Here is a 57,671-nt window from a genome sequence, read left to right as displayed (position 1 = left end):
TCGTCGGACTCATGGTGGATGGTGCGCCGTTCGCTGTGGCCTACCAGGACGTAGGAGCAACCCAGCTTGTTCAGGAACTGGCCGGAGATGTCACCCGTGTACGCGCCGGAATCGAACTGGGAGAGGTCCTGAGCACCGTAGACAACTTCGAGGTCGTCGCCCTGTACCAGGGTCTGTACGCCGCGGAGATCGGTGAACGGCGGGAAGACAGCAACTTCGACCCGCTTGTAGTCGTGCTTGGCGTCGGAGAGGGTCCACGCCAGCTTCTGCAGCAGGGTGATGCCTTGGACATGGTCCATGTTCATCTTCCAGTTGCCTGCGATGAAGGGCTTGCGGACAAAGTTGCCGTTGGCAGAGGTAGTCACATGAACTCCAAAAGATTTCAGGGGATTAAGGAAACAGCCGGCAGGGCGCTGTGATGCACCCTGCCGGCTGGTTGCTGGTCAGCGGTCCAGGACGCTCAGGCCCGGAAGTTCCTTGCCTTCAAGGTACTCCAGGCTTGCCCCACCACCGGTGGAGATATGCCCGAACTGTGAGTCCTCGAAGCCCAGGGTGCGGACGGCGGCGGCAGAGTCTCCACCACCAACCACCGTGAAGGCGACAGTGTCCGTCAGTGCCTGGGCGATTGCCCTGGTTCCGCCGGCGAAAGCCGGGAACTCGAACACGCCCATCGGGCCGTTCCAGAACACGGTCTTGGCGCCTTCGATCTGTGCGGCAAAGGCGGTGGCGGTCGCGGGTCCGATGTCCAGGCCGATGCCGGAGGCGCCGAAGGAGCTCTCCTCGATGGCGTCGGCTGCTACGACTTCGTGCTCGGCGTCCGCGGCAAAGCGGTTGGCAACCACGACGTCGGTCGGAATGACGAACGACGTCCCGGCGTCGGCTGCCCTCTTGAGGTAGTCCTGGACAACAGGAATCTGGTCTTCTTCGAGCAGGCTGCCGCCAACCTTGCAGCCGTTGGCCGCCAGGAAGGTGAACAGCATGCCGCCGCCGACGAGGATGGTGTCAGCCTTGCCGATGAGGTTGTCGATGACGGCGAGCTTGTCGGATACCTTGGAGCCGCCGAGGACCACCACGTAGGGGCGCTGGGTGTCGGTGGTCAGCTTGCGCAGGACCTCGACCTCTGTGTGGACGAGGTCGCCCAGGTAGGACGGAAGCCGCGTGGCGACGTCGAAGACACTGGCGTGCTTGCGGTGCACTGCACCGAAAGCATCGTCCACGAATGCCCCGTTCCCGCCGGTGAGGGCCACGAGTTCGTCCGCGAACGCGCCGCGGTCGGCGTCGTCCTTGCTGGTCTCGCGGGCGTCGAAGCGGACGTTCTCCAGGATCAGGACTTCGCCGTCCTGGAGCGCCGCTGCGCGGGCTTTGGCGGACTCGCCAACAGTATCGTCGGCCAATGCCACCGTGAAGTCCGCCAGTTCCGCGAGGCGGGCTGCTGCAGGCTTCAGGGAGTACTTTTCCTCGGGTGCACCCTTGGGGCGGCCGAGGTGGGCGGTTACGAGCACACGGGCACCGGCGTCCGAGAGCTTCTTGAGGACCGGGAGGGATGCCTTGATACGGCCGTCATCGGTCACTGTAGAGCCGTCGAGCGGCACATTGAGGTCACTTCTGACCAGAATGTACCGCCCGCGGACACCTTCAGCGATGAGTTCGTTGAGGGTGTGAGATGTCATGTGTCTACCCTAGCCCAGCTTGGATGCGACAAGCTCCGTGAGGTCTACGAGGCGGTTGGAGTAGCCCCACTCGTTGTCATACCAGGACACAACCTTGACCTGGTTGCCGATCACCTTGGTCAGCCCGGAGTCGAAGATCGACGATGCCGGGTCGCCGACGATGTCGGAAGAAACGATCGGCGCGTCGGTGTAGGTGAGGATGCCTGCCCACTGCTCCGACTCAGCCGCCGCCTTGACTGCAGCGTTGACTTCGTCCACGGTGACTTCGCGGGAAACGGTGACGGTGAGGTCCGTGGCGGAACCCGTCGGCACGGGAACGCGGATGGCGTAGCCGTCCAGCTTGCCCTTGAGCTCAGGGAGGACCAGGCCGATTGCCTTGGCGGCGCCGGTGGACGTGGGAACCATGTTGACGGCGGCGGCACGGGCACGGCGGAGGTCCTTGTGGGGGCCGTCCTGCAGGTTCTGGTCCGCCGTGTAGGCGTGCACGGTGGTCATCAGGCCGCGTTCGATGCCAAAGGCATCGTTGACTACCTTGGCCAGCGGGCCGAGGCAGTTGGTGGTGCAGGAGGCGTTGGAGATGATGTTGTGCTGGGCGGGATCGTAGAGGTTGTCGTTGACGCCCATGACGATCGTGATGTCTTCGTCGCTTGCCGGAGCGGAAATGAGGACCTTCTTGGCACCAGCATCGATGTGCTTCTGTGCGGCCGCGGCCTGGGTGAAGAAACCGGTGGACTCGATCACGATGTCGACGCCGAGGTCGGCCCAGGGAAGGTTTGCGGGGTCACGCTCGGCGAGGACCTTGATGGCCTTGCCGTCCACGACGATATTGCCATCCACGACTTCAACGGACTGGGTCAGACGGCCGCCGACAGAGTCGTACTTCAGGAGGTGGGCGAGGGTTTCGGGGCTGGTGAGGTCGTTGACGGCGACAATCTCAAGGTCTGCGCCCTGGGCCAGCGCTGCGCGGAAGTAGTTGCGGCCGATGCGGCCGAAGCCGTTGATACCAATACGGGTGGTCACTGTTTGTCAATCTCCTTGGTGCTCTTGCAAGCACGCCTCGTGAGTTGGATTAGAGGTCCAACCAACAGACCCCGCACGTCATTGGGCAGAGGTGATTATCAGATCGGAGGGCGACCAGCCACGTTGCTGAAGGCTAACCGCCTTCCGTGATCCATCTTACGTTTAACTAAGCCTGCCCCCGCAACTGCGGGGGCAGGCTTTTCAGCATTTGGCCCTAATTCACTATAAAAGTGACTTTTGTTACACCCGTGTCAACGAGGGCTCACCAACTACAGGACGATGAGGCCCGTGGCGTTGGCCCGGGCAGCTTCGAAGCGCTTGGCGACATCTGCCCAGTTCACGATGTTCCAGAAAGCCTTGACGTAGTCAGCCTTGACGTTGACGTAGTCCAGGTAGAAGGCGTGCTCCCACATGTCGAGCATGAGCAGCGGGGTGGTGCCGACGGCAACGTTGCCCTGCTGGTCGTAGAGCTGTTCGATCAGCAGGTTGCCGGCAATGGGCTCGTAGGCCAGGAAGGCCCAGCCGGAGCCCTGCAGGCCCAAAGCTGCTGCCGTGAACTGCGCGCGGAAGGCGTCGAAGGATCCGAAAGCGTCGTCGATCGCGGCCGCGAGCTCACCCTCGGGCTTGTCGCCGCCGTCCGGGGAGATGTTGTTCCAGAACACGGAGTGGTTGATGTGGCCACCGGTGTGGAACGCGAGGTCCTTGGAGAGGCGGTTGATGTTGGCGTAGTCACCCTTGTCGCGGGCGTCAGCCAACTGCGCGAGGGCGTTGTTCGCGCCGGCAACATAGGCAGCGTGGTGCTTGCTGTGGTGCAGCTCCATGATCTTCGCCGAAATGTGCGGCTCGAGTGCTGCGTAGTCGTAGCCGAGCTCGGGCAGAACGTACTCTGTCACGAAATCCTCCAATGTCGTGGACCGTAGTCCGGTTTGGTCATTCTCGTACTATCCATCCGGCTGGCTGACCAACCGGAAATCCTTGGGGAGGAAGACTGTTCCGGCCCCTGAGGGAAACAACCCGCAGCAGCCTTGCAGTATTTCCTCCGCACTTTCCCGATTCTATGGGTGCGGACTACTCGTCCATCATTTCGGGAGTCACATTTGCTTCTGTGCCCGGTATACCCAGATCCAGGGCGCGCTTGTCGGCCATGGCCAGCAGTCGCCGGATCCGGCCGGCTATGGCGTCCTTGGTCATGGGCGGATCTGCCAGGCGGCCGAGTTCGTCAAGACTGGCCTGTTTGTGGGCCACACGAAGCTCACCTGCGTACTTGAGATGGTCCGGCACATCGTCGCCAAGAATCTCCAGTGCCCGGTCAACCCGGGCGCCGGCAGCCACGGCAGCCTGTGCGGAACGGCGCAGGTTGGCGTCGTCGAAATTGGCCAGCCTGTTGGCGGTCGCCCTGACTTCCTTCCGCATCCTCCGCTCTTCCCAGACCATGAGGGCATCGTGCGCTCCCATCCGGGTCAGCAGGGCGGCAATCGTGTCACCGTCCCGGATGACCACCCTGTCCACGCCGCGGACTTCCCGGGCCTTGGCCTGGATGCCCAGCCGGCGGGCAGCCCCTACCAATGCGAGGGCTGATTCCGGCCCTGGGCACGTCACTTCCAAGGATGACGACCTGCCCGGTTCCGTCAATGATCCGTGGGCCAGGAAGGCTCCCCGCCAGACGGCCTCTGCGTCGGCTGCGGAACCATTGACAACCACAGAGGGCAGGCCACGGACGGGACGGCCGCGCCCATCCAGCAGGCCGGTCTGCCGGGCCAGGGCTTCTCCGTCCCGGACAACGCGGACAACATAACGGCTGCCGCGCCGCAGTCCCCCACCGGAGACCACGATGATCTCGCTCTGGTGTCCGTAGACCTCGGCGATGGCCGCCCGCAGCCGGCGGGCGGTGGAGGCAAGATCGACCTCTGCCTCTATGACGATCCGTCCGGAGATGATGTGCAGGCCGCCGGCAAAGCGGAGCATAGCCGAAACTTCGGCTTTGCGAACGGACGATTTCTTGATGTCCAGCCGGGACAGCTCGTCCTTGACCGACGCGGTTAATGCCATCGCGTGTGTGTTCCTAACTGTTCCCGAAAATGTCGTGGTACGCCGCGGCCAGCCTCAGTGGATCATGGACGGGGCGGCGCCTCGAAGCCCCTACTTTACCCAACACAACTTCCGCGCCAATCATCCCCGCAGCTTTCTCGAAAGCTTTAAGGTCCGCTATGGCATCCGGGTCCGCCAGGACCACGTCCACGCTGAATTCGGGCGCGTAGCGGCGCAGGACATCCAGATGGTCAGCGGCCGTCATACCCGATGTCTCCTTGGTTTCCATGTCAAGGTTCATGGTCAGGCAGCGCTTGGCAGCAGTGCTCCCCAGGGCCTGGCGGAGTTCCGGCAGGAGTAAATGCGGCAGGACCGAGGTGTACCAGGAACCCGGGCCCAGGATCACCCAGTCGGCCAGCTCAATGGCTGTCAGGGCCTCGGTGCATGCCGGAGCTTCCTCGGGCAACAGCCTGACGTCCTCCAGCTTGCCCGCCACGGCGCATTTGGCCTGGCCCCGTACCGTCTGGAGCTCGTGGCCTCCATCCGGCAACTCCACCCGGGCCTGGCCCTCAATGGTCAAAGGCACGCTGGACATCGGCAGCACCTGGCCGCGTGCACCCAGCAGGGCACCTGCCCATTTGAGGCCCGCCACCGTGTCCCCCAGGAGTTCCCACAGCGTAACGATCAGCAGATTGCCCATGGCGTGGTGGTCCAGGGAGCCACCCTTTGCCGTACCGGCATTGAAACGGTGCTGCATGACATCGCGCCACGTCCTGCCCCAGTCGGTGTCATCGCAGAGCGCGCTGAGCGCCATCCGCAGGTCCCCGGGCGGGAGGACGCCGTACTCCTCCCGCAGACGCCCGGACGAACCGCCGTCGTCAGCTACCGTCACGATCGCCGTCAACTCGGACGTGAGCAGCCGCAGTGCGGACAGGGACGCGGCAAGGCCGTGGCCCCCGCCCAGTGCTACAACGGTGGGGCTCTTATGCTGCTGGCTGCCGGGTACGCCCTTGGGCGGGATCAGCGGCAGCGGGCCCGTCAGGACGCCCATTACTCCCGGCCCAGATCGCGGTGGGTGGTGGTGACGGTGACGCGCGGATATTGCGCCAACCGCTTGGACAGCTCGACGGCGACTGCCACCGAACGGTGCTTGCCTCCGGTACAGCCCACCGCCAAGGTGGCGTAGTGCTTGTTTTCCTGGCGATAGCCGTCCAGGACAGGTTCCAGGGCGCGGACGTAACGGTCCACGAACTCGTGGACGCCGTTGGCCGCAAGTACGTAGTCGCTGACGTCCTGGTCCAGTCCCGTATGCGGCCTGAGCTGCGGGACCCAATGGGGGTTGGGAATGAACCTGGCGTCAGCCACGAAGTTGGCATCCACCGGGAGGCCGTACTTGAAACCGAAGCTCATGACGTTCAAGCGCAGCGTGACCGGACCGGTGTCGCTGAAAAGTTCCGTGATGGCCGTTGCCAGGCCATGGACGTTGAAGTCGGAAGTGTCCAGCACAATGTCCGCGTGCTCGCGGAGCTCGCGCAGGACCTCCCGCTCTATGCCGATACCGTCCAGGATGCGCCCGCCCTCCTGCAGCGGATGGGGCCTGCGGCCTTGCTCGAACCTGCGGACAAGGACGTCGTCGCTGGCATCCAGGAACAGCACCCGGAACGTGATCCCGCTGGCGCTCAAGGCTCCCAACGCGGTCTGGATGTCCGTAAACAAATCCTTGCTGCGGACATCCACCACCACTGCCAGCTTGGGAATGGACTTGGGCGCGTGCGAGACGATCTCGGCCAGCGTGCCCAGCATCTGTGGGGGAAGGTTGTCCACCACGTACCAGCCGTGGTCTTCAAGGGCGTCCGAGGCGGTGCTTCGGCCTGCCCCGGACATGCCGGTGACCACCAGCAGTTCCGCCTCCGGGGGCTTGACGGGCGTGAGTCCGTCCTGCTCCGTGCCGGATCCTGCCGTCGAGTCGTCCATGCGTCGTCCCCGTTTCACTGAAGTGGCTGATGCAGCATGCCGCCGCCGGAGCGACGCACGCAGGACCGGCGGCATCGAGCCTGAGGCCACCGGTCAAGTTCTTACCCTAGCTAAGATTCGATGATTTCGCCGGTGGTCATGTTCACGGCGGGAGCTGCTTCGGCCTCCCCGGCTTGTGAGCCCAGGTGCTGGACGACTGCGGCGGCCAGTGCAGGGCCGATGCCCTTGGCGGACGTCAGTTCCTCCACGCTCGCTGCCTTGATCTTCTTCAACGAGCCAAAATGGGACACCAAGGCCTTCCGTTTGGCCTCCCCCAGGCCTGGAACGCCGTCCAGCGCGGACACTGTCATGGCCTTGCCGCGCTTCTGCCGGTGGAAGGTGATGGCGAAGCGGTGGGCTTCATCCCGGATCCGCTGCAGGAGGTAAAGGCCCTGTGAGGTTCTGGGGAGAATCACCGGGAAGTCGCTGTCAGGCAGCCACACTTCTTCCAGCCGCTTGGCCAGGCCAACCACGTAGACGTCGTCGATCCCGAGATCAGCCAAGGCACGCGCTGCCGCATTCACCTGCGGCTGGCCGCCGTCCACCACCACCAGGTTGGGCGGGTAAGCGAACTTCGCTTTGGGTGCCGGAGTGGTGGTGTCCGACGCCGGCACACCGGGTGCGTCGCCGGCACCAGTACCGGCGGGGCCGGCGATCTCTCCGGCGACAGGCACCTGGGCAACTTTGTCGTTGAGGTAGTGGCGGAACCGGCGCGTGAGGACGTCATGCATGGCCGCGGTGTCATCTGCTGCGGCCGGCCCTGTGATGGAGAACTTCCGGTAGTCGGACTTCTTGGGAAGGCCGTCCTCCACGACCACCATGGACGCCACCACGTTGGTCCCCTGCACGTGCGAAATGTCGAAGCACTCGATGCGCAGCAACGGCACGGGCAGTTCCAGGGCCTCCTGGAGTTCCTGAAGGGCCAGGGAACGGACCGTGATGTCACCGGCACGGCGGGTCTTATGGAGCTTCAGGGCCTGTTCGGCGTTCTCCCTGACCGTGGACATGAGGGCGGCCTTGTCACCGCGCTGCGGTACCCGGATGTCTACCTTCGCCCCGCGCAATCCACTGAGCCACTCGGTCAGTTCGGCCTGGTTGGCGGGTGTCTCGGGGACCAGGACTTCACGTGGCAGCCTGCCCTGGACTTCACTGTCCTCCCCGTAGACCTGCAGCAGGAGATGTTCGATGAGCTCCGGCGTCGTGGCGTCCTCAACCTTCTCCACCACCCAGCCGCGCTGGCCGCGGACCCGGCCACCGCGGACGTGGAAGACCTGCACCGACGCTTCCAGCTCGTCGTCATGGAGGGCGAAGATGTCCGCGTCCGTATCCTCGGCCAGGACCACGGCATTGCGCTCGAAGACCTTCCTCAGCGCAATGATGTCATCCCGGAGTCCGGCTGCCCGCTCATAATCGAGCTCGGCAACGGCAGCGGCCATGTCTTTTTCCAGGCGGTTGATGAAGCGCTTGGCTTCGCCGCCCATGAACGCACAGAAGTCCTCGGCAAGCACGCGGTGTTCCTCTGGCGTCACGCGGCCCACGCACGGCGCCGAGCACTTATCGATGTAACCCAGCAGGCAAGGGCGGCCGCTGGCCTGCGCGCGCTTGAAGACGCCGGCACTGCAGCTGCGGACCGGGAAGACGCGCAGGAGGGTGTCCATGGTTTCGCGGATTGCACCGGCCGTGTAGGGACCGAAATAACGGGTGCCCTTCTTGCGCTCCCCCCGCATGACCTGCACCCTGGGAATCTTCTCGCCCATGGTGACGGCAAGGTACGGATACGACTTGTCGTCCCGGAACATGACATTGAACCGGGGCTTGAATTCCTTGATCCATGTGTATTCCAGCTGCAGCGATTCCAGCTCGCTGCCCACCACAGTCCATTCCACGCTGCTGGCGGCGTGGACCATGGCGTGGGTCTTGGGCAGCAGTCCAGCCGGATTGGCGAAGTACGAGTTCAGCCTGGAGCGGAGGTTCTTTGCCTTGCCGACGTAAATGACCCGGCCGTGGGGGTCGCGGAACCGGTATACACCCGGATTGGTGGGAATTTCACCCGTTTTGGGTCGGTAACTTGCTGGATGTGCCACGACTCCAGTCTAGTGAAGGGGGCAGGCCTCCCCCGCCAGCGAGACCAGCCGCCGCTAGTCGAGCGACTTGCTCTGGTTGTAGCTTGTGGACCGCTCCTGTCCGCTCAATGCGGCGATGGCATCCATGATCCTGTCCGTCACTTCCCGGCGCGCAGGAAGGGAGTGGTCAGGGCCGGTCTTGTCGAAGTACAGCGGTTCGCCGACCTTCATGGTGAAGTGCTGGGGCCGCACGGCGTTCTTGTCGGCAGGCTGCAGTTTCTCGGTTCCGATCAGGCCCACGGGAATGACCGGGGCACCGGTGGTCAGCGCCAGCCACCCGACTCCGGTCCGTCCCCGATACAGGATGCCGTCCCGCGAACGCGTGCCCTCGGGATAAATGCCGATGCCCTTGCCGGCTTCAAGGATGTCCAGGAGGGTCTTCAGCGCCTGGACGCTGGCCGCCTGTTCACCACGCTCCACGGGGATGGAGCCGACAGCTTCGAAAAAGGACTTCATGACGGCGCCTTTGACACCCTTGGTGGTGAAGTACTCCGCCTTGGCGAAGAAGGCCACGGGCCGTGGCATCAAGGCCTGGACGATGACACTGTCCAGAAACGAGAGATGGTTCGGTGCAACGATGAACGGGCCGTCCGTGGGAACGTTCTCCAATCCCACGACGGTCGGCCTGCACGTGGTGGAAATCAGGCCCCGCGTCGTCCACCGGATCGCATCAAAGACTGCCATCGTTTTGTACCTCGCTCAGTGCCGCCGCACGGACAGCGTCAAGTTCTTCAATTTTGTTTCTCAGTTCCGCCGTCGAGTTGACGACGGCGACGGCGCCGGCTTCCTCCAGCTCGCCGTCGGGGGCAAAGCCCCACCTCACGCCTATGCAGTCGAGCCCGTTGGCCATGGCCCCGGCCACGTCCTGATGCCGGTCACCCACCATCACGGCCGGCTGGGAGTGGAGATCAGCCAGGGCCGCGCCAACTATCTCGATTTTTCCCGGCGCGGTATTGGCCGAGAGCGATTCGTCGTCGGCGGCACCCCGGATGGAGACAAAGAAGTCCGCAATGTTGTGGTGCTCCAGTACCAGCCGGGCGATGCCTTGGGGCTTTTGTGTAGCCACGGCTACCGGCCGTCCGGATTCGGCGAAAAACTCCAGGAGATCGTAGATGCCCGGGTACAGCTTGCTCTGGGCTATCCCCGTTTCCCGGTAATGGCGCCGGTAACGGGCAATGGTTTGGTCCACCAGTTCAGCAGGCACCTCTGCAAGGTTCAGGAGCGAATCACTGAGTTTCGGGCCCACCATGGCGTTGAGGACAGCCTGATCCGGGACAGGAAGGTCCATTTCGCGAAGGGCAGCTGAGATGCCGCCTGTGATTCCGCCTGCAGGATCGACAAGGGTGCCGTCCAGATCGAAGATTACGGGCACCTTTGTTTGAGTCACCGGGTTAGTTTCCCACAAGTAGCGGCATGCCTGAAACTCGCATGCCGCTACCGGAATACTTCCAGGGCGTGACGATGTTGCCTACCGGCCAGCTGGCTCTGCTGTGAGGCCTTAGCCGAGAATCTCGGCCAGGAACGTTCCCGTGTGGCTGTCCGGGGACTTCGCTACGTCCTCGGGCGTGCCCGTGGCTACGATCCTGCCGCCTCCCGAACCACCGTTGGGTCCGAGGTCCACGATCCAGTCAGCGGACTTGATGACGTCAAGGTTGTGCTCGATGGTAATGACCGTGTTGCCCTTGTCCACCAGCCCCTGAAGTACCATGAGCAGCTTGCGGATGTCTTCGAAGTGAAGCCCGGTGGTGGGTTCATCCAGAACGTAGATGCTGCGGCCGTTGGACCGTTTCTGGAGTTCCGCCGCGAGCTTCACGCGCTGGGCTTCACCCCCCGAGAGGGTGGTGGCGGGCTGGCCCAGGCGCACATAGCCCAAACCAACATCCACCAGGGTTTTCAGGTGCCGGGCAATCGGAGTGAACGCCGCGAAGAACTCCGCAGCCTCCTCGATGGGCATGTTCAGGACATCCGCGATGGTCTTGCCCTTGTAATGGACTTCCAGGGTTTCCCGGTTGTACCGGGCACCATGGCAGACCTCGCAGGGCACGTAGACGTCCGGCAGGAAGTTCATCTCGATCTTCAGCGTGCCATCGCCGGAGCAGGCTTCGCACCGCCCGCCCTTGACGTTGAAGGAGAAGCGCCCGGGCAGGTAGCCGCGGACCTTGGCCTCGGTGGTTTCGGCGAAGAGCTTGCGGATGTTGTCGAAAACGCCGGTGTACGTTGCCGGGTTGGACCGCGGCGTACGCCCGATGGGGCTCTGGTCAACGTGCACCACCTTGTCCAGGTGCTCCAGCCCCTGGACGCTGCGGTGACGGCCCGCCACCTGCTTGGCGCCATTGAGCTTGTTGGCAAGGACCTTGTAGAGAATCTCGTTCACCAGCGTGGACTTGCCGGACCCGCTGACACCAGTGACGGCCGTGAAAAGGCCCAGGGGGAACGCGGCGTCAACGTTGTTGAGGTTGTTCTCCCGCGCGCCGACGACTTTGAGCTCCCGCTTTTTGTCGTACTTGCGGCGCTTGGCCGGGACCTCGATCCTGCGGCGGCCGGACAGGTAGTCGCCGGTTAACGATTCCGTGTTCTGCAGCAGTTCCTTGTAGGGGCCCGAGTGCACCACCTGGCCACCGTGCTCCCCGGCACCTGGTCCGATGTCCACCACCCAGTCGGCCTCGTGGATGGTGTCTTCGTCGTGCTCCACCACAATCAGGGTGTTGCCGAGGTCCCGCAACCGGGTCAGGGTCTCAATGAGCCGCCGGTTGTCACGCTGGTGCAGGCCGATGGAGGGCTCATCGAGCACGTACAGCACGCCCACCAGACCGGAACCGATCTGGGTGGCCAGCCGGATGCGTTGCGCCTCGCCACCGGACAGCGTGCCCGATGCCCGCTCCAGGTTCAGGTATTCAAGCCCAACGTCCAACAGGAACGTCAGCCGGGCCTGGATCTCCTTCAGAACCTGGTGGGCGATCTGCGCTTCCCTGCCGGTCAGGGTCAGGTTGCCAAGGAAGGCTGCGCATTCCCGCATGGGAAGTGCGGCTACCTCTGCGATGGACTTTCCGTTGATCAGCACGGACAACGACGCGGGATTCAGCCTGGCACCGTTGCACTCCGGGCACGGAATCTGGCGCATGTACTCTTCATAGCGGTCGCGGGCCCAGTCGGAGTCGGTTTCACCGTGCTTGCGGTGGACGTACTGGATGGCGCCCTCGAATCCGGTGCTGTATTTCCGTTCCCGGCCGAACCTGTTGCGGTACTGGACAACTACCTTGTGGTCCTTGCCGTGAAGGACAGTGTTGCGGACATCCTTGGGAAGCTTCTCCCAGGCCGTGTCCATGGAAAAGCCAAGTTCCAGGGCGAGGCCTTCAAGGAGACGGTTCCAGTACTCCGTGGTGGCGGTGCCCAGGGACCAGGGAGCGATGGCGCCTTCCCCGAGGGAAAGCTCGGGATTGGGAACAATAAGTTCCTCGTCCACTTCCAGCTTGGTGCCGATGCCGCTGCACGCGGAGCAGGCACCGAAGGGGTTGTTGAAGGAGAACGACCGGGGCTCGATCTCGTCGATGGCCAGCGGGTGCTCGTTGGGGCAGGCGAGGTTCTCCGAGAAGGCCCGGATCCTTGCCGGATCATCGGCCTCCAAGTCCACGAACTCCACCAGGACGCGTCCCTCCGCCAGGCCAAGGGCGGTCTCCACCGAGTCCGTCAGACGCTGGCTGATGCCTTCCTTGACCACCAGGCGGTCAACCACCACCTCGATGGTGTGCTTGAACTGTTTGCCCAGCTTGGGAGCCTCGTTGAGCTGGACCAGTTCACCGTCAACGCGGGCGCGTGAGTATCCCTTGGCTGTCAGTTCCTTGAAGAGGTCGACAAATTCGCCCTTGCGTCCGCGGACCACGGGAGCCAGGACCTGGAACCGCGTGCCGCTTTCGAGCTCCAGCAACTGGTCGACAATCTGCTGCGGGGTCTGGCGGGCAATGGGCTCGCCACATACCGGGCAATGGGGACGTCCCACCCGGGCCCACAGAAGACGCATGTAGTCGTAGATTTCCGTGATGGTGCCCACCGTGGAGCGGGGGTTCTTGCTGGTGGACTTCTGGTCAATGGAAACCGCGGGTGACAGGCCTTCAATGAAGTCCACATCCGGCTTGTCCACCTGCCCCAGGAACTGCCGGGCATAAGCGGAAAGGGATTCGACGTAGCGCCGCTGCCCTTCAGCGAAGATGGTGTCGAAAGCCAGGGAGGACTTGCCGGAACCGGAAAGGCCCGTGAAGACGATCATTGCATCGCGCGGAAGATCGAGGTCCACGTTGCGCAGGTTGTGTTCGCGGGCGCCCTTGACGACCAGCCGGGACAGGTCCGGCCGGGTGGGCTTGTCATCGGGAACGACAGAGACGCTTTTCAGGGATTCGATGGCAGTATCTTCAGCTAAGGCTTTGGGCACGCACCCAATGCTAATCGAAAACTTCTTCGAACCGCCATGTCGTTCCTCACACCCTGCCGTCGGATTTCAGTCGGCGTCGTAGGCTGCGGCGAAAAGTTGCACCGCCTCGGCGAAGGAAGCCCCCTGGGCCTTCGCTGCAGCGGCATACTGGGCCGCGACGGCCGCCAAAGCGCCCCATCTGTCGTCCCTTGGACACACCACGGTTCCGTTGCGACCACGGGTGGCCACCACCCCTGCCGCTTCCAGCTCCTTGTAGGCGCGGGCAACAGTATGCGGGGCCACATCCAGCACGCCGGCCAGGTTGCGGACCGGCGGAAGCTTCGAACCGACCGGGAGTTTACCGGAGTCCGCGAGTTCAATGATCCGGAGCCGCAGTTGGTCAAAAAGCGCAACCCCACTGTTGGTATTGGGGCGCCACGAACCGGGGAAGCCGTCTGCCGGCGTCACCGTGAACACCGGCCTGCAACCGGCGCCATGCCCACCGGGTATTGCTCAACGAAGCGTCCTTGGTCCATGCCGAGAATTAGACCAGCGTCGCCCTGCGGGTACAAGCCGTTAAGAGCCGGTGCGTTGCGTCCGCCGCTCACGGGTTCTTCCGGCCGACAGCAAAAATCCGGCGGAACGGATACACGGTGCCGTGATGGGTCGGGGGATAAGCCTCCCGCAGCAACGCGGAATACTCAGTCTCGAACGCTGCGGCATCTTCCGGGGACAGAACATCAAGGATCGGACGCAGTCCCGTCCCCCGAACCCATTCGAGCACCGGATCCTTGCCCTGCAGTACCTGCTGGTAGGTGGTTTCCCAAGCGTCAGCCTGGCATCCGGCGTCGAGCATGATACCCAGGTAGTCCGACGGTGCGGCGACGGCGCCGTCGTGCCGGAGAACGTCCCCTGCGCGTTCCGCCCACTGCGGGGAAGCGGCAAGGGACCGCATCAGGGTATGGGACGGTGACGTGAAATTTCCCGGAACCTGCAGGGCGAACCAAGCCCCCGGCTTCAGTGCCCTGAGCCACGTTGCGAGCATGTCCTGGTGTCCCGGAACCCATTGGAGCGCCGCGTTCGTGATGACGACGTCGGTGTCGTCATCCGGCACCCAGTCAGCAATATCGCCATGGACAAAGGACAGGTTGGGCGATCCCCCGGCAACAACAGCAGCTTTGGCCAGCATCTCGGGCGAGGAGTCGAGGCCCACGATGCTTGCGTCCGGCCAGCGCTCCGCGAGGGTGGCCGTCAGGTTCCCGGGGCCGCACCCGAGGTCGACCACCTTCCGTGGAGCCTCAGCCTGGACCCGGGCGACGAGGTCGTGGAACGGGCGGTTGCGATGGTCGCCGAACTCCACGTATTTTGACGGATCCCACTTCATACGGCCTCCTCGCGCCTGCTCCACTGCTGGGGCGAGCCTAGTCCTTCCGGGCACTAAGCTGGAAACCAATGAAACTTCTTGAGCAGCTTCCCGGTTCCGCCGCCGATGGTCCACTGGACCCGGACGAGATCTACACGCGGTTCGTTGAATGGACCGGGAGCCGCGGACTGCAGCTCTACCCGGCCCAGGATGAAGCGATCATGGAGCTCGCATCCGGCTCCAATGTGATTCTGGCCACTCCCACGGGATCGGGAAAGTCGCTGGTTGCCATTGCCGCGCATTTCGAAGCGATGGCCCGCGGCCGGCGCAGCTATTACACGGCGCCCATCAAGGCACTGGTGTCCGAGAAATTCTTCGCGCTCTGCGAGATCTTCGGCGCCGAAAACGTGGGCATGATCACCGGCGACTCCGGGGTCAACCAGGACGCGCCGATCATCTGCTGCACGGCAGAGATCCTCGCGAACACCGCTTTGCGCGAGGGTGCGGCCGCGGAGCTTGGCGCTGTCATCATGGACGAGTTCCACTTCTACTCGGACCCGCAGCGGGGCTGGGCGTGGCAGGTGCCGCTGCTGGAACTCCCCCAGGCACAGTTCCTGCTGATGTCAGCCACCCTGGGCGACGTCACGCGGTTCGAAAAGGGACTCAGCGACCTGACAGGCCGCCCCACCACCACGGTCAGCTCCGCCGAACGCCCGATTCCGCTGCACTACTACTACCAGGAGACACCTGTCCACGAGACCCTCGAGGAACTGCTCTCCACCAAACAGGTTCCGGTCTATGTGGTGCACTTCAGCCAGGCCGAGGCGATTGAGCGTGCCCAGAACCTGATGAGCATCAATATGTGCAGCCGGGAAGAAAAGGACCGCATCGCTGAGCTCATTGCCGGTTTCCGCTTCGCTGCCGGGTTCGGGAAGACCCTCAACAGGCTCGTACGCCACGGCATCGGAGTCCACCACGCAGGCATGCTGCCCAAGTACCGCCGGCTTGTTGAGCAGCTCGCCCAGGCGGGGCTCTTGAAGGTCATCTGCGGAACCGACACCTTGGGGGTGGGCATCAACGTGCCCATCCGCACCGTCCTGCTGACGGCGCTGAGCAAATACGACGGCGTACGCACCAGGGTGCTTAACTCCCGTGAGTTCCACCAGATTGCCGGCCGCGCAGGACGGGCCGGATACGACACTGCCGGTACGGTGGTGGTCCAGGCGCCGGAGCATGTGGTGGAGAATGCGAAGGCCATGGCCAAGGCAGTGGCCAAGTTCGGCGACGACCAGAAGAAACTCCGGCAAGTCGTCAGGAAGAAGCCACCGGAGGGTTTCGTCAGCTGGGGTGAGTCCACGTTCAAGCGGCTGGTCGAATCCGTACCCGACCCGCTGTCTTCGAGCTTCACGGTCAGCCATGCCATGCTGCTGAACCTCGTGGAACGCCCGGGCGATCCCTTTGAAGCAACACGCCGCCTCCTCACCGGGAACCACGAATCCAGGGCGTCCCAGTTGAAGCTGATCAAAAAGGCCCTGGGAATCTACAGGGAACTGCTGGCGGCGGGCGTGGTTGAACGAATCCCGGAAGCAGACCAGGATGCGGAGGGGCGCGGGGTCAGGCTGACTGTCCATCTGCAGCCAAACTTCGCGCTCAACCAGCCGTTGTCGCCCTTCGCGCTGGCAGCCTTGGAACTCTTGGACCCGGAATCGCCTTCCTACGCGCTGGATGTCGTCTCCGTCATCGAGTCCACCTTGGAAAAGCCACGGCAGATCCTTTCGGCGCAGCAAAAGAAGGCCCGCGGCGAGGCAGTCGCCGCCATGAAGGCGGACGGCATCGATTACGACCAGCGGATGGCGATGCTCGATGAGGTCACCTATCCCATGCCGCTGGCGGACATCCTGGGTGAGGCGTTCGAGGTCTACCGCAAGGCGGCCCCGTGGGTGGGCGACTTCGAACTTGCTCCCAAGTCGATCATCCGGGACATGTACGAGCGGGCCATGAACTTCGGCGAGTTCGTCCAGTTCTACGGCCTCGCGCGGTCCGAGGGGATCGTGCTGAGGTACCTCGCTGATGGTTTCAGGGCCCTGCGCCAGACCGTTCCCCAGGACCTGCTGCGCGAGGACCTGGAAGACCTGATTGCCTGGCTTGGGGAACTGGTGCGCCAGGTTGACTCCAGCCTGCTGGACGAATGGGAAGAGCTCACCTCAGGGCTTGCCCCCACTCCCCACGACGCTCCCCCGCCGCCACCCCCGTCGCTCACCTCGAACATCCGGGCTTTCCGGGTCATGGTGCGCAACGAGATGTTCCGGCGCGTGGAACTGTTCGCGGATGAAGACTCCGCAGCCTTGGGCGCGCTGGACTCCGATTCCGGCTGGGATGCCGAGCGTTGGGAAGACGTCCTGGATGACTACTTCGACGAACACGATGACATCGGAACGGGCCCCGACGCCCGGGGCCCGGGTCTGTTGATCATCAACGAGGAACAGGGGACGTGGCGGGTCCGCCAGATTTTTGACGACCCTGCCGGAAACCATGACTGGGGTATCTCAGCGGACGTTGATCTTGCAGAGTCGGACCGGACCGGAACGGCCGTGGTGCGCGTGACCAACGTTAATAGGTTGTAGGCGGCGCGGGCATGGAGGCGGTGGTCCGGCTGGTGTCCTGCTTACGGACCCTCGACGCCCTCCGCCACGCGCGTCCTGCCTCTGTCACCGGCCCACGCCGTTGGTGGGCTGCTCCGCCTGAAGCCCTGGATGTCGAAGGCCTCGCCCTGGGCTCCGTGGCCGCGGCCGCCACCGCACTGAATGCCCTGACCGGCAGGCAACCGAGCTCCGTTGAGGCCGGACGCGTCGCCGCTGCCTTCGACTCGCTGGGGCACCTGCGGGTAGACGGACGGAAACCGGAGGGGTTCGCACCCATGTCCGGCTTCCGGAGGACAGCGGACGGGTGGATCCGGTTGCACGCCAATTACCCCCACCATGCTGCCCGACTCATGGAAGCGCTGTCCGCGGCAGGTCCGGGAGACGTCGACCGTGCCCTGCTGGACATGAAGGCCTTGGACGCCGAGGCCGTGATCGCGGCTCATGGAGGTGCTGCGGCGGCTGTTCGCTCGCGGGAGGAATGGCGGTCCTCGCCCCTCAGTGCGGCCACCCAAGGGCCCTGGATATCCTTCACCCCGGCAGACCATTCCGGTGCGCGGAACGGCTGGGTTCCGGACAGGGATGCCGGCCGTCCGCTCGACGGACTCAGGGTGCTGGACCTGACGCGCGTGGTGGCAGGCCCCACCGCAACCCGGCTCCTGGGAGCCCTTGGTGCTGATGTCCTACGTGTCGACCCGCCAGGCATGCCCGAGCTCGAGGACGCTTTCGTGGATTCCGGGTTCGACAAGCGCAGCGTCAAACTGGACCTTGCCCGGCAACAGGACCTCCAGCGCGTGCGCGCCTTGTTGGACGGCGCCGACGCAGTCATCACCGGGTATCGTGGTGGCAGTCTGGACCGCTATGGACTGGATGCGTCCGCGCTGCTGCACGACAGGCCAGGGCTGGTGGTGGCCACATTGACCGCGTGGGGACACGAAGGGCCGTGGACAGCACGCAGGGGCTTCGACAGTCTGGTCCAGGCCGCCTGCGGTATCGCTGAACGTTATGGACAGGACAAAGCCGGCTGGCAGCCGGGTGCGCTTCCGGTCCAGGCCCTGGACCACGCGACCGGATACGGCATTGCAGCGGCCGTGCTTGCCCTGCTGGCGGAGCGGCGTGACAAGGGCACAGGAGGCGCGGCCCGGCTCTCGTTGGCAAGGACGGCAGAGGAACTCTTCGTGCTCCGCCCTGCCGAGGGGACCCCGGACACACTTCCCGCTCCCGGCTACCGGTTCTCCGACAGCGCCTACGGCAGGCTTCGGTTCGTGGATCCGCCGTTGATGCTCGACGGCGGTCCGCTCACCTACCGCTCCGCCCCGGTCCCCTATGGTTCCTCGGAACCCCGATGGCAGGATCCAGCGGGACTGCCCTAGTAAGCTCGGATCCATGAGTGTAATCCGCCCTGCCACCGTTGAAGACGTCCCTGCAATCCTCCGTATGATCCACGACCTCGCGATCTACGAGAAGGAACCGGACGCCGTCAAGAACACCCCGGAGAAACTGGCCGATGTCCTGTTCGGTGAGAACCCGCGGGTGTATGCAACCATTGCCGCGAACGCCGCCGGAGCGGTGCAGGGCTTCGCGTTGTGGTTCCTTAATTACTCCACGTGGGAGGGTGTCCACGGCATCTACCTGGAAGACCTCTACGTGGTTCCGGAAGCACGCGGAGAAGGCCACGGGAAGGCTCTCCTGCAGCACCTGGCAGCGACCGCCGTCGAACGTGGCTACGCCCGGGTGGAGTGGAGCGTGCTGGACTGGAACGAACCCTCCATCAACTTCTACAAGGGCCTGGGTGCAGTCCCCATGGAGGAATGGTCAACCTTCCGGCTGACGGGCAGTGCCCTTGAGTCCTTCGGGAGCAGGGACGGCGCCGGCAAGGCACTCGCTCATGGTTGATCTCCGCAGCACCCCGGCGGCCGTGCACACCATCAAGGCCCGGCACGAGTTCCGTGGCCTGAGAACGGCCGAGCATTTTTTCACGGTCCCGCTGGTGCATGGTCCGGACAGTGCCGGCGAAACCATCACCGTGTTCGCCAGGGAGTACTCCTCCCTTGAACACAGTGCAGCGGAGGCCGCCGACCTCCCCTGGCTGCTCTTCCTGCAAGGCGGTCCAGGCGGCCGGGGCAACCGCGTCACTTCCCTGTCCGGATGGATGAAAGCCGCGGCGCGTGACTTCCGCATCCTGATGCTGGACCAACGTGGAACGGGGCTGTCGACGCCTGTTGAGCAGCAATCACTGGCGCTCAGGGGCGATGTCAGCGCCCAGGCCGAATACCTGACCCACTTCCGCGCAGACTCGATCGTGGCGGACGCCGAATTCATCCGCGGTGTCCTTGGCTCGGAACCGTGGACGGTCCTGGGACAAAGTTTTGGTGGCTTCTGCGCCTTGACTTACCTGTCCTTCGCACCGGAAGGCCTGCGGGAAGTCCTCATCACCGGTGGGCTGGCTCCCCTGCATGGCCCGGCGGACCGGGTCTACCGTGCTACGTTCCGCCGCGTTGCGGCCCGCAACGAGGAGTACTTCCACTGGTATCCGGGAGACCGCGGCATCGTCACCCGGATCGCCCGGCATCTCGAGGTTCAGCCGGAGTTCCTGCCCAGTGGCGAGAGGTTGACGCCGGAGCGTTTCCAGATGGTGGGATCGTTCCTGGGCGGCAACACGCGTGTCCATGCACTGCACTACCTGCTCGAGGACGCCTTCATCCCCACCCCGGCGGGAGACAGGTTGTCCCAGGTATTCCTGGAGCAGGTGCACAGCCAGGTCAGCCGCGCAGCCAACCCCTTGTACGCCGTGCTCCATGAGTCGATTTACGGACAGGGCGAGGCTACGGACTGGGCGGCCTGGCGCGTGCTGGAAGACTTCCCGGAATTCCTGCCGGGGGCAGAGCATCCGCTGCTGACGGGCGAAATGGTCTATCCCTGGTACTTCGAGCAGGACCCGGCACTGGTGCCGCTGGGACCAGTGGCCGAAAAACTGGCTGCGATCAAGGACTGGGCACCCCTATACGACCTCCAGCAGCTTGCCGTCAACACTGTTCCAGTGGCAGCCGCAGTGTACCGGGACGACATCTACGTTGATCACGATCTGTCGCTCGAGACCGCGTCGTCGGTCCGTGGCCTCCAGCCGTGGGTCACCGATGAATTCCATCATGACGGTATCGGTGAGGACGGAGAGGGCATTTTCCGGCGGCTCTTGGGTATGGTCCGGGCAGGCTGACCGTCGCGGGCAGCCGGGTTATGCCGCCTGCTCCGTGGCAGGTCCGTCAAGCGGGCCCTGCGGGGGCACCTGCGAACCACTCCGTGCCGCGGTGGTGAGGGTAATCGCCAGCACCGCCGCGGCCAGTGCACCGGAAACGATGTTGAGGCCCTGGTAGCCGATCCATGCAAGGATGACGCCCGAGGTGGCCCCGCCCACGGCTCCCGCAGCACCCATGAGGGTATCCGATACGCCTTGGACCGTCACCCGCTGGTCATCGGCAACACTCTCGGCCAGCAGCGTTGACCCGGCGATCGTGGCGGCCGACCACCCGAGGCCCAGGCTGATCAGGCCAAGGGTGACGAGTACCGGCTCGTACTGCCCGAATCCTGCAACCACGACGGCCACGAGCAGCAGGCCGTACCCCATGGCGATTGTCTGGAGCCGTCCTGCCTTGTCCGTGAGCCATCCCCACATCGGTGACAACGCGAACATGCCGGCGATGTGCAGGGAGATGGTCAGGCCGATGACCACCAGCGCATCAGTGCTGTCCGTGGCTGCATGGTGGCCCGAGTGGGAGCCGGCCAGCATCTGCTGAAGGTGCAAAGGCGTCATGGACATGACGGCAACCATGATGCCATGGGCGCCAATGACGGCCGCGAGGGCAAGCCCTGCCCGTGGGGACGACCGGATGGCCGCGAGTCCTGAACGGATGCTGCCCCTGGCCGCGGATGCGGCCGGGCCGGCGGCTTCGGACGCGAGCCGGCGCGCCAGCAGGAGCGGGTCCGGGCGCAGCCCAAAGAAGAGCACTGCCGCGGCCAGGAACAGGCCGACCGCCGAGAAGACAAAGGGTCCTGCGATGGGCGGCAGCCCCAGGGCTTCGCCCACCACAGCTCCTGGCTGGATCAGGTTGGGCCCGGCTACGGCTCCGATGGTGATAGCCCAGACAACGATGGAGAGCGACCGTCCGCGGTGTTCCGCATCAGCGAGGTCCACGGCGGCAAACCGCGCCTGGAGATTCGCTGCGGTACCAAGACCCAGCAGCGCTGCCCCCAGCAGCAGGAGCAGGAAGGACGCCGCCACCACCGACCACATGATCAGCAAAGCGCCAACCAGTGCGGACACCAGGCCCGTCACCAGTCCAACCCTTCTGCCACGCCGTTCTGCGAGCCGTGCCAACGGCAAGGCAGTGAGGGCCGCGGCGAGCGTCAGCACCGTGGTGATCGATCCCGCCCAGGCTTCCGAACCTGACAGGTCCACAGCAAGCAAGGAGCCAATGGACAGCGTGGCACCATTGCCAATACCGCTGAGGAGCTGGGCAGACCCCAGCAGGAAAACAGTACGGCGCTGGACCCCTTGGGGGTCCAGCGCCGTAGGAGAAATGGTAGTCACCTCATGAGACTACAACTTCCCGTGGCCGGTTACTCGGCTTCGCTCATGCTCTTGCGGGCATCTTCTTCGAGACGCTCGTCGATCTTGGCCTGGCGTGCTGCCGGGCTCAGCAGGCTCGCCACAACGGCGATGACGATCGTGCCCACGATCACACCCAGGGAAACGAAGGTGGGGATCTCCGGAGCCCATTCGATGTGCTGGCCGCCGTTGATGAACGGCAACTCGTTGACATGCATGGCGTGCAGGACCAGCTTCACACCGATGAACGCGAGGATCACGGACAGGGCGTGCTTGAGGTAGATCAGGCGGTTCATCAGGCCACCCAGCAGGAAGTACAGCTGGCGAAGGCCCATGAGCGCGAAGATATTGGCGGTGAACACAATGAAGGCGCTTTGGGTGAGGCCGAAGATCGCCGGGATGGAGTCCACTGCAAAAAGGAGGTCCGTCATGCCGATCGTGATGAACACGATGAGCATGGGGGTGAAGACGTTCTTGCCGTTGACCGTGGTGCGGATCTTGCCGCCGTCGAAAGTCTCCGACATGGGCAGAACCTTGCGCAGGCGGGTGATCAGCGCGTTTTCGGTGTTTTCCTCATCCTCGCCGGAATCCTTGGCCTGCTTCCAGGCGGTCCAGAGCAGGAACGCACCGAAGATGTAGAACACCCAGCTGAACTGCTCGATGACCACGGCACCGAGGGCAATGAAAATGCCGCGCAGGATCAGGGCAATGATGATGCCCACCATCAGCACTTCCTGCTGGTACTTCCTGGGCACCGAGAACCGGGCCATGATGATGATGAAGACGAAGAGGTTGTCGATACTGAGGCTGTACTCAGTGACCCAGCCTGCGATGAATTGTCCACCGTATTCGTGGCCGGCGAAGAAGAACATCGCAACAGCGAAGATCAGTGCCAGTGTCACGTAGAAGGCGACCCAGAGGCCGGCTTCCTTCATGGACGGTTCGTGGGGACGCTTGACGACCAGCAGGAGGTCGATCAGCAGGATGATTCCGAGGACGACAAAGGAGCCGACCTCAAACCAAACGGGAAGCTGCATGAAAATGCCTTTCGCAGGGTACGGGAAAGCGGTGTAAGTCTCTCCGGCCTGCCGGGTGCGGTGATGGCGATGCGGCGGCCCGCTACGTCCGGCGAGGCATCTGTGCCTTGCGTGCTGACGATCGTAGCGCTTGGGATACTCCCCTACGTGACCTAAACCTTACCTTAGGCGTGCCCTGCGGATTGCATCTGGCGTAATTCGCGCTTCAACTCCTTGACTTCGTCGCGGATCCTTGCCGCAACTTCGAACTGCAGTTCGGCGGCCGCGCCGTGCATCTGTTCCGTCAGTTGTTCGATCAGCCCGACGAGGTCCTCGGCCGGCGCCGCCGCGAGGCCGTCCTGCCGGACAGCCGCAGCAGCCTTGGCTGTGGACTTGCTGCGCTTGCCACCCTTGGCCAGGCGGTTGTTGTTCAGCAGTTCCTGGGTATCGGCGTCTTCCTTCGCCAACTGGTCGGTGATGTCCGCGATCTTCTTCCGCAGGGGCTGCGGATCGATGCCGTTGTCCTTGTTGTACTTCACCTGGATGGCGCGGCGCCGGTTGGTCTCGTCGATGGCCTGGGCCATGGAGTCGGTGATCTTGTCCGCGTACATGTGCACCTGCCCCGAGACGTTTCGGGCGGCACGGCCAATGGTCTGGATGAGCGACGTGGACGAGCGGAGGAATCCTTCCTTGTCAGCGTCGAGGATACTGACGAGGGACACTTCCGGAAGGTCAAGGCCCTCACGCAGCAGGTTGATGCCCACCAGGACGTCAAAGACGCCCATCCTGAGCTCACGGAGCAGTTCAACCCTTCGCAGGGTGTCTACGTCCGAGTGCAGGTATTCCACCTTTACGCCGTGGCCTACAAGGTAGTCTGTGAGGTCTTCGGCCATCCTCTTGGTCAGGGTGGTCACCAGTACGCGTTCGTCCTTGGCGGTGCGGATCCTGATTTCGTCCAGGAGGTCGTCGATCTGCCCCTTGGTGGGCTTGACTACTACCTCCGGGTCCACCAGGCCTGTGGGGCGGATGATCTGCTGGACGAAGCCGTCCGCCTTGCCGAGCTCGTATTTGCCGGGAGTTGCCGAGAGGTAGACGGTCTGGCCAATCCGTTCCAGGAACTCATCCCATTTGAGCGGGCGGTTGTCCATCGCTGACGGGAGCCGGAAGCCGAAGTCCACCAGGTTCCGCTTGCGGGACATGTCCCCCTCGTACATGGCACCGATCTGGGGGATGGTCACGTGGGATTCATCAACCACCAGCAGGAAGTCGTCCGGGAAGTAGTCCAGCAGGCAATGGGGAGCCGTGCCCGGTGCGCGGCCGTCAATGTGCGCCGAGTAGTTTTCGATGCCGTTGCAGAAACCCATCTGCTGCATCATCTCGAGGTCATACGTGGTGCGCATGCGCAGCCTTTGGGCCTCCACCAGCTTGTTCTGGCTTTCCAGGACCTTCAGGCGGTCGGCCAGCTCATCTTCAATCCTCTTGATGGCACGGGACATCCGTTCCGGACCGGCTACGTAGTGGGATGCGGGGAAGACGTACATCTCGTCCTCGTCCCGGAGGACCTCGCCAGTGAGCGGGTGGAGCGTCTGGATATTCTCGATCTCGTCGCCAAAGAATTCGATCCGGATCGCCAGTTCCTCATACATCGGGATGATCTCCACGGTGTCTCCACGGACGCGGAAGGTGCCGCGATGGAAGTCCATGTCGTTCCGGGTGTACTGCATGGAGACGAACTTGCGCAGGAGGTGGTCACGGTTGAGCTCCATCCCCCGCCGCAGCGTCACCATCCCGGCGATGTACTCTTCCGGCGTACCCAGGCCGTAGATGCAGGAGACGGTAGCGACCACCACGACGTCGCGCCGAGTAAGCAATGCATTGGTTGCCGAGTGCCGGAGCCGTTCCACTTCTTCGTTGATGGAGGAGTCCTTCTCAATGAAGGTGTCAGTCTGCGCCACGTAGGCTTCCGGCTGGTAGTAGTCGTAATAGGAGACGAAGTACTCCACGGCGTTGTTGGGCAGCAGCTCACGGAATTCGTTGGCGAGCTGCGCCGCAAGCGTCTTGTTCTGGACCAGCACGAGGGTGGGCCGCTGCACCTGTTCGATGAGCCAGGCGGTGGTGGCGCTCTTGCCGGTACCGGTGGCGCCCAGCAGGACGACGTCCTTCTCGCCATTCCTGATTCGCTCCGTCAGTTCGGCAATGGCTGCCGGCTGGTCGCCCGCCGGGCTGTATTCGCTGATGACCTCAAACGGCGCGACGACACGGTTGATCTCCTGGGCAAGGCTCATGATGTTAATCTACCCCTGCCCACGGACAGCTACTGTCCGGGATTGCCGCTGGAGTGATGAGGAGCATACGACGGCGGCACCCACCCCGTGCGGGCGGCCCACTCTTCCATGGCCGGCCAGGCGACGTCGGTGAACCAAGGCTCCTTAGCCTCCGCATAGGCCGCGGTGCCTTGGACATCCGCGAATTCGGCCGCAAGGCCGCGCTTGTGTGATGCGTACAGCGCGCGGGCCGCTGCGTCGGATCGGAGCCAGTCCCTGAACATCAGGGCATACCTCCACCCCGGGGAACCTGCTGCGCGAACATGAAGGTTTACCGGGCGCCCGGGATCGGCGTTGGCATGGAACCGTTTCTCCCACAGCGACGGGTCCGGGAGGGAAGGTTTGGGAGTGTCCCGGTTGGCGTGCGGCACTGCGGGAAAACCAGCCGCAGCAAGCAGTGGAGCGATCCTGTCGGCTGTTCCCATATCTGCCACGGCGACCTGGAGGTCGATGACATCCTTGGTCGCAAGCCCCGGTACAGAAGTTGAACCCACGTGGTCCACCGCCTGGATGTCCTCCCCTGCGGCCAGTCGTATCCGGGCCGCGAGCCGCGCTGCTGCCGGTTCCCAGACGGGGTCGGCCTCCACCAGGACAGCTCCCTCCGTTCTCGGGGCACGCACGCCGGCTGCCAGGTTCCCCGCGAACGGGACCAGCCGGTGGAACCACAGGGAATCCACGCTGCGAAGGAGTTCTTCACGGCTCCCCGAGTTGTCCAAGACCACGTCGGCTGCAGAGATCCGGTCATCCCGGGACGCCTGCGCCGCCATGCGCGCATACGCGTCGGCTTCCTGCATGCAACGCAAATCCACCATCCGCCGCAAGCGGACATCGTCAGGGGCATCCACCACCACCACCAGGTGGAAGCTGCTCCCCTGCCCTGTTTCGACCAGCAGCGGAATGTCCTGCACCACGATGTCGCCCTGCCCCGCCCCCTCCAGGATTTGTGCAGCCGACGCGCGGACCAATGGATGGATGATGCTGTTGAGCACCTCCCGCCTCGCTGGGTCGCGGAAGACGATGGCGCCCAGTTCCGCACGGTTCAGCCGTCCGCTGACATCCAGAATCTGGTCACCGAAGGCCTCCACTACCCGGGCGAGGCCGGGGGTTCCTGGTTCCACCACCTGCCGCGCCAGGAGGTCCGCGTCAATGAGGGTGGCGCCCAACTCCTGCAGCCTCGCAGCCACCAACGACTTTCCCGAGGCGATGCCGCCCGTCAGCCCTATTTTCAGCACCCCTCCACACTAGACTGAAGCGGTGGATTTTTCGGAAGACAGCCTTGCGACGAGCTACACCACCCTGGCGGCCGGGCCGGACTTCCGCCACGAGCTTGAGGTCCGCCGCTCACGGTTCATCACCGTCCTGCGGCGGTCGCCGGATGAGGAAACGGCGCGGTCGCTGGTGTCCGAACTGCGCAGGGAATTCCACGACGCCAGGCATCATTGCTCCGCTTTTGTGATCGGTCCGGACCGGATGACGCAGCGGTCGTCCGACGACGGCGAACCGTCCGGGACGGCAGGCATCCCGATGTTGGAAGCACTGGTCAAACGTGAGACGGCAGTCGGGGTGGCTGACCTCAGCGACATCGGTGCCGTCGTCGTGCGCTATTTTGGCGGCATCCTGCTGGGTGCCGGTGGGCTGGTGCGGGCGTATTCGGAGTCCGTCTCCGCCGCACTGGAGACGGCGCCGCTGGTACGGCGGAGGCGATTGCGGCTGTGCGATGTGGGGGTGCGGCACGCCGATGCAGGGCGGCTCGAAAACGAATTGCGCAGCAGCGGCTTCGTGATGGCGGAGACAGAGTACCAGGCGGGGCAGGCCGTTCTTCGGGTGGCGCTTCCGGATGAAGCGGAGGCGATCGGGGAAGCACAGGCACGCGTTGCAGCCTTCACTGCCGGCAGCTCTATCCTGGAGCCCCGGGGCACTGAGTGGATCGACGTACCCCGCTGACCAACGGCCGCGCCACGCACACTAATGCACCACGCAGACACATTCGCCTCGCAGACGAACGCACCTCGCAGACAAAGACAAAGCAGAAGGACCCCTGCCGTGCGGCAGGGGTCCTTCTTTGGCTATTCAGCCCAACCCGTGAGGGTGGCCGAAATCAGTTGCCGGTGAGCTTCTCGCGCAGAGCAGCGAGGGCTTCGTCGGAAGCCAGCGTACCCGCGTTGGACTCGGCAGCAGCCGGCTCCGAGGAGTAGCTGGTAGCGCCGGAGTCGCCTTCGCCGGACGTTGCAGCAGCAGCGTCGTCGGCAGCGTGCTGGGCAACCTGCTTCTTGTGGGCTTCCCAACGGGTCTGGGCGTCAGCGTACTGCTGCTCCCAAGCGGCACGCTGTGCCTCGTAGCCCTCGAGCCATTCGTTCGACTCGGGGTCGAAGCCCTCGGGGTACTTGTAGTTGCCCTCTTCGTCGTACTCAGCGGCCATGCCGTACAGAGCGGGATCGAACTCGGTGCTGTCAGCGTCAACGCCCTCGTTTGCCTGCTTGAGGGAGAGGGAGATGCGGCGGCGCTCGAGGTCGATGTCGATGACCTTGACGAACAGTTCGTCACCAACGGAGACAACCTGCTCGGCGAGTTCCACGTGGCGGACAGCCAGCTCGGAGATGTGGACCAGGCCTTCGATGCCGTCTTCGACGCGAACGAACGCACCGAACGGAACGAGCTTGGTGACCTTACCCGGAACAACCTGGCCGAGGGCGTGGGTGCGGGCGAAGGTCTGCCACGGATCTTCCTGCGTAGCCTTGAGCGACAGGGAAACACGCTCGCGGTCCAGGTCGACCTCGAGAACCTCGACGGTGACTTCCTGGCCAACTTCGACAACCTCGGACGGGTGGTCGATGTGCTTCCAGGAGAGCTCGGAAACGTGGACGAGGCCGTCTACGCCGCCAAGGTCCACGAAGGCACCGAAGTTGACGATGGAGGAAACGACGCCCGGACGGACCTGGCCCTTTTCCAGCTTGTTGAGGAACGTGGAGCGGACCTCGGACTGGGTCTGCTCGAGCCATGCACGGCGGGACAGCACAACGTTGTTGCGGTTCTTGTCCAGCTCGATGATCTTGGCTTCGATCTGCTGACCGATGTACGGAGCGAGGTCGCGGACGCGACGCATTTCGACGAGGGATGCCGGCAGGAAGCCGCGCAGTCCGATGTCCAGGATGAGGCCACCCTTGACAACCTCGATGACGGTACCGGTAACGACGCCGTCTTCTTCCTTGACCTTCTCGATGTCGCCCCAGGCGCGCTCGTACTGTGCGCGCTTCTTGGAGAGGATCAGACGGCCTTCTTTGTCTTCCTTGGTGAGAACCAGGGCTTCGACCTGGTCGCCAACGGCAACGACTTCGCCGGGGTCGACGTCGTGCTTGATGGAAAGCTCACGGGAAGGGATGACACCTTCGGTCTTGTAACCGATGTCGAGCAGGACTTCGTCGCGGTCGACCTTGACGACGGTACCTTCGACGAGGTCTCCGTCGTTGAAGTACTTGATGGTGGCGTCGACGGCTGCGAGGAAGTCCTCAGCGGTGCCGATGTCGTTGATTGCGACGACGGGGGCACCGGGCTTCTCGGTGGAGGTGATGGTCATGTAGTAGGGGCTCCGTTGTGGATAGTATGTCGGTCAGGCAAACCGCTGCCGCCCGGCTCCGGACGGCAGAACACGGCACAGTGCCGGGTCATCCTGATTTGTGGATTGTTACAAAATGGCTGCGCGCACGTAGTACACGCCCGTTTATTGTAGTGGATTCCGCAAAGCATGGTCAAAAAGGGCGGTACCGCCGCGACCCCGCCCGCCGTGGTCCTGGCCCGCGGCGGATGCCCACCACGGTGGAGCTAGAAGTGCGTGAGGCAGTGAGCCGGCCGTTCGACGGCAAACAACTGCCGGGCCTCCAGTGCTGCCCCGCTCCGGTGTTCCCTGATCCGCCCCGCGGCGGCAAGGGTTACCGGTGACACCGCGCCAAGGTAGATCGACCCAAGATCAGCGATGTCGAGACTGACATCAGGCTGCCCGTCCTGGACTTCCCGCACGCTGGCGGAAGCACCGCCGTCGGCCTTCACCTCCCAGGTGCCGCCAGCCAGGCCAAGGGGATCCGCGACCTGCAGGACAAGCCGTCCCGCCACCGGATAGTGCCGGGACGACAATGCGGCCGGTACGTCGAGGATACGCAGCCACAACATGTCGCGGATATCCGATGCGTCGATGCAGCGCGGGTCCTCCAGCGCCCATGCCAAAGGATCGTCGACCGGCGCCTCTGCCCACGTGACCTGGTCAATGAGGTCGATGCTCCCCAGGAATCGCCACAGATCCAGGTAGGCAGCGTCCGTGCCTGCCACGATGTCAACGATGTCCATGGTGTAGGGCTTTGAATCCCAGCCCTTGAAGCGGTAGGAAACATAGCCATCGAGGCCGCCATCGGCGTCGTAGTGCAGGGCGCAGCGAACCGAAGTGTCGGGCTTGCCGTCCTGCCCCAGGGATCCGGACGCAAGAAGCCGGTAATACTCCTGGCGCCCCACCGACCCGGGCGTTGAGCGCTGGACGCGGTCAAAGAGCGCAGGGGCGATCTCCAGGAGGACTGCCGGATCTGCCACCTCGACCGAACCCGAAGCCTCTCCCCTGGGACGGAACCGGGGCCCCGTATCCACGGTGATGCTCCGTTCGAAGGTTGCGACTCCAAACCCGAACCGGCCGTAGATGCTGCCTTCGGAGGCCGTGAGCGCGGCAATCGCCAAGCCGTCGTCCTTGGCCGCCTCAAGGTCGGCCGTGATCATGCCGCGCAGGATGCCGTTGCGGCGGTGGGTGCCGCGAACCGTTACGGAGGTCACCAGGTTTGCCTCCACCTGCTTCCCGAAACCAACGTTCAGCTGCTTGCGCATGGTGGCATAGGTGGCCACCGGAACGCCGGAGTCCAGGGAATGATCGGGCACGGTGCCCGTGACGTAGACGCCGGTCAGCTCGCGTTCATCGGTGCGGTAGGCAGCCAGGGTCCTGGCCACATACTCCTCATCACGGCGCTGCTGGTGGAACCCGTGGGAAACGGCCTGCACCCATGCGGTGCTGCGGCCGTAGTCGGCGGCATCCGGGTGGGCGGCCGGGAATCGTTGGACGGTGTATTTGGCGGGAGTCGTTACTTTGGGATCAGCCACTCCCCGAGCCTAACCAGACGCGCAAGGGCGCGCCACCACAGCGGCGGCGCGCCCTTGCGGCGTGGAACCTGCCTGCTAGTGCCCGGCCTCGTGCCAGCTGGATCCGACACCGATCTGGACCTCCAGCGGCACGGAAAGCTCTGCGGCGGCGCCCATTTGTTCCGCCACGAGCTTCTCCACGGCTTCCCGCTCACCGGGAGCGACTTCGAGGACGAGTTCGTCATGGACCTGGAGGAGCATCCTCGACTTAAGTCCCTGTCCCTCCAGCTCTGCCGCCACGCCCAGCATGGCGCGCTTGATGATGTCCGCGGCCGAACCCTGGATCGGTGAGTTCAGGGCAATGCGTTCCGCGGCTTCGCGTGCCTGGCGGTTGGTGCTGGTCAGGTCCGGCAGGTAGCGCCGGCGGCCTTCGATGGTGGCGGTGTAGCCGTCTACGCGGGCCTGGTCCACCACGCCGCGCAGGTAGTCGCGGACGCCGCCGAAGCGGTCGAAGTAGTCCTTCATGAGGGTACGGGCCTCGTCCACGGAGATTTCCAGTTGCTTGGAAAGACCGAAGGACGTCAGTCCGTACGCCAGGCCATAGGACATCGCCTTGACCTTGGAGCGCATGGCGCTGGTTACCTCGGCCGGGGCCACGTTGAAGATCCGGGAACCGACAAAGCGGTGCAGGTCTTCGCCGTCACGGTACGCCTGGATGAGGGCTTCATCCCCGGACAGATGTGCCATGATGCGCATCTCGATCTGCGAATAGTCTGCGGACAGCAGGCACTCGTAGCCTTCGCTGACCATGAACACGCCCCTGACCCGGCGTCCTTCCTCGCTGCGCACCGGGATGTTCTGCAGGTTGGGGTTGTTGGAGGAGATGCGGCCGGTGGCTGCGATGTTCTGGGCATAGGTGGTGTGGATGCGGGCGTCGTCGGCGACCGACTTCTTGAGGGTTTCCACCATCTGGGCCAGCTTGGAGGACTCGCGGTGCGCCATGAGCTGGACCAGGAACTCATGCCCGGTCTTTTCCAGCAGCGCCTTGAGGGAGGCGGCATCCGTGGTGTAGCCGGACTTGATCTTCTTGGTCTTGGGCAGGCCAAGTTCCTCGAACAATACGGTCTGCAGCTGCTTGGGCGAGCCCAGGTTGACCTCGTGCCCGATCGCGGCGAACGCCTGTTCCTGGGCGCTCTCAATGACTTTGCCGAGGTCGGCCAATTGCTCGTTCATGCGTTCCATGGACACGTAGATGCCCGTGAGTTCCATCTGCGCCAGTACCCGCGCCACCGGGAGTTCGAGCGTGGTGAGCAGCGCGTCCGCCTTGCGCTCGGCAAGTTCCTTTTCGAAGTGCTTGCTGAGGGCGTGCACGACGGCGGCCTGCTGGATAAGTGCCGCGGCGGCGGCCTGGTCCGTGCCGCCTGCGAGGTCCAGTTCCAGCTGGCCCGATGGCGCAGTTGCCGGGGCGAGGGTGATCTTGAGGTGCACCTGGGCCAGTTCGGCGAGGTCGTAGCTGCGCCGGTCAGGCTGGATCAAGTAGCCGGAGATGGAGGTGTCGTCCACCACGCCTTCCAAGCTGAGGCCACGGTTGTGCAGCGCCTTCAGGGCAGCCTTGAACTCATGCAGGACCTTGGCTTCCTCGGGGTCCTTCAGCCAGGCGGCGAGTACGGACTCCGCCGCAGCGTCCAGCCCGGTGAGGTCGATGTAGGCTGCGGCGTTGTTCCGGACGACCGCGATGGCCACGGCGTCCTCACCAACGCGGCCCGGGACAGGCTGTACCGCGAGGGCGGAGCGGACTCCCGAACCGGCCGCGAAGAAAGCCTCCAATTCCGCGGCGCCGGCCAACGAGGCGAAGTCCGGGGTATCGATGCTGTCAGGAGCGGACCCGGCGGTGTCGTCCCCGTACAGATCAAAGAGCCTGGTGCGCAGCGTCCTGAATTCCAGCTCCTCGAAAAGGTCTTCGATGGCCTGGCGGTCCGGCCTTGGCTCGTGGAGGTCGGCCAGGGAAACAGGCAGGTCCAGGTCCGTCAGGAGCTGGTTCAACCGGCGGTTGCGCTTGACGTTCTCAACGTTTTCCTTGAGGGCGCCGCCCACCTTGCCGCCGATGGCGTCGAGGTTTTCCAGGATGCCTTCAAGTCCACCGTAAAGGTTGATCCATTTGGCTGCAGTCTTGGGTCCCACACCGGGAACGCCCGGGAGGTTGTCCGCGGACTCGCCCACGAGCGCCGCCAGGTCCGAGTAAAACGCAGGCTTGACGAAGTACTTCTCCTCGATGGCGGCGGCATCGAGCTTGGGAATGTTGCTGACCCCCTGCTTGGGGTAGAGCACGAACACGTTGTCGTTGATTAGCTGGAAGGAGTCGCGGTCTCCGGAGACCAGAAGGACCTCAAAGCCTTCGGCATCAGCCTTGGACGCGAGGGTGGCCAGAATGTCATCCGCCTCATAGCCAGGGAGTGCGATGGTTTTGATGCCCCAGGCCTCCATGACCCTGGCGATCAGCCCGATCTGGCCCTGGAACTCAGCCGGAGTAGCGTTGCGGCCGCCTTTGTACTCGCTGTACTCCGCTTTGCGGAACGTGGTGTCATCCGAGACATCGAAAGCAACGGCGACATGGGTTGGTTTCTGGTCCTTGATGAGGTTGATCAGCATGGACGTGAAGCCGTGGACAGCGTTGGTGTGCTGTCCACGCGCCGTGGAAAAGTTCTCGGCGGGCAAAGCGTAAAAAGCGCGGAAAGCCATGGAGTGGCCATCCAGGACCAGCAGCCTGGGCCGCCCCTCCCCCGCCGTAGCAAGGGAATCCGATGTTGAGGGATTGGGGGCTGTTGCAATGGCGGCAGCCTGGGCCGATGGAACCTGGTCCGGTTTGGTTGTTTCACTCACAGGTGCCAGCCTAGTTGGCATGATGGACAATTTCACGCCGAACCGGTTTCTGGACGAGCTCAACCAGGCAGGTATTCCGGAAGAGTTCCACGAGTGGCTTTCCGGCCATGGTGTGGGCGCCCTGGTGGTCAAGATGGGCATCCGCTTCACGGAGCTCAGCGCCGGACGTACGGTGGCCACGATGCCTGTTGAGGGCAATACGCAGGTGGCGGGAATCCTCCATGGCGGCGCCCACGTGGTACTGGCAGAGACACTGGGTTCGTTTGCGGCCTCCCTCCACGCTGGAAAGGGTCGGCACGCTGTAGGCATCGAGGTCGGCGCCACCCATCACCGTTCCATCGCCAGCGGAACCGTCACGGGTACGTGCACCGCGATCCACCTCGGCGGCACCCTGGCCACCCACGAGATCGTCATCACCGACGAAAAGGGCCGCAGGCTTTCCACCGCCCGGATCACCAACATGATCCGGGACAACCGTCCCTGACCGCCGGCGTCGCCGTGCCGGGCCGCTATGTCCTGCTGCCCGGCATCCGGTAGTGCAGTTCGGCTGCTGCCCCGCCAAGGATCCGTGACGAGACCAACTCCAGGGGCGCCGTCGGGCCTTTGAGCGGCAGCAGCCGCTTCCCGGAGCCCAGGACCACGGGAATGATGGTGACAATGATCTCGTGGAGCAGCCCTGCGTCGGCGAACTGCGCCACCAGGTTTCCGCCACCCACCAGCCAGACGTTTTTGTCACCGGCATCGGCCACCAGGTCCGGCGCAAACTCGCGGACATCGCCGCGGACGAACGTGACGTTGGATCCGGCAGGGGCCGCGTATTCATGGTGCGTGAAGACCCAGCACGGCATGTCCGGATACGGCCACTTTCCGGCTTCGTGCTCCACGAGCCACCGGTACGTGTCCCCACCCATGACAATGCACCCCACACCGGCAAAAAAGGATTCGTAACTGCCGCTGACGCCCTCCACCTGTTCGAACTGGAGGAGCCAGCCAAGGTCGTCCTCGGGGGATGCAATGAACCCGTCAATGGTGGACGCAACGTAGTACTGGAAGTTGGGCATGGCCCCAGACTAGTCAGTCGGCCCCCGGGTTCCCATACTCCACGCGGACGCTGCCGTTATCCGGCAGGACCACCACCCGGCCGGAGGTCAGCGTCCACCCTTCATTGAGCAGGAAGATGCGGCCACCACTCACCACCAGGAGCCGCAGCCCGGTGTAGCGGTAGAGCGGACCGGCTTCGTTGCCTACGGAATCCTCACGGACGTTCGGCACTGTGACAGCCAGCCGCTCCTTGCTGTACACCACGGCGGTGGGCAGTTGTCCGGACCTCTGCTGGTAGTCCACGGCCGCGCCCCGCCCCAGTGCCTGGGCATAATCCGAGGTGCCCCAGAACAGCAGGAGCGTGACCAGGACGAAGACCAGCGACCGTTCAAGCCCGCGGGGCGCGCCCCGCGCAGGGGTGTCGTGCACGGGGGCCGCACGGTGGCGGACGTTCAGGCCCCACGCGCCGACCACCAAGGCCGCGGCGATGAGGAAGGGAACATACAACAGGATGCGTCCGGGCTGGGTGACCACAAGGATCCAGAGGACTGCTGCCGCCGCAAAGCCGACGGCCGTCACGGCCAGCGCGATGGACCTGACCAGCGTCCTGTGTTTTCCGGCCTGCACGACCCGTACCACCGCCCGGTCCAGCATCAGCCACAACAGACCGATCACCACCAGCCAGGCCAACGGCTGGAACAGCGACTGAATGCTCCGCAGGATGAAGTCCTGCACCGTGTAGCCGAACAAGCTGACATCCAGTCCCATGGATTTCGCCTGGGCATCGGTGCGGGCCCACCCGAAGTAGACCAGGAGCGCAGTGGCCACCGTGAGGGGCGGACCGATGACCGAGAGGACTTCAAGGGTCCGTTTCCAGCGCAGGTTCCCTGCCTCTGCCTCCTCAGGGGTGCTCACGGTGTTGCCGTGGCGGTTGCGGAAGCGGACGGCGCCACAGCAGGGCTGGAGGACGTTGATGGCTGGGGAGCCGGCGTGCCGGTGGGCCCGGCAGATGCACTTGGTCCGGGAGCGTCCTCGTAGTAGAAGGTCACGGTGCCCGCAACATCCACGGTGTCGGTGATGGAGATCCTGACGGAACTCCGGCCTTCTGCCGGCGGCATCCGCAGGTACAGGGTCTCGTAGTCGCCGAACCCGGCCACTTTCTCCGGGAAAGCCGGCGCCCCATCGAACAGGATGTCTTCCACGCGCACGTAGTAACCGTCCAGCCTGACGATCGTTCCACCCTCACGTGGTCCCGATGCCCGGGTCAATCCCGCAACGGGCCGCAGGTTTTCGTCCACCACCGTGAGTCCGCTGAGGATTCTGGGGCACGCCTGGCCGGGTGCGGTGACAGCCCTTAGCGGCACTCCCGGATTGCTGCGGTGCTGGGCAAGGAGCGAGGCCGACGCTGCGGCCACCGTGTATTCGAGGCACTGTGTCTGGGGTACGCGGGGCGTCGCGGCAACCGCGGCCGCGGCCCGTTGCCAGTCGTCCTGGCTCCCTGTTCGGAGGGCTTTGCAGACGGCGGCACCCGCCACCCAGACCTGGACGCCTTCCTGGCCCTGGAGGCTTTGGGCCAGCTCATCGCACTGGAACTGCTGCAATTGCAGGTACCGCTGGCCCGATGTGGGATCGCTGGGACCTACCGGACCCAGCGGAACCCACTGCACCACAGGCGCTTCCACGGGCGGCGCGCCGGGCCCGGCCGGTCCCGGCGGCTGGACAGCTGTAGGCACGACGGCGGGCGGCTGGGTTGTGGGGGCGGCGGTGGTTGCTGCCGGCGCAGGATCGGGCGAGGGTACGTCCGGAGCGGACGTTGGGGGCAGGCAGGCAGTCAGAAGCACCATCAGGACCGGCGCGAGCGCAGTCCCGATGATGTGGCCTCTGGATCGGCTCGCCATGAAAGCCCCACATCCGCCGGAATCATGAGCAGCGTTACAGCTACTGCTGATTATTCTCCCGAATGGACCGTGCTGCCAGAGAAAGTGGCCGGGCTGCTGCGGAAGGTGCTACTTCCCGAAGTACGGCACGATCAAATAGATGCCGAAAAGTACTGCCAGGCCGCAGAAGCCAAAGCAGACGTAGGCCAGCGAGCGGAAGAGTGCGGGGGACTTCTGTCCGGTGTCGCCGGCGATGGCGGTCAACCGGACCCCCAGGGAGTACAGGGTCACGAGTGTCACGGCGGCCACCAGGGTTACGCCTGCCACCTGCAGCAGTTCCAACCACTTCATTGCTGCGCTCCCTCGCTCTTGGTGGATTTGCGTGATTTCTTCTTCTTCCGGAACCGCACGGCATGGCCCGCTTCTTCGACTTCCACCGCATTGTGGTGGCCAACGTGTGACTTGCGGGATGCGAAGAACATCAGCAGGATCGCCGCAGTCCCCACCACCGCGGCGATGACGACCCCTACCACGCCGACGTTGACCAGCAGGGCCGTCAGCGCCCCGACGATGCCTGCAGCCGGCAGGGTGAACAACCAGCCAAGGGCGATCTTGCCCGCGGTCCCCCACCGGACGGAGGTGCCTTTGCGGCCCAGGCCGGAGCCGATGACCGAACCGGACGCTACCTGCGTGGTGGACAGGGCGAAGCCAAGGTGGGAGGAGGCCAGGATGGCGGTGGCGGTACTGGTCTCGGCGGAGAAGCCCTGGGCGGGCTTCACCTCGGTCAGGCCCGACCCCATGGTCCGGATGATGCGCCAGCCGCCGGCGTAGGTTCCGATGGCGATGGCGAAAGCACAGGCTGCGACGACCCAGAACACCGGGCCGGAGCCGGGAGGCTGCGTACCACCGGCAATGAGGACCAACGTAATGATGCCCATTGTTTTCTGGGCATCGTTGGTGCCGTGGGCCAACGCCACAAGGCTGGACGTGAAGATCTGTCCGGTGCGGAAGCCCCCACGCTTCTGGGTGAGCTTGTCACCGGTTTCGGGGTCGTGCCGGGAGGTCAGTGCGTAGGCCAGGCGCGTGCAGAGGTAGGCAACCAGGCCTGCGATCAGCGGCGCGAAGATCGCGGGCAGGATGACCTTTTGGAGGACTGTCTCAAAGTTGATCGAGTGAAGGCCGATGCCCACCACGGCCGCCCCGATCAATCCTCCGAACAAGGCGTGGGACGAACTCGACGGCAGTCCCTTCAGCCACGTCACCATGTTCCACAGGACAGCGCCCATCAACCCCGCGAAGATGATGTCCGGCGTGATGTGGATGCCGTCGGACCCCTCGCGGATCAAACCGCCGGAGATCGTCTTGGCAACCTCCGTGGACAGGAATGCGCCGATGAGGTTGAGCACTGCTGCGAGTGCTACCGCCGTCTTGGGCTTGATGGCCCCTGTTGCGATGGGCGTGGCCATCGCATTGGCAGTGTCGTGAAACCCGTTGGTGAAGTCAAAGAAGAGGGCCAACGCTATGACAAGCGCGACCATGAAGGTGATGTCCACCTGTTGCCCAATCTGCAGAGTCGACGTTCAGCAGTTCCACTTTCCCCTTGCCTGCCAATCAGCATAGTTCAGCAATTGTTCAACAGGCTGGACTTGCAGAATTCACTCTGGCGGGCTTGAAACCTTAAGAATCCTACGTGCCAGCGGCCGGGCGGACAAACATGCCCCGGGCGTCCTTCATCCCAAAAAGGCGCCCAAGGCCGCGAGGTCGCGGCGGGTGAGGCCCTTGCGCGGATCAGGTGAGATGCAAAGCACACGGTCCTGCCGGAACTCTGCCCAGGAGCGGGCGTCGGATTCGCGGTCCAATTGGTCGTCCACCCAGGCAAAGCGTTCTGCTCCTGCCTCTTCCACATCCTTCTGCAGCGCAACGAGCTTCCACCATTCGGGCCGCTCGTCCCATCCTTGACTGGAAAGCACAGGCCAGTCCTGCCCCTTGAGCCCGATGGCCGGGCACAGGTACTCGGGAGCCAGCCGTTCCCACGTGGTGAGCCACACGAAGCGGGCTGCGGGATGTTCCGCCAGTTCGTTAAGTCCGGCGACAGCCTCGGGGGCATAGGCAACGTTCAGTATTCCGGCGTCAGCGGTTATCCAATCGCTTCCCCAGTCAGTGGTGCCCTGGGGGCCGAAGGGGTTCACCACGCCGTCGACATCCAAATAGATGGACACCGGCACAATGGCGGCCATTGGTACATCCCCTTCCCCTTGAGGTCCATGCTCAGCGTACGGCAAGGGCGACCGACGCTCGAAATCATACTCTTGACGTTCGTCATGGAAGTGATAATCTCGGAGTATGGAACAGCCCGCCGCACCCCGTTCGCCACGCAATGTCCGGGACATCGAGGACACCGTCCGCACCGACTTCCGCCACGCCATGTCCTATGGCGGCTACCTGGACCTGGACAGGCTGTTGAGCTCCCAGCACCCGCTCAGCCAACCCGAACACCACGACGAGCTGCTGTTCATCATCCAGCACCAGACCAGCGAACTCTGGCTCAAGCTGGTCCTGCACGAACTCCTCGAGGCCCGCAGGCTCATGGATTCCGACAGCCTCGGCCAGGCGTTGAAGTGCATTGCACGCGTCAAGGCCATCCAGCGCACCATGATCGAGCAGTGGTCCGTCCTGGGAACACTGACTCCCCGTGAGTACGCGCAGTTCCGCAACTTCCTGGGCAGTTCCTCCGGATTCCAGTCCTACCAATACCGCGCCGTGGAATTCCTGCTGGGCAACAAGAACCGCGGCATGCTCCGGGTCTTTGAGAGCGATCCCGCAGCGCATGCCCTGCTCAACCGGCTCCTGGAGGAGCCCACCCTGTATGACGCCTTCCTCGCCGTGCTGGCCCGGGCCGGGTACGACATCCCCGTCGACGTCCTGCAACGCGACACCAGCGAACCCTGGACGTTCCGCCCGGATATGGTGCCCGTCTTCCAAAAGATCTATGAGGCCGACGACACACCATGGGGGCTTTACGAGGCATGTGAAGACCTGGTGGACATCGAGGACAACTTCCAGGCCTGGCGGTTCAGGCACCTGCGCACCGTCCAGCGGACCATCGGCTTCAAGGTCGGCACGGGTGGCTCCTCCGGGGTCGACTTTTTGAGGCGGGCCCTGGATCTCACGTTCTTTCCCGAGCTATACGCCGTCCGCACGGAAATCGGCAACTGACAGCATCCCTACAGCTCCTTCCAGGAGGACCCATGACAACCGACCAGCAAACGCAACGGCCTCAAGCCGCCCAGCTCGACGCGGCAGACCCGCTTGCCACCCAGCGTGAGGCCTTCTACACGCCCGACGCCGGCCAGCTCACCTCATACCTGGACGGCAACTCCCTTGGACGCCCGCTTAAGGCAACGGCAGCGAACCTGCAGAACTTCGTCCATAACGCCTGGGGCAGCCGGTTGATCCGCGGCTGGGATGAACAGTGGATGGACGAACCAACCCGGGTCGGCGACCGGATCGGGGAGGTGACCCTCGGTGCAGCAGCCGGCCAGGTCACCGTAGGAGATTCGACATCCGTCATGCTGTACAAGCTGATCCGGGCTGCCGTGGATGCGCAGCCGGGACGTGACGAGATCATCATCGACCGGGACAACTTCCCCACCGACCGCTTCATCATCGAGGGTATCGCGGCCGAGCGGGGCGCCACCATCAAGTGGATCGCACCCAATCCGGCCAGCGGCGTCCGTGCCGCGGACCTTGACGGCATCCTGGGTGAGCGCACCGCCGTCGTGGTCCTGAGCCATGTTGCCTACCGTTCGGGGTTCCTGGCGGATGCGCCGGGCATCACCAACGCCGTCCACCGCGCGGGAGCCCTTATGCTGTGGGATCTTTGCCATTCAGTGGGCTCCGTGCCGATGGAGCTGGATGCATGGGGCGTTGACCTGGCTGTCGGCTGCACCTACAAGTACCTCAACGGGGGCCCGGGTTCGCCGGCCTTCGCCTACGTCAACGCCGCGCGACAGAACCGGTTGCAGCAGCCCATTTGGGGCTGGATGGGTGCGGACAACCCGTTCGGCATGACTGAGGCCTACCGGCCGGCAGAAGGCATCCGCCGGTTCATCACCGGAACCCCGCCGGTCCTGGCGATGCAGCCCATCAAGGACATGGTGGAACTGATCGCTTCCGTAGGAATGGACGCGGTGCGGGAGAAGTCGATTAATCTCACCGAATATGCCATCCGGCTGGCAGACGAGCTCCTGGTGCCCATGGGGGCGGCGATCGTCAGCCCGCGCAACGCTGCCGAGAGGGGTTCCCACATCACGGTGGACCACCCGAGGTTCAGGGACGTCACCGCGAAGCTCTGGGAGCGCGGCGTCATCCCCGACTTCCGCCCGCCGCACGGCCTGCGGATCGGACTGTCTCCCCTGAGCACCAGCTATGCCGAGGTGGAACTCGGGGTGACCGCCATCCGCGACGCCCTGGCAGAGCTGCAATGAGTGCAGTCCTCGATGACATGGACTCCCGTCCCGGGAGTACCACGTCACTGCTGCGGACGGTTATCGGCCTGTATCTGCGGGACGCCGGCGGATGGATGGCCGGGCGCGACATGGTTTCCCTGATGGAAGCCCTGGGTACCTCGGCCACCGTCACCCGGACCGCGTTGGGCCGTCTGAGGAAAAAGGACGTGGTCCGGCAGGAAAACCGGGACGGCGTCGCCGGCTTCACCCTCACCGCGGGCGCAGCCGCCATGCTTGCACGGGGAGACCGCCGGATCTTCACGCCGCGCAGTATGTCCGACTCCGATCCGTGGTGCCTGGTCTCCTTTTCCATCCCGGAAACTGAGAGGGAAAAGCGCCACCAGCTACGGCGCCGGCTGCACTGGATCGGCTGCGGCACCGTGGCTGCCGGGCTGTGGATCTGCCCCGACACACTGCGCGGCGAGGTGGAGGAAATCCTGGTGGACCTGGATCTCCGGGACATGGCCACTGTCTTTGTGACCCGGACACCCATGGTGGGCGGCAGCCTCCGGGACGCCGCCGCGAAGTGGTGGGACCTGGATGTTGTCGCCGGCCTGCACCGGGATTTCATCGATTTCATCCACGGGCAGGGCGCGGCTGTTCCTCTTCCCGACGACGGCGTGGAGGCATCAGCGTCCTCATTCGCCACCTATGTACAGTGCATTGACCGGTGGCGGGTTATCCCCTATCTGGACCCTGGGCTACCCGGTTCCTTCCTTCCCGACGACTGGCCAGGCGCTGAAGGGACAGCCTTGTTCAGCCGGATCGTGGACGCCTACGCAGGCCCCAGCGCAGAATACGTCCGCAGCACGCTCGGCGTGGCAGTACCCTAGAAGCCCTTCTTCACCCGTGACACGAACCGGAACCTGTCTCCCCGGAAGGTGCTGCGGGTCCATTCGACCGGGGATCCGGAACTGTCACGGGCCATCCGGTGGACAACCATGAGTGGAGCGCCCATTTCAATACCAAGCAGGCGGACCTCCACCGGCCCGGCCAGTGCAGTCTCCACCGTGTCCTCGACCTCGGCCAGCTGCCGCCCATAGACGCCTGCCAGGACGGCGTAAAGCGACCCCGTCCGGGCCAGATGTCCACCGAGCTCCGGCAACGGCCCGGGGAGGAAGGCGACTTCATGGGCCAGCGGCTCGCCCTCGATCAGCCGGATGCGCTCCAGCCGGGTTACCGGATCGCCCGGCCGCAGGCCGAGGGAGTCTGCCGCGTCCTTGTCTGCCGGAATGACATCGAGTGCCACGACGCGGGAGTCTGGCCGCAGCCCCTGGCTTTTCGCATCGTCCGAGAAAGACGTCAGCTGCCGGACATGCGTCATCTTCGGTGGCGCCACGAAGGTGCCATGGCCCTGGATCCTGCCGAGCTTTCCTTCGGCCACCAGCTCGCTGATGGCTTGGCGGACCGTGGTCCGGGACGTCCGGTGCTCCTCCGCCAAGGAGCGCTCAGTGGGAATCAGCGTGCCCGGCTGCAGGCCGGAAATCATGGCCAGGAGTTCTGTCTTCAGGAGGTAGTACTTGGGAGCCGCCGGGCCTGGAGGGAATGACACCCGGACATCCTACTTGTAGACATGGGGATTGGTCTATGCCAATCTGGTCGGAGTTGCCCCGTAGCGGAAGGATGCCCATGCCCAGAGCAATGCACCGCCATGCCACCCAGGTGGTCGTCTTATGAGTCCGGCCGTCCTTGGACTGCACATCGGCGGATCCAAGACCCACGCCGTCAGGGCCGGGCTTGACACCTCCGGTAACCATGACGGCGAGGACGGCGGCGCTGTGGAAATCACCGAAGCCCGAGCCAATCTGTCCTCGGTGGGCCACCAGGGCGCCGACGCCGTCCTCCGGCGGATCGCTGCCGCTGTCGGTCCGGGCATCAGTGCCGTCTGCATGGGCGCCGCCGGTGCGGACACGCCTGCCAGCCGGGCTGTGTTGACTGCACTGCTCACGGAGCACTTTCCCGGGGCCGTGATCGACGTCGTCCATGACACCCGCATAGTCCTCGCCGCCGCCGACCTCGACGCCGGCGCCGTAGTGGTGGCTGGAACCGGTTCCGTGGCGTGGGGAAGAAGCCGGGACGGCCGCGAAGCCCGGGCCGGTGGCTACGGATACCTGCTCGGCGACGAAGGCGGCGGCTACTCCGTGGTCCGGGACTCGGTCCGTGAGGCCCTGCGCGAGTACTACGCCGGGCTCGAACCAGGCCCACTGGTCAAGGCGATCATGGCAGCTACGGCAAGCGCCGACGCCTTGCAACTGATGGACTTTTTCTATGCACGGCCGGAGCCTGACCACTGGGCCGGGCTTGCGCCTTTGGTGCTGGACCTCGCGGCAGAGGGTGATCCCGCCGCAGTCCGCATCCAGGCCGAGGCTGCACATTCGCTCGCGACACTGGCCAGGCAGGTCCTGGGGGAACTTGGGCTGGACCTGCCGCTCGTGATGGCCGGAGCGTTGCTGGTTAACCAGCCCCAGCTGGCTGGAGCAGTGGCACGGAAGGTTGCGCTGGATGACCCTTCGGGCATCAGGATCCTGGATGAGGCTCCCGTGCACGGCGCCGTGAAGCTTGCCCGCCGGTTGATCCAAAGCTGAAGATCGCTGCACTTCCCGGGATGCCGTGACGCGGGAAGCCGGTGACCCTTGCCGGGCACCGGAGTACTCTGGATTTATGCCTGAAACATGCGGTGGCCGGTAGCGATGACGCGGGCGCGGCGGCGATGGTTGCCTGCCTTCCTTGTCCCCCTTGCTGTGGCGATAACGGTGCTCGCCGGATCGCTCACGGCCGGAGCCACGGTGTCCCTTCCGCCCAAGTCGGCCAGTGACATCCTGGCCATGGTCGCCCGGACCGAGGTGCGGGCCCTCTCCGGCACCGTGGTACAGGAAGCTGCGCTGGGGCTTCCGGAGATTCCGGCGACCGGCCCCGGGGCTGCTCCCGGTGCGGCCGGAGCCCTTGACCTGCTGACGGGTTCGCATGAGTTCCGCGTTTTTGTTGACGCGCCGGGCAAGGCACGGTTCCAGGTCATGGAGCGTATGGCCGAACGGGACGTGGTGGTCAACGGCCGCGACATCTGGTTCTATGATTCGGGCGACAACAGCGCGACCCACCTGACCCTCCCCCAAGCCGGAGGCCACGCTTCCCATGATCCAGGCGACACCGTCATGGAAACCCCGGAATCCATGGCGGACCGTTTCCTGGCAGCGATCGATCCTTCCACTGAAGTCAGGGTCGCCGACGACGTGTCGGTGGCCGGACGCAGCGCCTACCAGGTGACACTGATCCCGCGCAGTGCGGGAACCTTGGTGGAGTCCGTATCCATTGCTGTCGACTCTGAAACCGGACTCCCGTTGCGTGTCGAGGTGCGCGCCAAAGGCCAGAACGAACCTGCGTATTCCTTGGCCTACACTGCCCTTGACCTCGCCGTCCCCGACCCGGGCTTGTTCCTCTTCACTCCCCCGCCCGGGGCCGCAGTGACGGAGCAGGCGGTGCCCGCCAAACCCCTGCCCGACAAGCTCCTGCCCGACAAGCCCGTACCCGACCAACCCGTACCCGCCCTGCCCTCGCCTGGCCCGGATGAGCCGGCGCCGGCACAGCACGGTCCCAGCGTGACCGGCAGGGGCTGGGACGCGATAGCGGTCTTCCCGGCAGGCGTTGTCCCGCCTGAGGTGGCGGCCTCGCCGCAGCTTGCGCAGGCCCTGCAACCGGTGGCCGGTGGCCGGGCCCTCACCACCGCCCTCGTGAACGTCCTGTTCCTGGACGACGGGCGTATCTATGCGGGCATGGTTCCCTTGGAGCGGCTGGAGACAGCCGCAGCAGCTGAATGACCCCGGGCCCATGACGGCCCTTTCCCCCGAAGCCGGAGCCGGCCTGGCCATTGAAACCCACGGGCTGGCCAAGAGATTCCGGCACCGGGCAGCCGTGGACGGCATGGATTTGGCGGTCCCGTATGGTGCTGTCTTTGGATTCCTTGGGCCCAACGGTTCGGGCAAAACCACCACGATCCGGATGTTGCTGGGGTTGGCCGGCGCCAGCCAGGGAAGCATCAGGGTTCTGGGCCGGGACATGCCCGGTGACCTGGCCACGGTGCTGCCACGGGTGGGCGCCTTGGTGGAGGGACCGGGCTTCTATCCGTTCCTTACCGGTACCGGCAACCTCGTCCGGCTCGACTCGGCCGACAGGCACGCGTCAGCGTCCACGCGGCGCAAGCGGGTGGCAGAGGCACTGGACCGGGTGGGCCTGACCCACGCCGCAGGCAAGAAGGTCCGCGCCTACTCCCTGGGCATGAAGCAGCGGCTGGGCCTGGCCAACGCCTTGCTGAGGCCCCGTGAACTGCTGGTGCTGGACGAGCCCACCAATGGACTGGATCCCCAAGGTACCCGTGAAGTCCGCAGCCTGGTACGCTCCCTGGCCGCAGGCGGGACCACGGTCTTTGTCTCCAGCCACCTGCTAACCGAAGTCGAACAAATGTGCACCCATGCAGGGGTCATGCGCGGGGGCAGGCTGGTAGCCCAGGGCCGCTTGGATGAGCTCCGGGCGGCAGGCCAGCCACATGTTGTGGTTAAGACTCCCGACGCCGACCGGGCCGCTGGTGTCCTGGCCCGCCTGGGGCTGGTACCCGGCCCAGGCCATGGAGCGGGTGGAGGCCAGGACGCCGGTGCCGTTGTGGGCACGGGCCTGAACGGCATGGAACCCGAGAGGATCGTTGCGGCGCTGGTAGAGGACGGGGTCCGGGTCAGGGGATTCGCCGTTGAGACCCCCAGCCTCGAGGAACGTTACGTATCCCTGACCGGAGAGGGGTTTGACGTTGTCGGTTGACGCTTCTCCGCGGATCAGTCCGGGCGCCGGGTGGGCATTGCTGGCGTCCGAGCTCTCCGTCTTGTTCCGCAGGGTCCGTACGTGGGCCATGCTCCTGGCGCTGGCAGCCGTTCCGGTTTTGATCGCCGTGGCCGTCAAGCTGTCGGCGCGGCCGGCAGCGCCCGGGCGGGGACCGCTGTTCCTGGACCGCATCACGCAGAACGGGCTGTTCGTGGCCATCACGGCGCTGGTGGTGTGCGTGCCACTGTTCCTGCCCCTGACGGTGGGAGTGGTGGCAGGTGACACGCTTGCGGGGGAAGCGAACCTGGGCACCCTGAGGTACCTTCTGCTGGCCCCCGCGGGGCGGATCCGGCTGTTGGCCGTGAAGTACGCCGGGGCTGTCGCCTTCTGCATAGCCGCAACGGTGACGGTTGTGGCAGCAGGTGCCCTGGCCGGCGTCGTACTTTTCCCGGTGGGGCCGGTGACGCTGCTGTCCGGCGACACCATTGGCGAGGTCGAATCCTTGCTGCGGTCCTTGCTGGTGGCCGCCTACATCACCGTTTCACTGCTGGGCCTGTCCGCGATCGGGCTGCTCATCTCGACCTTCACGGACGTACCGGTGGGAGCCATGGCAGCCACCGTGGTGCTCTCGGTCGTGTCGCAGGTCCTCGACAACCTTCCGCAGCTTGAGTGGTTGCACCCGTGGCTGTTCAGCCACCATTGGCTGGGCTTCGCCGACCTGCTGCGCCAACCGGTCTCCTGGGATTCGTTCCTCGACAATGCCGTGCTCCAGGCGGGCTACGTCGCGGTCTGCGGCGCGCTGGCGTATGGCCGTTTCGCGGGAAAGGACATCTTGTCCTAGGCGTTGCCGTAGGCTCTTTCCATGGCCAGATTCTTTGACGTCCACCCGCAGGATCCACAGCCCCGTGCGATCGGGCAAGTAGTCAATATGCTGCAGAACGGCGGACTGATCGCCTATCCCACCGACTCCTGCTACGCGCTGGGGGCACAAGTAGGCAACCGGGAAGCGTTGGACAGGATCCGGACCATCCGGCACCTGGACGACAAACACCACTTCACCCTCGTCTGCAAGGATTTCGCCCAGATGGGCCAGTTCGTCATGCTGGACAACGATGTTTTCAGGAGCATCAAGGCCGTCACTCCCGGCAGCTACACGTTCATCCTGCCCGCAACGCGTGAAGTCCCCAAACGGCTGCTGCACCCCAAGAAGAAGACGGTCGGGGTAAGGATCCCGGATCACAAGGTGGTGCAGGCACTCTTGGCGGAACTCGGTGAACCGCTGCTCTCGAGCACGCTCCTCCTCCCCGACCAGGACGAACCGCTCACCCAGGGCTGGGAGATCAAGGAGCGCCTGGACCATGAGGTTGATGCAGTCATCGACTCCGGCGACACCGGCTCTGAGCCCACCACCGTGATTGACTTCTCCAGTGGAGTCGCCGAGGTAGTGCGCCGGGGAACCGGAGACCCCTCCCGGTTCGAGTGACCCACGGGTGGTTCCGGTCCGCGGCGTAAAGAGTCATCGGAACTGGAAGCGGCACCCGCTGTTCAGCGCCACCTGCGCCAACCCCATCAATTCCAGGGTGAGCGCGGATGGCTGCGTGCCCTGCGCCGCCGGTGGATAGCTCACGGCAAGCGTGAGTTGCCTGTTGCCATCGGCACTGCTCATGGACACCACTCCTCCGCCCGGAAGGTCGGCGGCATGGCCGAAGTAGGAGCCGTTGGTGCACCGGTCATCCCACTGGTCGAGTCCCAGCCCGTAGCCGCCGGGAAGCGGGCCCTTCATCTCCACCAGGCTCGCCGGTTCCAGGAGCCTGCCTTCCAGCAGCCCTGCGTAGAAGGAGTTCAGGTCCGCCACCCCGGCAGCAATCCGTGGTTCCCCTTCGCCTGGACCGGCAAGCGCCGTCACATCCGAGGCGTCGCCGTCCACCAGGACGTACCGGTGGACCAGGGTGTCCGGATTGGCCCCCGCAGACACCGGGAAGGAACGCAGGCCCAGGGGTTCCCCGATGTCCCGTGCCAGCACGGTGGCCAGGCCCGCACCCCGAAGCCGCTCCACCAGCACGCCGAGGATCCGGTACCCCTGGTCCGACGGATCCAAGGAGCTCGGTTTCCGCCCCAGCACCTCCCGGACGGAACGGCCGCCCGCCACCGTCCCTGACAGCTCCGGCAGGTAGGTTGCCACGGGAAGGTCCAGCACCACCAGCCCCTCCTCCACGAGCGCCAGCACCAGGACCGCCAGCATGCTGCGGCCCACGGCGCCGATGAAGACGGGATCACCCGGCGCCGCGGCAGCGCCGCCCAACGTCCGTGTTCCGGCGGTGTGCGACCAGGCCTGCCCGCCAACTTTCGCCTCGATCAGGACGGCACTGGCCCCCTGGCCGACCATTTCGCGGCTGTACAGTTCCATCGCGGCCTGGAGCTCCCGGAAAGCGGGCGGTACGGTGGCCGGGTCAGGGGACGGTACGCCGAACGTGGACGGGGCGGGCGCCGCCAGCGAGGACTCCGTTCCTGGAAGGGTAGGCACAGCAGAAGCCGGCGTCGACACCATGGAGGTGGGAGGCGGCGGGGCCGGTCCAGGAGCAGGAATGCATGCTGTGAGCAGGCTGCCGGCGGCAAGCACCAGGCATCCGGTGAGGCCGGATGGTAGGCCGTGCTGTTCCCGCCGTGGCATGCCGCCTCCCGTGCTACCCCGCCGGTTCCTCCGGCTTGCGCGCCCGGCTGGGCTGGACCCGCATGGGTTCACCGGGCATCTTGGGGAATTCCGGCGGGAACGGCATTTCCCCCTGCCCGCTCTGCACGTCCCTTTCCCACCACCGCAGCAGGACGTCGATATCACCTGGACTGCGGTGCATCTCAGCCCACGGATCGCCAACGGTCCGCAGCCGCTCGGGAACGGTCATGATGGTGTATTTGGCGGGATCGGCGTTCTCCAGCTCGTCCCAGGCCAGCGGGCAGGACACCTGGGCCTGTGGAACTGCCCGCGGACTGTAGGCCCCGGCGATCGTCCTGTCGCGGTTGGCCTGGTTGAAGTCCACGAAAATCCTGCTGCCGCGTTCCTCCTTCCACCATGCCGTGGTGACCTTGTCCGGCATCCGCCGTTCCAGCTCGCGGCCGGCTGCAATAACGGCGTGGCGGACCTCCAGAAATTCATGCTTGGGGTGGATCGGCGCATAGACGTGGATTCCGCGGTTGCCGGATGTCTTGATGAACGGCGTCAGGCCCGCTTCCTCCAGGACGGAGCGTAGTTCGAGGGCGGCCGGGATCGCGTCGTCGAAGTCGGTCCCCGGTTGCGGGTCAAGGTCGATGCGCAGTTGATCCGGGTTGTCCGAATTGCCGGCCCGTGAGGCCCACGGATGGAAAACAACCGTGTTCATTTGTGCAGCCCATACCGCTGCCGCCGGCTCGTCAATCACCAGTTGGGGATGGGAACGGGCACTCGGATACACCACGCTTACCGAGCGCACGTAGTCGGGCGCGCCCTTGGGAGGGTTCTTGGAGAAGAACATGTCCCCTTCGATGGTTCCGGAATACCGCTGAAGGCTGACGGGCCGGTCTCCGTTGGCCGCGACAAAAGCCTCGCCCACGTCCACCAGGTATTGCGCCAGGTCCAGCTTGGTCACTCCGGCCTCAGGCCACACCACGCGGCCGGGACTGGAAATCCGTACCTCCCTGGGGCCATGGGGTCCGGGCACGGAAATGGTGGTTGATTCGCTCGCCATGGGCACAAGCTACCGCGAACCGCACCCGCGCGTCAGCACCCCAGCCCCATTTGCGTCCGTGGCGCACGGGTGCCTCTCGCTGCAGCATGATGGATACATGCCTGTCACCGAAACTGCCCTGACCATCGCCACGGGAGACACCAGTGTTTCCGCCCTGCACCTGCAGCCGGACCAGTCCACAGCCATGCTCGTGGTGGCCCACGGGGCCGGAGCAGGCATGGAGCATCCGTTCCTCCAGGGCTTCGCGGAAGCCATGGCCCGGGAAGGCGTCAGCACCCTGCGTTTCAATTTCCCCTACCGGGAAGCCGGACGCCGGTTCCCGGACAGGCCACCGGCCGCCATTGCGGCGTGGCAGGACGTCATGCGGACGGCAGCGGTGTTGGCTGGAGATCAACCGGTGTGGGCCGCGGGTAAATCCTTCGGCGGGCGGATGGCCTCCATGGCCGTTGCCGAGGGCATGCCCGCCCGGGGCCTGGTGTATCTGGGCTATCCGCTGCATGCTCCCGGAAAACCGGAGAAACTGCGCGATGAACACCTGTACGGCGTCACCGTTCCGATGCTGTTCCTGCAGGGCACCCGCGACACTTTCGCAACGCCGGAACTGCTGGAAGCGGTGGTCAGCCGAATCGGCCCGACGGCGGAACTGCAGTGGCGTGAAGATGCGGACCATTCGTTCGCGGTCAAGGGTGTCAAACGCAGCGCTGCTGAGACCGGGGCTTCGCTGGCCCCCGTTGTGGCAGCGTTCCTTGGGACCACCCGCTAACGCGGGGAACGGGCAGGCACCGGACCACTACCGGGGCGCAGGCTCATGCCGCAGATAGCTGCGGCGGAACCTTCCCGTACCGGCAGTCAGCGCCCGGAGTTCGATGGCGTACCGCAGCAACTCCTGGTCGGGGACCTCCGCGGTGACGTCCGTGCCGTCGCCGGCTTCGGCTGCAGACGTGCCTGTCACCCGGCCCCGGCGGCCCGAGAGATCGCTCATCACCGTGCCGACGTACTCGTCCGGGACACTGACCACCACGGCGGACACCGGCTCCAGCAGTTGAATGGTTGCTGCTGCGGCGGCTTCCCGGAGGGCGAGGGCACCAGCTGCCTGGAAGGCTGCGTCCGATGAGTCAACGCTGTGGGTCTTACCGCCCACCAGCGTCACTTTGATGTCCACCACCGGGAAACCAGCGGAGACTCCTTTGAGCATCTGCGCGCGCACGCCTTTTTCGACAGATGCCACGAACGTGGCAGGGATGACGCCTCCGACGATCCTGTCCGCGAACTCGAACCCCGCGCCGCGCGGCAGTGGTTCCACCTCAATGTCGCAAATGGCAAACTGGCCGTGGCCGCCGGACTGCTTGACGTGCCGCCCGTGCCCTGTTGCCTTGCCGGCAAAGGTTTCCCTGAGTGGAGTGACCACGTCCACGGTTTGCAGCTTGATACCCTGGCCGCGCAATCGGTCCAGCACCACCTCGGCGTGCGCTTCACCCATGCACCACAGGATCAGCTGGTGCGTGTCCTGGTTGCGTTCCACCCGCAAGGTCGGATCCGCCGCCGCGATTTTTCCGATGCTTTTGGCCAGGGCGTCCTCATCGCTGCGTGATGCTCCCTCAATGGCCACCGGCATGAGGGGTTCGGGCATGTTCCAGGTTTCCAGCAGAAGCGGAGCGTCCCGGTCCGACACGGTGTCGCCCGTTTCGGCCGCCGCCAGCTTGCTGATGGCACAGATGTCGCCGGCAATGCTGAATGGTACGGCTTTGAGGCTGGATCCCACGGGCGAGTAAAGGTGGGTGACCCGTTCGTCGCTGTCGTGGTCCTCGTGCCCCCTGTCCGCGAGGCCGCGACCGCCGATGTGGATTGGCGAGTCCTCGCGAAGGGTCCCGGAGAAGACCCTGACCAGGCACACCCGCCCCAGGAACGGATCTACCGTAGTCCTGACCACTTCTGCGGCCAGCGGCCCTGCCGGGTCGCAGTCCAGGTTCTTCAGCGATGATCCGTCCAGCGCCATGGCTGGTGGAGGGACCCGTTCCAGCGGAGATGGCAGGGCATCGGTAAAGAGCGACATGAGTTCCGGCAGTCCCAGTCCCGTTTCAGCGGAGGTGGGGATGACCGGAAAGAACGCGCCCCGGGATACGGCCGTTTCGAGGTCGCTGACGAGGTCCGCCAGGGGCAGTTCTTCGCCACCGAGGTAGCGGTCCATCAGGGTTTCGTCTTCGCTTTCGGCGATGATCCCCTCGATCAGCGGTCCGCGGGCTTCAGCGATGGCGGCATCGTTGTCCGTGCCGTGGAGGACGCCTGCAAGCTGTTCGCCCGGGGCGCCCGGGTCGGGCAGGTACAGCGGCAGGACCGCTTCGCCGAAAGCTTCCTGGCAACGCACGACGGCGGCACGGAAGTCCGCGCGTGGATGGTCCAGTTTGCTGAGGACCACCGCACGCGGCATGCGGATCTTTTCGCACTCGCCCCAGAGGGCAACGGTGGCACCGTCGATGCCGTCCACGGCCGAAACAACGAAGAGGGCCGCATCAGCGGCCCTCAACCCTGCGCGCAGTTCGCCGGTGAAGTCTGTGTACCCGGGGGTGTCGATGAGGTTGACCTTGGTGTCGCCTGCAATGATCGGCGCGACCGACAGGGAGACTGAGCGTTGCTGGTGGATCGCCGAGGGGTCCGAGTCGCTGACGGTGGTGCCTTCAGTGATCGAGCCCATCCGGGTGATCGCGCCCGTGGCTGCCAGGAGTGCCTCCACCAGCATGGATTTACCCGCCCCGGAGTGCCCTACAAGAGCTACGTTGCGGATGGTGGCGGGGTCCGTGGAGGCCAACGCCGTACCGTTATCGCTCTTCCGCGTGTCGGGCGACCCCGGCGTCCTGGCTGATTCCCGCGTGCCCTTCGAGGACATGGCTAACCTCCTGGGGGTCGTTTCCTGCTCGTAGCTTCCACAACGTGGGGTTCGAACGTGTACAAGGATTGGACACCCTCAGGCGACCACAGGGCAAGGGCAGGTGCGTGCCCAATCCGGCAGGCCGCCGTCGTCCCTGGCTTCCTGCGGCGGTTGGTCCGGTTCAGGCCGCGAGCGCCTGCCACAGGAAGAGCACCGACATGACCGCGCAGGCGAGGACCACAGCTGTCATGCCCGCAAGCCAGATGAACGCCGGAACTCCGGTGGTCCGGCCGAGGATAAAGGCGTCGGATGCCTGCAGCCGGTGCCGGTGCCGGGTATGGACGCCTGCCAGTTTCAGGAGGTCGCGGACCGATCCGACGGTCAGGGCTATGCCGAGGACCATGATGGCGTAGCTGATGACCTCGGGAGTGCCGAAAAGGAGCAAGGCCTGGGCGGCGGCTGCGCTGACGACAGCCACGAGGATACCCGTGGCGTTCCGGAGGAAGACCAGGGAGACCAGCAGGACGATGGCGCCGATGGACATGGCCGCGCCGGACCTGCCGGCGGTAAACGCCCATATGAGTGCAAGACCGGCGACAGCAGGCGCCGGATATCCCCAGAAGCCGGACCAGGCCGCACCGAAGGCGCCCCGGCCGCTGCTGACCAGGCGGCCGGAGTGGTCCAGGCCGATGCGGAGACTGTGGACGAAGCGTCCGGTCATGAGGGCGGCATAGGCATGGCCGAGTTCGTGGACAAAGGTCACATACAGCCCGAACCACCGCCAGGTGGCGCGTGGAACGCTGAGGGCAACGGCGCAGCCGATGATGCCAAGGAGGGCTGTAGCCGGCACCGCGGTGGTGTGCGTTTCGGTAAAGCTTCGGATGACCGCCTCCCACCAGGCTGCCGGGAGGCCGGTGGGATCGGTCAGGGTGCCGGGTGTTGCGGTGACTGTCACCGTGGCATCCTACGGAACAAGTCTGGGAGTCAGGAGACAGCGGAGCGCGGCCGGGCACGAAGCCCTGCCACCAGGATCTCGAGGCCGAAGTCGAAGGCGGCTTCCCCACGCGCATCCGGCGGGCCGGCGTGGTTCAGGGCCGTGGTGAGGCTTGGGTAGCCCTGGGCAGGCGGCGCCCAAACGACATCCGGGGCGGCAAGATCCAGGGCGAAGCCCAGTGCGAAGCTGTCGATGGTGGAAATGGCCGAGACGACGTCCTGCCCTTGGAACCCCGCCCTTTCCAGGGCGACAGCGAGGTTCTCGTAGAGCGCCAGCACCTGGGGATCCTGGACTGTTTGGAGCACGAGCAGCGGCGCCAGCCGCGGGTGCCGGGCGAACGCGTCGCGATAGCTGCGGACGATGGCACGCAGCGCACTTTCCCAGTCGGGTGCCACGGAAAGGTCATAGGGGGTTTCGGAGATGATGCGGCCCCGCATCAGTTCGAGGATCTCTTCCCTGCCGCTGACGTGGTTGTAGATGGACGACTGGCTGACGCCGATCCGCTTGGCAAGCTTCGGCAGGCTGAAATCGCCGGCCTCGTCCACCAGTTCCAGCGCCGCAGTGACCAGGGCGTCGATGGAAATGAGCGGCACAGGGGGGCGGGGCATGGGTTCTCCAATCAGGGTGTTGTTACGACTCTAGCCATTTCTTCCGGCGGGGGTATTGTGCCCGGCATCACAAACCCCTACGATAAAACGAAAGGCTTTCGCTAAACGCTGCGGAACTTCACACATCTCCCCCCATCCCTTGAGGACATCATGTCTGACACTGAAACCCGTCCCCCGGCAGCCGACGCCGGCAACGGCTTGAAAAGAAATGCCATCGGCACAGGAGGCATCGCCTTCCTGGTGATCTCCGCCGCGGCCCCCCTGACCGTCATGGCCGGTGTGGCACCGGTAGCCATCGGCATCGGGGGCATTGGCGCCCCCATGGGCTACGTCACCGCAGGCGCCGTACTGTTGGTCTTCGCCATTGCCTTCATGGCCATGACCAAGCACGTCAAAGCAGCCGGCGGCTTCTACACCTACATCACCCTGGCCTTGGGCAAGACGGTCGGACTGGCTTCGGCGATCCTGGCCATTGTTTCCTACAACTGCCTGCAGATCGGCGTGTACGGCCTGTTCGCCGTCCAAACCCAGGCGATGCTGAAGACACTCTTCGGCCTGGACGTCCCGTGGCCGGCTGTAGCCCTTGGCGCCATCGCGCTGGTCTGGCTGCTGGGCTATCGCGGCATCGATGTCGGGGCGAAGGTCCTGGGGGTCCTGCTCGTGGCGGAGACCGCGATCCTCGCGGTCATGGGAGCGGCCATCCTCGCGCGCGGCGGGGCGTCGGGAATCAGTTTCTCTTCGTTCTCCCCCGACCACGCCTTCACCCCGGGCGTGCTGGCGATCCTCGCCATTTGCTTTGCTGCTTTCATGGGCTTTGAATCCACGGTCCTCTACCGCCGCGAAGCCCGCAACCCGGACAGGTCAGTGCCCCGGGCCACGTATGTCGCCGTCGGATTCATGTCAGTGTTCTACGCGTTCATCGTCTGGACCGTTATCCAGGCCTACGGCGACGGGGACGTCGTGGCCGCCGCGGGTGAACTCGCTGATGGCATGTTCTTCGCCACGATCAACCACTACGTTGGCCCGTGGGCCGAAACAGTGATGTACGTCCTGATCGTCACCAGTGTCTACGCCTCACAGCTGGCCTTCCACAATGCCATCAACCGCTACGTCTACATGCTCGCCAAGGACGGCGTCCTCCCGGCCTTCCTGGGAAAGACGCACCCCAAGTACCAGTCGCCGCACCGTGCCGGCCAGGTCCAGACCATCCTTGCCGCGGCAGTCATCAGCGTCTGCGCGATACTCGGCGCGGACCCCTACCAACAGTTGCTCATATGGGTGAACACCCCGGGCATTGTCGGCATCGTGGCGTTGCAAGGCCTGGTTTCCGTCGCCGCTTTCATCTACCTGCGCCGGAACCCTGCGGCGGTCACCCACCGGCTGATGATCCCGCTGAGCATCGCCTCCGCAGTCCTGCTGTTCGGAGTCGTGGCGCTGATCGCCATCAATATCGAACTGCTGACCTTTGCCGATGCCCTGACCAACTCGATCCTCCTGCTGATCACCCCCGTTGTTTTCCTCACGGGCCTGCTGGTCGCCCGCAGCCTCCGAAAAAACCGCCCCCACGTCTTCACCCGGATTGGAAGCTTTGAAACGCATGACTCCTGACCTGATCGTCCTCGCTGACACCGTCCACACGCTCGACCATGACGCCACGTCCCCGGTGCAGGCCGTAGCTGTCAGTGCCGGTGTCATTACCGCAGTCGGGGACCGGGACGACGCCGCCGCATGGCGCAGCCACGGCACGAGGGTCCTTGACCTCGGCGGTGCCACGCTTTCCCCTGGCCTGGTCGACTGCCACATCCATCCTGTGTTCGGGTTGGACCTCACTGTGGGGTGCGACCTCAGCGCGGCGGACTCCCTGGAAGAAGTGCGCTCACTGCTCCGCGCGGAAGCGTCCACTGACAGTGGCTGGCTGCGCGCCTGGGGCCTGAACCCTAACGCGTTTGGCCCCACGCCCCTGCACCGGGATGCGCTGGATGATGTCTCCAACGGCAAACCCGCCTTGATTCGGCTCTTTGACGGTCACTCCGCACTTGCCAACTCCAAGGCCCTGGAGATCGCCGGGGTCCACGGCAGACGGGAGTTCGACCAGACCGCGGAGGTGGTGTGCGATGCGCAGGGCACACCCACCGGAATGCTCCTTGAGGCCGCAGCCATGGAACTGGTCCAGCGCCACATACCGCAGGAGTCCTTTGACCAGCGGAAATCCCGGTTGGCCGCACTGCTCAACGGTTTCGCCCGCTCGGGGCTCACCGGCGGACACATCATGGACCACAGCAAGGAATCGGCAGAACTGTTTGCGGCGTTGGAAGCCGACGGCGACCTGCCGCTGAGGCTTCGTTCCGCCCCTTGGTGCATGCCTGGCACCGGGGAAGCCGACTGGGAGCTGCTGGCACGCACGGTCGGCACCGGGGGGCGGCGGTGGTCCGTGGAAGCGATCAAGCTGTTTGTTGACGGAACCGTGGACAATGGCACCGCCTGGCTCCATGAACCCGACCTGTACGGCGAATCCACTGCTCCGTTCTGGCCGCGCCCGGAAGAGTACACGGCGGCCGTGCACTTCTTCGCATCCCGGGGCATCCCGACTGCCACCCACGCCATTGGCGACGCCGGAGTGAAACACGTCCTGGACGCTTTCGGCTCCCTCCCCTCCGACACCTTGCGGCGAGCCGTGCACAGGATCGAGCACATCGAAACCGTTCCCGATGACCTGGTGGTGAGGTTCAGGACCGCGGGGGTGGTCGCCAGCATGCAGCCCACTCACTGCACCCACTATTCCCTGGCCGACCACAGCGACAACTGGTCCACGCGATTGGGGCCGGTCCGTGCCGACCGCGCCTGGCGATGCCGCGACCTCCGCGATGCCGGAGTCACGCTGGGCATCGGATCCGACTGGCCGATTGCGCCCTACGAGCCGCTTCCGATCATGGCTGATGCCCGGTTGCGGCGCCGCTCGGGCCACCCCGACCAGGCCCCCATCGCGCCGAAACAGGCACTGACTGCCCTCCAGGTGCTGGAAGGCTACACCTCGCATGCGGCCAGGGCGGCCGGACTGTGGGACGTGTCAGGCTCCATTTCCGTAGGCAAGCGGGCCGACTTTACCGCCTTTGAGCTGGATCCCCTCACGGCAGAGCCGGATGCACTCGGCGCCAGCAGCGTGGTGGCCACGATTGTGGACGGAGAAATCCAGGCCATCATGGACCGTCTGGGATAGGGCGCTACATCCTGTTCCTGGTCCGGGCGGTCGCCGGCGCGGTCCACGGGTCTTCGGGCCAGGGGTGCTTGGGGTAACGCCCACGCATCTCTGCCCGGACCTGTGCGTAGGGGCCGGACCAGAAGGAAGCAAGATCATCGGTGATGGCCAAAGGCCTTCCGGCGGGCGACAGAAGGTGGAAAAGAACGGGAACCCGTCCGTCGGCAAGACGGGGCGTCCTGTCCCAGCCGAAGCATTCCTGGAGCTTGACCGCAACAACGGGCCGGCCGGCGTCGTGGTTTCCTGCACCGGTACCCGAAACGGGAGGATAGTCGATCCGGATCCGGGAGCCGCTGGGAACTTCCAGGCGCTCTGGCGCCAGACTGTCCAACCGCGACGCCTCCGGCCAGGGCAGCAGCCGACGAAGCGGATCCGCCAGGTCAATTCCCCGTGCAGGCTTCCCGGCGGCGAGTGCCTCAAGTTCCGGGCCAAGCCAGTCGTCCACGCGGACCAGGAGCGCGTCCTCACTGACGTCCGGCCACGGCTCCCCGACTGTCCGGTGCAGCAACGCAAGCCGCCGACGCAAGGTCTCAGCAGCTTCCGACCAGCCGATCAGGGACAAGCCCGCCGAGGACAGCGACCGTGCCACAGCCTCCCGGGCCGACTCCGCGCTGGCCCGGACGGGCGTTGACGACAAGACAATGGCCCCGAGTCTGCGTTCCTGGCGTGCTGTGACCTTTCCGCCGGCAAAAGCAGCTGTGGTTTGTTCCACCAGCAACTCCGGTGCTGCCGCGATGGCGAGGTCGAGGGACAGCGGGGCAGCTGCCCTGATCACCGCACCGGTTCCTGCTGCGTCGCGG

At 64.8% G+C, this 57,671-nt stretch carries 50 protein-coding genes (2 of these 50 cut by a window edge); 17 read left to right on the top strand and 33 right to left on the bottom strand.

Features of this window, described 5'->3' with window-relative positions:
• From tpiA to ACPFL9_RS10760, 13 genes are all read right to left on the bottom strand, one after another.
• On the bottom strand, positions 1–365 hold the 5' end (the start) of the coding sequence (tpiA, locus tag ACPFL9_RS10820; protein WP_426002594.1) for a triose-phosphate isomerase. It extends 451 nt beyond the left edge of the window; only the first 365 of its 816 coding nucleotides appear in the window; it begins with the start codon at positions 363–365; its stop codon lies off the left edge, out of view.
• Between the two features lie 78 nt (positions 366–443).
• Complete coding sequence (locus ACPFL9_RS10815; RefSeq protein ID WP_426002592.1) at positions 444–1,670, bottom strand: phosphoglycerate kinase; 1,227 nt, start codon at positions 1,668–1,670, stop codon at positions 444–446.
• A 9-nt stretch (positions 1,671–1,679) separates the two neighbouring features.
• Complete coding sequence (gene gap / locus ACPFL9_RS10810) at positions 1,680–2,690, bottom strand: type I glyceraldehyde-3-phosphate dehydrogenase (protein WP_426002591.1); 1,011 nt, start codon at positions 2,688–2,690, stop codon at positions 1,680–1,682.
• Between the two features lie 269 nt (positions 2,691–2,959).
• Positions 2,960–3,583, bottom strand: a complete 624-nt coding sequence (locus ACPFL9_RS10805; protein ID WP_426002590.1) for a superoxide dismutase — start codon at positions 3,581–3,583, stop codon at positions 2,960–2,962.
• Between the two features lie 175 nt (positions 3,584–3,758).
• Positions 3,759–4,739, bottom strand: coding sequence for a DNA-binding protein WhiA (whiA, locus tag ACPFL9_RS10800; protein ID WP_018777554.1), 981 nt, complete (start codon positions 4,737–4,739; stop codon positions 3,759–3,761).
• Between the two features lie 13 nt (positions 4,740–4,752).
• Positions 4,753–5,769 carry a gluconeogenesis factor YvcK family protein gene (locus ACPFL9_RS10795; protein ID WP_426002588.1) on the bottom strand — a complete coding sequence of 339 codons (1,017 nt, stop codon included), beginning with the start codon at positions 5,767–5,769 and terminating at the stop codon, positions 4,753–4,755.
• Positions 5,769–6,692 (bottom strand): RNase adapter RapZ, encoded by a 924-nt coding sequence (gene rapZ / locus ACPFL9_RS10790; RefSeq protein WP_426002587.1) that lies wholly within the window; start codon positions 6,690–6,692, stop codon positions 5,769–5,771. The genes ACPFL9_RS10795 and rapZ overlap by 1 nt, the downstream gene beginning before the upstream one ends.
• A 110-nt stretch (positions 6,693–6,802) precedes the next feature.
• Positions 6,803–8,815 carry an excinuclease ABC subunit UvrC gene (gene uvrC, locus ACPFL9_RS10785; protein WP_426002585.1) on the bottom strand — a complete coding sequence of 671 codons (2,013 nt, stop codon included), beginning with the start codon at positions 8,813–8,815 and terminating at the stop codon, positions 6,803–6,805.
• 54 nt (positions 8,816–8,869) lie between these two features.
• The gene (locus ACPFL9_RS10780) at positions 8,870–9,538 is read right to left on the bottom strand and encodes a lysophospholipid acyltransferase family protein (protein WP_426002584.1); all 669 of its coding nucleotides are present in this window, start codon (positions 9,536–9,538) and stop codon (positions 8,870–8,872) included.
• Positions 9,525–10,241, bottom strand: a complete 717-nt coding sequence (locus ACPFL9_RS10775) for an HAD hydrolase-like protein (RefSeq protein WP_426002582.1) — start codon at positions 10,239–10,241, stop codon at positions 9,525–9,527. The genes ACPFL9_RS10780 and ACPFL9_RS10775 overlap by 14 nt, the downstream gene beginning before the upstream one ends.
• Positions 10,242–10,352: 111 nt before the next feature.
• Complete coding sequence (gene uvrA / locus ACPFL9_RS10770; RefSeq protein WP_426002581.1) at positions 10,353–13,280, bottom strand: excinuclease ABC subunit UvrA; 2,928 nt, start codon at positions 13,278–13,280, stop codon at positions 10,353–10,355.
• 66 nt (positions 13,281–13,346) lie between these two features.
• Positions 13,347–13,727: a GntR family transcriptional regulator gene (locus tag ACPFL9_RS10765; RefSeq protein WP_426002577.1), complete on the bottom strand. Its 381-nt coding sequence runs from the start codon at positions 13,725–13,727 to the stop codon at positions 13,347–13,349.
• A 136-nt stretch (positions 13,728–13,863) separates the two neighbouring features.
• A complete protein-coding gene (locus tag ACPFL9_RS10760; RefSeq protein ID WP_426002575.1) occupies positions 13,864–14,643 on the bottom strand; it encodes a trans-aconitate 2-methyltransferase in 780 nt (259 codons plus the stop codon).
• A gap of 68 nt (positions 14,644–14,711) precedes the next feature.
• Between ACPFL9_RS10760 and ACPFL9_RS10755 the strand changes: the two genes are divergently transcribed.
• From ACPFL9_RS10755 to ACPFL9_RS10740, 4 genes are read left to right on the top strand one after another with little or no spacing between them, the layout of a single operon-like run.
• Positions 14,712–17,246, top strand: coding sequence for a DEAD/DEAH box helicase (locus tag ACPFL9_RS10755; RefSeq protein ID WP_426002573.1), 2,535 nt, complete (start codon positions 14,712–14,714; stop codon positions 17,244–17,246).
• 11 nt (positions 17,247–17,257) lie between these two features.
• The gene (locus ACPFL9_RS10750; RefSeq protein ID WP_426002572.1) at positions 17,258–18,634 is read left to right on the top strand and encodes a CoA transferase; all 1,377 of its coding nucleotides are present in this window, start codon (positions 17,258–17,260) and stop codon (positions 18,632–18,634) included.
• A gap of 13 nt (positions 18,635–18,647) precedes the next feature.
• Positions 18,648–19,157 (top strand): GNAT family N-acetyltransferase, encoded by a 510-nt coding sequence (locus tag ACPFL9_RS10745; protein ID WP_426002571.1) that lies wholly within the window; start codon positions 18,648–18,650, stop codon positions 19,155–19,157.
• Entirely contained in the window at positions 19,150–20,478 is a 1,329-nt protein-coding gene (locus ACPFL9_RS10740) for an alpha/beta fold hydrolase (RefSeq protein WP_426002570.1), read from the top strand. The genes ACPFL9_RS10745 and ACPFL9_RS10740 overlap by 8 nt, the downstream gene beginning before the upstream one ends.
• 18 nt (positions 20,479–20,496) lie before the next feature.
• Here ACPFL9_RS10740 and ACPFL9_RS10735 read toward each other — a convergent pair whose 3' ends face one another.
• From ACPFL9_RS10735 to coaE, 4 genes are all read right to left on the bottom strand, one after another.
• The gene (locus ACPFL9_RS10735; protein WP_426002569.1) at positions 20,497–21,849 is read right to left on the bottom strand and encodes an MFS transporter; all 1,353 of its coding nucleotides are present in this window, start codon (positions 21,847–21,849) and stop codon (positions 20,497–20,499) included.
• 29 nt (positions 21,850–21,878) lie between these two features.
• Positions 21,879–22,904 (bottom strand): TerC family protein, encoded by a 1,026-nt coding sequence (locus ACPFL9_RS10730; RefSeq protein WP_426002567.1) that lies wholly within the window; start codon positions 22,902–22,904, stop codon positions 21,879–21,881.
• Positions 22,905–23,068: 164 nt separating this feature from the next.
• A complete protein-coding gene (uvrB, locus tag ACPFL9_RS10725; protein WP_426002565.1) occupies positions 23,069–25,168 on the bottom strand; it encodes an excinuclease ABC subunit UvrB in 2,100 nt (699 codons plus the stop codon).
• Between the two features lie 29 nt (positions 25,169–25,197).
• The gene (gene coaE / locus ACPFL9_RS10720) at positions 25,198–26,439 is read right to left on the bottom strand and encodes a dephospho-CoA kinase (protein ID WP_426002563.1); all 1,242 of its coding nucleotides are present in this window, start codon (positions 26,437–26,439) and stop codon (positions 25,198–25,200) included.
• A gap of 22 nt (positions 26,440–26,461) precedes the next feature.
• On the opposite strand from coaE, the gene ACPFL9_RS10715 reads away from it, so the two are divergent.
• Entirely contained in the window at positions 26,462–27,151 is a 690-nt protein-coding gene (locus tag ACPFL9_RS10715; protein ID WP_426002561.1) for an IMPACT family protein, read from the top strand.
• A 154-nt stretch (positions 27,152–27,305) separates the two neighbouring features.
• On the opposite strand, the gene rpsA is transcribed toward ACPFL9_RS10715, so the two are convergent.
• The 3 genes from rpsA to polA form a co-directional block, all read right to left on the bottom strand.
• Positions 27,306–28,781, bottom strand: coding sequence for a 30S ribosomal protein S1 (rpsA, locus tag ACPFL9_RS10710; protein ID WP_021470388.1), 1,476 nt, complete (start codon positions 28,779–28,781; stop codon positions 27,306–27,308).
• 245 nt (positions 28,782–29,026) lie between these two features.
• Positions 29,027–30,337: a GNAT family N-acetyltransferase gene (locus ACPFL9_RS10705; RefSeq protein WP_426002560.1), complete on the bottom strand. Its 1,311-nt coding sequence runs from the start codon at positions 30,335–30,337 to the stop codon at positions 29,027–29,029.
• 75 nt (positions 30,338–30,412) lie between these two features.
• Positions 30,413–33,055 carry a DNA polymerase I gene (gene polA, locus ACPFL9_RS10700; RefSeq protein WP_426007530.1) on the bottom strand — a complete coding sequence of 881 codons (2,643 nt, stop codon included), beginning with the start codon at positions 33,053–33,055 and terminating at the stop codon, positions 30,413–30,415.
• A 160-nt stretch (positions 33,056–33,215) separates the two neighbouring features.
• Here polA and ACPFL9_RS10695 point away from each other — a divergent pair, with 160 nt between their 5' ends.
• Entirely contained in the window at positions 33,216–33,680 is a 465-nt protein-coding gene (locus ACPFL9_RS10695; RefSeq protein ID WP_426002559.1) for a hotdog fold thioesterase, read from the top strand.
• Between the two features lie 25 nt (positions 33,681–33,705).
• On the opposite strand, the gene ACPFL9_RS10690 is transcribed toward ACPFL9_RS10695, so the two are convergent.
• The 6 genes from ACPFL9_RS10690 to ACPFL9_RS10665 all read right to left on the bottom strand — a co-directional run bounded on the left by ACPFL9_RS10690 (position 33,706) and on the right by ACPFL9_RS10665 (position 38,351).
• Positions 33,706–34,257, bottom strand: coding sequence for a dihydrofolate reductase family protein (locus ACPFL9_RS10690; RefSeq protein WP_426002558.1), 552 nt, complete (start codon positions 34,255–34,257; stop codon positions 33,706–33,708).
• A 13-nt stretch (positions 34,258–34,270) separates the two neighbouring features.
• On the bottom strand, positions 34,271–35,152 hold the full coding sequence (locus ACPFL9_RS10685) for a hypothetical protein (RefSeq protein WP_426002557.1): 882 nt from the start codon (positions 35,150–35,152) through the stop codon (positions 34,271–34,273).
• On the bottom strand, positions 35,149–36,135 hold the full coding sequence (locus tag ACPFL9_RS10680) for a hypothetical protein (protein ID WP_426002555.1): 987 nt from the start codon (positions 36,133–36,135) through the stop codon (positions 35,149–35,151). The genes ACPFL9_RS10685 and ACPFL9_RS10680 overlap by 4 nt, the downstream gene beginning before the upstream one ends.
• 108 nt (positions 36,136–36,243) lie before the next feature.
• Positions 36,244–36,465 (bottom strand): hypothetical protein, encoded by a 222-nt coding sequence (locus ACPFL9_RS10675; protein WP_426002554.1) that lies wholly within the window; start codon positions 36,463–36,465, stop codon positions 36,244–36,246.
• Complete coding sequence (locus ACPFL9_RS10670) at positions 36,462–37,667, bottom strand: anion permease (protein WP_426002552.1); 1,206 nt, start codon at positions 37,665–37,667, stop codon at positions 36,462–36,464. The genes ACPFL9_RS10675 and ACPFL9_RS10670 overlap by 4 nt, the downstream gene beginning before the upstream one ends.
• Positions 37,668–37,844: 177 nt before the next feature.
• The gene (locus ACPFL9_RS10665; RefSeq protein WP_426002550.1) at positions 37,845–38,351 is read right to left on the bottom strand and encodes an HAD domain-containing protein; all 507 of its coding nucleotides are present in this window, start codon (positions 38,349–38,351) and stop codon (positions 37,845–37,847) included.
• Between the two features lie 106 nt (positions 38,352–38,457).
• Between ACPFL9_RS10665 and kynA the strand changes: the two genes are divergently transcribed.
• The 3 genes from kynA to ACPFL9_RS10650 are packed head-to-tail and all read left to right on the top strand — an operon-like array spanning position 38,458 to position 41,455.
• Positions 38,458–39,330 carry a tryptophan 2,3-dioxygenase gene (kynA, locus tag ACPFL9_RS10660; RefSeq protein WP_426002548.1) on the top strand — a complete coding sequence of 291 codons (873 nt, stop codon included), beginning with the start codon at positions 38,458–38,460 and terminating at the stop codon, positions 39,328–39,330.
• 32 nt (positions 39,331–39,362) lie between these two features.
• Positions 39,363–40,601 carry a kynureninase gene (locus ACPFL9_RS10655; RefSeq protein ID WP_426002547.1) on the top strand — a complete coding sequence of 413 codons (1,239 nt, stop codon included), beginning with the start codon at positions 39,363–39,365 and terminating at the stop codon, positions 40,599–40,601.
• Complete coding sequence (locus ACPFL9_RS10650) at positions 40,598–41,455, top strand: PaaX family transcriptional regulator C-terminal domain-containing protein (RefSeq protein WP_426002545.1); 858 nt, start codon at positions 40,598–40,600, stop codon at positions 41,453–41,455. Before ACPFL9_RS10655 ends, ACPFL9_RS10650 begins: the two co-directional genes overlap by 4 nt.
• Here ACPFL9_RS10650 and ACPFL9_RS10645 read toward each other — a convergent pair.
• Positions 41,452–42,111 (bottom strand): GntR family transcriptional regulator, encoded by a 660-nt coding sequence (locus ACPFL9_RS10645; protein WP_426007529.1) that lies wholly within the window; start codon positions 42,109–42,111, stop codon positions 41,452–41,454. The two genes, ACPFL9_RS10650 and ACPFL9_RS10645, sit on opposite strands and share 4 nt — an antisense overlap.
• 184 nt (positions 42,112–42,295) lie before the next feature.
• On the opposite strand from ACPFL9_RS10645, the gene ACPFL9_RS10640 reads away from it, so the two are divergent.
• The 5 genes from ACPFL9_RS10640 to ACPFL9_RS10620 all read left to right on the top strand — a co-directional run bounded on the left by ACPFL9_RS10640 (position 42,296) and on the right by ACPFL9_RS10620 (position 46,911).
• On the top strand, positions 42,296–43,207 hold the full coding sequence (locus tag ACPFL9_RS10640) for an N-acetylglucosamine kinase (RefSeq protein WP_426002543.1): 912 nt from the start codon (positions 42,296–42,298) through the stop codon (positions 43,205–43,207).
• Positions 43,208–43,294: 87 nt separating this feature from the next.
• A complete protein-coding gene (locus ACPFL9_RS10635; RefSeq protein ID WP_426002542.1) occupies positions 43,295–44,437 on the top strand; it encodes a LolA family protein in 1,143 nt (380 codons plus the stop codon).
• A gap of 10 nt (positions 44,438–44,447) precedes the next feature.
• Positions 44,448–45,428 carry an ABC transporter ATP-binding protein gene (locus ACPFL9_RS10630; protein WP_426002541.1) on the top strand — a complete coding sequence of 327 codons (981 nt, stop codon included), beginning with the start codon at positions 44,448–44,450 and terminating at the stop codon, positions 45,426–45,428.
• The gene (locus tag ACPFL9_RS10625; RefSeq protein WP_426002539.1) at positions 45,412–46,269 is read left to right on the top strand and encodes an ABC transporter permease; all 858 of its coding nucleotides are present in this window, start codon (positions 45,412–45,414) and stop codon (positions 46,267–46,269) included. The genes ACPFL9_RS10630 and ACPFL9_RS10625 overlap by 17 nt, the downstream gene beginning before the upstream one ends.
• Before the next feature lie 21 nt (positions 46,270–46,290).
• Positions 46,291–46,911 carry an L-threonylcarbamoyladenylate synthase gene (locus ACPFL9_RS10620; RefSeq protein ID WP_426002537.1) on the top strand — a complete coding sequence of 207 codons (621 nt, stop codon included), beginning with the start codon at positions 46,291–46,293 and terminating at the stop codon, positions 46,909–46,911.
• Between the two features lie 33 nt (positions 46,912–46,944).
• Here the strand turns inward: ACPFL9_RS10620 and ACPFL9_RS10615 are convergent, their stop codons facing one another.
• A complete protein-coding gene (locus tag ACPFL9_RS10615) occupies positions 46,945–47,952 on the bottom strand; it encodes a serine hydrolase (RefSeq protein WP_426002535.1) in 1,008 nt (335 codons plus the stop codon).
• Between the two features lie 160 nt (positions 47,953–48,112).
• A complete protein-coding gene (ligD, locus tag ACPFL9_RS10610; RefSeq protein WP_426002534.1) occupies positions 48,113–49,147 on the bottom strand; it encodes a non-homologous end-joining DNA ligase in 1,035 nt (344 codons plus the stop codon).
• A 97-nt stretch (positions 49,148–49,244) separates the two neighbouring features.
• Between ligD and ACPFL9_RS10605 the strand changes: the two genes are divergently transcribed.
• Positions 49,245–49,910, top strand: coding sequence for an alpha/beta family hydrolase (locus tag ACPFL9_RS10605; protein WP_426002533.1), 666 nt, complete (start codon positions 49,245–49,247; stop codon positions 49,908–49,910).
• 27 nt (positions 49,911–49,937) lie between these two features.
• Here ACPFL9_RS10605 and ACPFL9_RS10600 read toward each other — a convergent pair whose 3' ends face one another.
• From ACPFL9_RS10600 to ACPFL9_RS10590, 3 genes are all read right to left on the bottom strand, one after another.
• The gene (locus tag ACPFL9_RS10600) at positions 49,938–52,031 is read right to left on the bottom strand and encodes an elongation factor G-like protein EF-G2 (protein ID WP_426002532.1); all 2,094 of its coding nucleotides are present in this window, start codon (positions 52,029–52,031) and stop codon (positions 49,938–49,940) included.
• Positions 52,032–52,194: 163 nt separating this feature from the next.
• Positions 52,195–52,968, bottom strand: a complete 774-nt coding sequence (locus ACPFL9_RS10595) for a M50 family metallopeptidase (RefSeq protein WP_426002530.1) — start codon at positions 52,966–52,968, stop codon at positions 52,195–52,197.
• A gap of 29 nt (positions 52,969–52,997) precedes the next feature.
• Positions 52,998–53,615, bottom strand: a complete 618-nt coding sequence (locus ACPFL9_RS10590) for a TetR/AcrR family transcriptional regulator C-terminal domain-containing protein (protein ID WP_426002529.1) — start codon at positions 53,613–53,615, stop codon at positions 52,998–53,000.
• Between the two features lie 150 nt (positions 53,616–53,765).
• Here ACPFL9_RS10590 and ACPFL9_RS10585 point away from each other — a divergent pair, with 150 nt between their 5' ends.
• Complete coding sequence (locus tag ACPFL9_RS10585) at positions 53,766–55,223, top strand: APC family permease (RefSeq protein ID WP_426002527.1); 1,458 nt, start codon at positions 53,766–53,768, stop codon at positions 55,221–55,223.
• Positions 55,213–56,832, top strand: coding sequence for an amidohydrolase (locus ACPFL9_RS10580; RefSeq protein ID WP_426002525.1), 1,620 nt, complete (start codon positions 55,213–55,215; stop codon positions 56,830–56,832). The genes ACPFL9_RS10585 and ACPFL9_RS10580 overlap by 11 nt, the downstream gene beginning before the upstream one ends.
• Positions 56,833–56,836: 4 nt before the next feature.
• Here the strand turns inward: ACPFL9_RS10580 and hrpB are convergent, their stop codons facing one another.
• Positions 56,837–57,671 carry the 3' portion of an ATP-dependent helicase HrpB gene (gene hrpB, locus ACPFL9_RS10575; RefSeq protein ID WP_426002524.1) on the bottom strand. Its footprint extends 1,796 nt past the window's final position, so 835 of the gene's 2,631 nt are visible here — the last part of the coding sequence; its start codon lies beyond the right edge, outside the window — the gene reads right to left on this strand; its stop codon occupies positions 56,837–56,839.

This window comes from Paenarthrobacter sp. NyZ202, assembly GCF_049860755.1.
GTDB lineage: Bacteria > Actinomycetota > Actinomycetes > Actinomycetales > Micrococcaceae > Arthrobacter.
Note: the sequence above shows the minus strand (reverse complement) of the source record. Positions and strands in the feature narration are given on the sequence as shown.

Excerpts from the sequence above, each read along its gene's own strand:
- ACPFL9_RS10815 (WP_426002592.1), bottom strand. The coding sequence starts at position 1,670 with ATGACATCTCACACCCTCAACGAACTCATCGCTGAAGGTGTCCGCGGG.
- whiA (WP_018777554.1), bottom strand. The coding sequence starts at position 4,739 with ATGGCATTAACCGCGTCGGTCAAGGACGAGCTGTCCCGGCTGGACATC.
- ACPFL9_RS10795 (WP_426002588.1), bottom strand. The coding sequence starts at position 5,769 with ATGGGCGTCCTGACGGGCCCGCTGCCGCTGATCCCGCCCAAGGGCGTA.
- rapZ (WP_426002587.1), bottom strand. The coding sequence starts at position 6,692 with ATGGACGACTCGACGGCAGGATCCGGCACGGAGCAGGACGGACTCACG.
- ACPFL9_RS10780 (WP_426002584.1), bottom strand. The coding sequence starts at position 9,538 with ATGGCAGTCTTTGATGCGATCCGGTGGACGACGCGGGGCCTGATTTCC.
- ACPFL9_RS10760 (WP_426002575.1), bottom strand. The coding sequence starts at position 14,643 with ATGAAGTGGGATCCGTCAAAATACGTGGAGTTCGGCGACCATCGCAAC.
- ACPFL9_RS10755 (WP_426002573.1), top strand. The coding sequence starts at position 14,712 with ATGAAACTTCTTGAGCAGCTTCCCGGTTCCGCCGCCGATGGTCCACTG.
- ACPFL9_RS10750 (WP_426002572.1), top strand. The coding sequence starts at position 17,258 with ATGGAGGCGGTGGTCCGGCTGGTGTCCTGCTTACGGACCCTCGACGCC.
- ACPFL9_RS10745 (WP_426002571.1), top strand. The coding sequence starts at position 18,648 with ATGAGTGTAATCCGCCCTGCCACCGTTGAAGACGTCCCTGCAATCCTC.
- ACPFL9_RS10740 (WP_426002570.1), top strand. The coding sequence starts at position 19,150 with ATGGTTGATCTCCGCAGCACCCCGGCGGCCGTGCACACCATCAAGGCC.
- ACPFL9_RS10730 (WP_426002567.1), bottom strand. The coding sequence starts at position 22,904 with ATGCAGCTTCCCGTTTGGTTTGAGGTCGGCTCCTTTGTCGTCCTCGGA.
- uvrB (WP_426002565.1), bottom strand. The coding sequence starts at position 25,168 with ATGAGCCTTGCCCAGGAGATCAACCGTGTCGTCGCGCCGTTTGAGGTC.
- rpsA (WP_021470388.1), bottom strand. The coding sequence starts at position 28,781 with ATGACCATCACCTCCACCGAGAAGCCCGGTGCCCCCGTCGTCGCAATC.
- polA (WP_426007530.1), bottom strand. The coding sequence starts at position 33,055 with ATGGCTTTCCGCGCTTTTTACGCTTTGCCCGCCGAGAACTTTTCCACG.
- ACPFL9_RS10695 (WP_426002559.1), top strand. The coding sequence starts at position 33,216 with ATGATGGACAATTTCACGCCGAACCGGTTTCTGGACGAGCTCAACCAG.
- ACPFL9_RS10690 (WP_426002558.1), bottom strand. The coding sequence starts at position 34,257 with ATGCCCAACTTCCAGTACTACGTTGCGTCCACCATTGACGGGTTCATT.
- ACPFL9_RS10680 (WP_426002555.1), bottom strand. The coding sequence starts at position 36,135 with ATGGCGAGCCGATCCAGAGGCCACATCATCGGGACTGCGCTCGCGCCG.
- ACPFL9_RS10675 (WP_426002554.1), bottom strand. The coding sequence starts at position 36,465 with ATGAAGTGGTTGGAACTGCTGCAGGTGGCAGGCGTAACCCTGGTGGCC.
- ACPFL9_RS10665 (WP_426002550.1), bottom strand. The coding sequence starts at position 38,351 with ATGGCCGCCATTGTGCCGGTGTCCATCTATTTGGATGTCGACGGCGTG.
- kynA (WP_426002548.1), top strand. The coding sequence starts at position 38,458 with ATGGAACAGCCCGCCGCACCCCGTTCGCCACGCAATGTCCGGGACATC.
- ACPFL9_RS10655 (WP_426002547.1), top strand. The coding sequence starts at position 39,363 with ATGACAACCGACCAGCAAACGCAACGGCCTCAAGCCGCCCAGCTCGAC.
- ACPFL9_RS10650 (WP_426002545.1), top strand. The coding sequence starts at position 40,598 with ATGAGTGCAGTCCTCGATGACATGGACTCCCGTCCCGGGAGTACCACG.
- ACPFL9_RS10645 (WP_426007529.1), bottom strand. The coding sequence starts at position 42,111 with ATGATTTCCGGCCTGCAGCCGGGCACGCTGATTCCCACTGAGCGCTCC.
- ACPFL9_RS10640 (WP_426002543.1), top strand. The coding sequence starts at position 42,296 with ATGAGTCCGGCCGTCCTTGGACTGCACATCGGCGGATCCAAGACCCAC.
- ACPFL9_RS10635 (WP_426002542.1), top strand. The coding sequence starts at position 43,295 with ATGCGGTGGCCGGTAGCGATGACGCGGGCGCGGCGGCGATGGTTGCCT.
- ACPFL9_RS10630 (WP_426002541.1), top strand. The coding sequence starts at position 44,448 with ATGACGGCCCTTTCCCCCGAAGCCGGAGCCGGCCTGGCCATTGAAACC.
- ACPFL9_RS10620 (WP_426002537.1), top strand. The coding sequence starts at position 46,291 with ATGGCCAGATTCTTTGACGTCCACCCGCAGGATCCACAGCCCCGTGCG.
- ligD (WP_426002534.1), bottom strand. The coding sequence starts at position 49,147 with ATGGCGAGCGAATCAACCACCATTTCCGTGCCCGGACCCCATGGCCCC.
- ACPFL9_RS10605 (WP_426002533.1), top strand. The coding sequence starts at position 49,245 with ATGCCTGTCACCGAAACTGCCCTGACCATCGCCACGGGAGACACCAGT.
- ACPFL9_RS10600 (WP_426002532.1), bottom strand. The coding sequence starts at position 52,031 with ATGTCCTCGAAGGGCACGCGGGAATCAGCCAGGACGCCGGGGTCGCCC.
- ACPFL9_RS10590 (WP_426002529.1), bottom strand. The coding sequence starts at position 53,615 with ATGCCCCGCCCCCCTGTGCCGCTCATTTCCATCGACGCCCTGGTCACT.
- ACPFL9_RS10585 (WP_426002527.1), top strand. The coding sequence starts at position 53,766 with ATGTCTGACACTGAAACCCGTCCCCCGGCAGCCGACGCCGGCAACGGC.
- ACPFL9_RS10580 (WP_426002525.1), top strand. The coding sequence starts at position 55,213 with ATGACTCCTGACCTGATCGTCCTCGCTGACACCGTCCACACGCTCGAC.